Here is a 57,671-nt window from a genome sequence, read left to right as displayed (position 1 = left end):
ATACAGTTATGTATCAACCTGAAAGTCAGCCAGGGCGATTCTTTGCTTGGGCTAATCCCCGCACGTTGGGTGGTGGTTGGGACGCATATAAGCGTTGTGCAACAATAGCTGAACGCTTGGAAACCTATCGTCCGGACGGCTTAACAGAACTACGTACATCAACTCTAAATGGATACAATGTACTCTGTGTTACTACTGAAGCTAATTCAGCCTGCCGTCTTGTACTAACAGTGCCTCCCGAAAAAGATCCCTATGCTGTACGCGATAGTGTTTTCCAAAATCTCATTAGTGCTGACAGTGGACAAACAACCATAGGTGTTAATACCTTTAGCAGTCGTAGTAATGGTAACGGAGTTCAAGAAATCTACAATCTGGGCAGAACACTGTTGGGTAATAGCGGTAATAATAACAATCGCACTCGCGCATCTCGCGATCCAGTTAACCTTAAACCTTTCCTAGATCGCAACGATGGCGGTAACGGTAGCAAACTTAAAAATGGCGTAGCAATTCGCCCTCAGTCTCCAACTCAAAAGCCTGCATCTGCTAATCGTTTGAATCCGAGCAAATTCCGCTAATTGAAAATTTGGTGTTGCATAATTGCGGGATGAAATCTTCAATTCAACTTTTAAAACTCTTTCTCTCTGCGTCTTTGCGCCTCTGCGTGAGAAAATTATCCCATTAATCAGCAACACCGAAAATTTAATTCATTGCACGCCAAGCTGGTTTTGAAAATATTTCAGAGCTAGCTTGGCGTAATTTTATATAACTTTCTATTATGTCGAAACTTAAGCATCAACTAGACACATTTTATGCCAAAAATCGTAAAGAATGGCGAGAATGGTTAGAGCAAAACCATCAGATATCCGAGGGTGTATGGCTCGTCTACTATAAAGTAAAAAGTGTTAAACCAAGCGTTAAATATAGTGAAGCAGTCAAAGAAGCCTTATGCTTTGGTTGGATTGACAGTAAAGTCAAATCATTAGGTGAAGAACGTTATATGCAAATATTTACACCACGCAAACCGAAAAGCGTATGGTCAAAATTAAATAAGCAATATATTGAAGAACTTATAGAACAAGGTTTGATGACTAAGGCTGGTTTAGAAAAAATTGAAGCAGCAAAAAAAGATGGTTCATGGAATACGTTAGATGCGATAGAAGAGTTAATCATTCCGACAGATTTAAAGCAAGCATTAGAAGCAAACGAAACTGCCAAGATGCATTTTGAGGCATTTAGTAACTCATCTAAAAAGAATATCCTCTTTTGGATTGAAAGTGCTAAACGCCAACAAACAAGGTTGAAGAGAATTGAACAAACTATAATTGCAGCAGCACAGAATAAAAATCCTTTAACACGATGATAACTAATGTCCTTGGATAATTTATTGCAACAAGTTGTGGAAAAAGTTAATCAAATTTCCGAGGGAAAAAGACCAGGAATTTCTGCTTATACGCAAATCTTAGCGGGATTAAAATATAGAAAGGATTTAATTCAACAATTATTCCGGGAGGGTATTGATGCGCGAGTCAGTAATTTATCAGGAAATCCTTGAAGTAGGGCTACAGGAGGGAGAAAAACGAGGAGTACAAACAGAAAGATCGCTTGTTCTGCGTCTATTAACCCGACGGGTAGGAGTATTACCTCAAGAGGTACGTCAGCGTGTTGAAGCTTTACCTCTGGAAGAGTTAGAAAATCTGGGCGTAGCGCTGTTAGATTTTTAGGAAATGGATGATTTAGAAGCTTGGTTTAATCAACAAGGTTTTTAGTTTAGTGACAGGATTTGCAAACAAATAAGATGTTTCTAACCATGATTTAGGGATTTTTGACGAGGTATTTATAGAGGTCATCAATAACTGCATCAGCAGCAAGTAAGTTAGATCCGACCCAAGTTAATTCATCTACAGAATATACTTGACCTTGCTGAACAGCTTTAAGTGTTTTCCAAAGGGGCTTTTGTTGTAGTTCTTTAATAGCTTTCCTATCATTATTATTGCCAGTGAATAATATGAATAGAATATCACCATCCGCATCTTTTAGGTTCTCCTCGGAAATTCCATAACTACCACCAGGCACAACAACACTTTGTGTTTTCGGACGTGGCAGCCCAATATCATTCAGAATTGAACCAACGAATGAGTTTTTGGTAATTATATTTATTGGTGAACCACTGTAAACAGAAATAACAGAGATTTTTTTACTTGTATATTGATTATTTAAGGCTATTTTCAATTCTTTTATTCGTCGATGGTAGTGATTCCAAGCTTGTTGTTCAGCTTCTTCTTTTCCCAATACCTCAGCTACAAAATGAAAATATTCTCTCCACAACGGTTCACCCTGCCACTTACCCAATACCGTGGGGCTAATTTGAGAAATAATAGGATAAGTTCTTTGCACTATTTCCCAACCTAAAATTAGATCGGGTTTAACTAGTAATAGCTTCTCTATATCAGGCTCATATTGACTACCTAATTGTTTGATTCCTACTATTTTATCTTTCAAATATTTAGCAAAATCTTCTTTTTGCAAACTATTTAAACCTGTTGCGCTACCGATCGGTTTGATACCAAGTACAAGCGTATTACCTAAAGTAACATGAAAGATAGTAACAAGACGCTCAGGACTTTTGGGAACACAAGTTTTCCCCATAACGTGTTGTACGACTCGGCACTCTTCTAATGGCTGCCTCAGCCTTGTAGCATTTTGACTCATGTTTATACTACAAGCTGAAATAAAAAAGCAAGTTAATATACTTAGAAACAGCCAATAGATGAGACGGCGTAAACACATTTTTGGGTGTTCCTGACTTATCAAAACTCACACAAAATTGTACCTTTTACAGTAAATAGGTCATTTTAGGATACAGTTTGTAGCACTGTCATTCAGATTTCTGCTACAAGCCAAAATAAATCCAAACGTCAAAACTCCCAATAACAGCAGGCAGGTAAAGCGACGTAAAAACATAGTACCAAGGTGTTTAGCCGATTAGCCAACAAGGGAGCCAGTTAAAACTCCCAACTGATTGAGCCGATTATTGTAAAGGGATCGCCCAATTGGTTATAGAATCTTCCGAAAGAATAATTATAGTAGGTTACATCAAATAAATTACGGATATTAATAGCTGCTTTCAGGCCATCTCTACGATAATAAATTGCTGCATCTGTGCGGAAGTAGCTTGGCAATACAAACGAATTATCCAAATCACCTTGCCGATCGCCAACATAGAACAGCCCCAAACCAAACCCTAAGCCCTGCAAATTGCCTTTCTGAATTTCATAAGTTGTCCAGAGACTGGCTTGATTCTCTGGCACGTTGTTTAATCGATTACCTACTGGGGTAGCATTATCTTCAGTGACTTCTGCATCGGTATAGGCATAAGAAGCAATCACCTTCCATCCAGGCAAAATCTCACCGACAATATCTAACTCAATCCCTCGACTCCGTTGTTCACCTACCTGTATAGAGAAAGTAGGGTTGTTGGGATCGGGGGTTGTTACATTCGACTTAGTGATTTGATAAGCGGCTAATGTTGTCGAAAGCCTTCCCTCTAGAAAATCAGCTTTAATACCAGCTTCATACTGTTTTCCTTTTGTTGGTTTGAACGCTCTACCATCTGGGTTGGCTCCAAAGGTAGGAATAAATGATTGGCTATAGCTGGCATAGAGAGAAATAGTATCACTAGGCTGATAAACCAACCCAATTCGGGGGCTAAAGGCGTTATCATTCTGCTCAACAGCAGGTTCACCCTCAACATCAAATGTTCGTTCAACCCAATCAAAGCGTCCACCAATCAGGAGCTTTAGGTTATCTAGAAGTGTGATTTGGTCTTGCAGGTAGACCCCATAAGATTGAATAGGCTCATAGAAAGCGAAGCGAGAGTTGGGTACAAACTGGTAATCTGAAGTATCGTAATTCGGGTTCTGAAGATCCAAATCACTTGGCCCTTCACCAGTAACGCTCTCAAAATTTTCAACATTGCGATTGGCATCAAAACCTACCAAAAGCTGGTGTTCAATTGCTCCTGTCTTGAACTTGCCCAGTAAATCGATTTGTCCAAAATAGTTATTGATTGGATATTCACGTTTATAAACAGTACTTTCTTGTAGGATGCGATCTTCAACCAGGTCAGAGAAAATGGTAAAGGTATCTCTAGCTGAATTAAGAACAACTGAAATATTATTGCGAAGTTGCCAATCGTCATTAAATTGATGGTTTAGGATGTAACCAAATTTGTGGACATCTTTAGTAGCGAAGTCAATATCGGGATAGCCGGCATAGAAATTTCGAGGTAAGCCAAACGTATTGTCACTGAGAACGGGAACATCTGCCTTAAAAGGCCTCAGATCAGAGTGAATGTACTCATAGTAAAGGTTTAAATTCGTGCGATCGCTTAATTTCCAAGTAATAGAGGGAGCAATTGTAATCAGTTCTGAATTAGCAAAATCGACAAAACTATCCGAAGCTCGATAACTGGCGATGAATACATAATATTCTCTTGACTCTCAATGGGTAGGTATTGGAACTTACGCACTCAGATCCCCCAACCCCCTTAGAAAGGGGAGCCACTATGCCCTTGCGGGTTTCCCGACTTGCGACATTGCCATTGTCAAACCTTTAGGTGAAGTTTACCTACAACACCATCCTTACCCTGAAGATATTTTTTGGATTATTGAATTTTCCAATGCCACTCTTAGCAAAGACTTGGGTGAGAAAAAAGAAATCTACGCTGAGGCAGGCATTACTGAATATTGGGTTGTCAACCTGAAAACACCGCAGCTAAAGTATTTCGTGAACTTAAAAATGGGCAGTACACAACCGAAATGACACTCACCACAGGCACTATTTCAGCCCTAGCCTTTCCTGATGTATCGATAGAAGTTGAGCGCCTCATCGGTGTAGCGAAAAGATCCAAGGAACTATAATTTGAGGACATATTTTCTCATCCTACCGTGATTCATCATCCATTTGTAAAAATTTGACTGCGCCACAAACTTGTCAATTTTTTACTTCAATTTTGCCCAGCAAATAATCCTCGTTCTTAACCTTTTGCTAGCTAATTCTTAATATTTTTGGGGTATTTTCTTTTACTGAATACAAATTTATACCAAAAAGCATACAGCGCTCTCTGGTTAACTTCCAGCCACGGTAGTTAATTAAACTTGTCGCATTCCCACGGAAGGAAAAACAGAAGCGTAACTTTGCTATCTTCGCTTGCATCCCAGCTAATAATTAGCGGTCAACAACTCATAATCAAGATGGAAACTTCTAGCACAATCCGTTTTGCTCAGTTTAATGCTTCCCTCAACCGCAATACTGAAGGTCAGTTAGTAACCGATTTGTCTACGCCCGATAATGCTCAGGCAAAAGCTGTTGCCGAAATTATCCAACGTACCAACCCGGATATCCTACTGATCAATGAGTTTGACTACATCCAAGAAAATCCTTTGCAACCAGTCCAACTTTTCTTGGAAAATTATCTTGGTGTTAGTCAAAATGGTGCAACTCCCGTGAGCTACCCCTATGTTTACATTGCTCCCTCCAATACTGGTATTGCTTCGGGGTTTGATTTAAATAACAACGGCACAGTAGTCACCACTCCAGAAACACCAGGATACGGCGACGATGCCTTTGGTTTTGGCAATTTCCCCGGACAATTTGGCATGGTGCTGCTCTCCAAACATCCTATCGATACTGCCAATGTCCGCACCTTCCAAAATTTCCTCTGGAAGGATATGCCTGGATCTTTGCTATCTACCATTGCCACTCCTGGCTCTTCTGAACCTTGGTACTCGCCAGAGGAACAAAATATTTTGCGGCTTTCCTCCAAGAGTCACTGGGATGTACCCATACAAGTGAACGGAGAGACAATTCACGTCCTTGTTAGCCATCCTACACCACCAGTGTTCGATGGTCAGGAAGACCGCAATGGCAAGCGCAACCACGATGAAATTCGCTTTTGGGCAGATTACATCACTCCTGGTAAAGGAGATTACATTTATGATGATGGTGGCAAACAAGGTGGACTAGCTGCCGGCTCGCGCTTTGTGATTATGGGCGACCAAAATGCCGATCCATTTGATGGTGACAGTTATAACAACGCCATTCTGCAACTTTTGCAGAACCCCAATATCAATACTAATTTCATCCCCACCAGTCCCGGCGCTCCTCAACAGGCAATTTTACAGGGTGGTGCAAACCTCAATCAAAAGGGTAATCCCAGCTTTGACACCGCAGATTTTGCTGATTCGACTCCTGGGAACCTGCGAACAGATTACGTGTTACCTTCTGTTGACTTGACAATTGCTGATTCAGGAGTATTTTGGCCCCTCAATACCGATCCTTTATTTCCCTTAGTAGGCACTTTCGATCCTAATCTTCCCGGTGGTTTTCCCAGTTCAGATCACCGCCTGGTGCGGGTAGATGTGCAGTTAGGAGCAACGGAACCAGGTAAGAGTATTCCTGGCATGGAATTTCAGGGACAAACTACTTTCCCTACAGGCTTTGTTCCCCCTGGTGTCGCAGGAAGTGTAAATGGAACACCGGCTGCTTTGGGTGGACTATCGGGTATTACCTACGATGCCGCTACAAATCAGTTCTACGCTATTTCAGACGATCGCTCTCAATTTGCCCCTGCCCGCTTCTATACTTTTACTGTCGATTTAGCTAACATAGCCACAGCAGGAGTAACTTTTACCAATGTTACGCCCCTCAAAGATAGTAATGGCAACTTCTTTGCACTCAACAGCCTCGATCCTGAAGGTATTGCCCTTACTAACAACGGCACGGTTTTCGTCTCCTCAGAGGGTGAAGTTAATCCTAGTGCAGGACGAGTTAGCGATCCTTTTATCAAAGAGTTTTCCGTGGCTACCGGAGAGGAAGTGCGTTCTCTACCCGTACCCAAAAAGTTTTTGCCAGTAGTACAAGATACCAACGGTAATGGCGTTATCGATGCAGGCGATACGCAGACATCAGGTGTTCGCAACAACCTAGCCTTTGAAAGCCTCACCATCACACCCAACCAAAAAACTCTATTTACAGCTACCGAAAACGCCCTCTTCCAAGACGGGGCAGTTGCCTCTACTACCACTGGCACCCGCTCTCGCATTCTGCAATACAACTTAGTTACCGGACAGCCAGAAAAGGAATACCTCTACATCACCGATCCTGTAGCTGTACCGCCAAATCCAGCAGATGGATTTAATACTAATGGCTTAGTAGATTTACTTGCAATTGACAATCGCGGGACTTTGCTGGCACTGGAGCGTTCTTTCTCCTCTGGAGTTCCCGGCACAGGCAATACGATCAAAATCTACGAAATTTCGCTTCAAGGTGCAACCGACATTAGCACCATCGACTCTCTCGATAATTTGAGCGAAACTCAACTAGCAGCAATTCAACCTGCCCAAAAGCGGCTGTTATTAAATCTCGATTCCCTCAATTTGCCCACTGGTACAGATAATATCGAGGGTATTGCCTTCGGCCCCAAATTACCAGATGGCAGACAATCGATAGTTTTGGTAAGTGACAATAACTTTAACCAAACCCAATTTACCCAAATCCTAGCTTTAGATGCAGACATAGTTCCCACCGCCGCTCCCAGAGTTGAAACCCGTCCCGATCTACTGGACGATGAAACACTGCCCACAAGTCAACGTGCGGATGCTGACGATCCTGCTATCTATGTAAATGCGACTGATTCCGCTAAAAGTCTCGTACTAACAGCAGTTAAAAATGCCGGATTGCGGGTTTATAGCTTGTCTGGAAATCTGTTGCAGGAAATAAATCCTGGTGGTATTCGCTACAACAACATTGATTTGCAATATGGTTTTAGATTGGATGGTCAATCAATAGATATTGCCGTTGCTAGCGATCGCCAAAACGACAAACTTGCAATTTTCAAAATTAACCCCAACCCCACCACTCCCGGTCAATATTTAGAAGACATTACCGACAGCAGTATCGGCACTCTCTTCCAAGCAGCACCCTTTAGTCCTCCCTATGAATCATCATCGCGGAGTGCTTACGGAGTTGCCATGTACCGCAGCCCCATCACCAACGATTACTACGTCTTTGTCAATCGTCGCGAAACCCCAGATGTAGCACAGTTCAAACTCATTGACAAAGGTAATGGCAAAATTGGGGCTGAACGAGTGCGGGAATTTACCATCCCCACAGCTGATGGAGTCGATCCGCAAACCGAAGGCATGGTTGCCGATCAAGAAACCGGCTTCCTCTATATTGGGCAGGAAAATGTGGGTATCTGGAAGTTCCAAGCAGAACCCGATGGTGGCACAACGGGTAAACTGATCGATAAAGTCAAAACCTTGGGCGGCGATTACCTCAGCGATGATGTTGAAGGATTAACCATCTACTACGGCAAAAACGGCACAGGTTATTTACTCGCATCCAGCCAAGGAGACAACACCTTTGTCGCTTATACCCGCGAAGGCAACAACGAATACATCGGGCGCTTTGGTGTCGGTAACAACGGTGCAATTGACAGCGTGCAAGAGTCAGATGGCGCAGATGTCATCAATGTACCGCTTGGCCCCAAATTCCCATTTGGTTTATTTGTTACCCAGGATGGCTCCAATGAACCTGCCGTAACTGTTGATGATGAAAATATCAACACTAACTTTAAGCTCGTACCTTGGGAAAACATTGCCAAAGCCTTCCCTGAACAACTAACTATTGACACCACAAGTTATAATCCCCGTACTCCTGTGGCACAACCAAAACTGAGTATTTACGAATTTAACAACCTGCCCAAGCTAGGAACTACCTCTTCTGGGCAAGATATTTTCCTGGGCGGTTTCTCTGGGCTTTATTTCCAAGGACTCGCTGCAAATGGCAATCTCAAGTTTGTCACCCACACCGATCGCGGCCCAAATGGAGAAAGCATCGGTGCCAACAGACCATTTCCCCTGCCAGACTTTCAGCCAGAAGTAGTTAGTTTTGAACTTAACCGCACCACGGGTGAGATTAGGATTACCAAGAGAACAGGATTATTTCGGCAAGATGGCACAACCCCGCTCACAGGATTGCCTAACCTGCAAGCTGCTGCAAGCGGTACGGCTTACACCGATGAAATTCCTGTCGATCTGGCGAATAAAACCCTGGATAACGATCCGTTGGGTGCTGACTTGGAGGGGATTGTTGTTGCCCCAAATGGCGACTTGTGGATGGTGGATGAGTACCGCCCGGCAATTTACCACTTTGATAGCAATGGTAAACTAATTGACCGCTTCATTCCCGAAGGTGATGCTACTGACGCGAGCAAAAATGGCGGCACTTTTTACGGTACACCCGCATTACCTGCTGTTTACGCCCAAAGACGGAACAATCGCGGCTTTGAAGCTGTAGCGCTGGATGGTACAAAACTTTATGCCTTTATTCAAAGTGCAATTGATAACCCAGATGTCAGCAATGATGCAACTTCTAGAAATTCTCGCAATTTGCGAATTCTAGAATTTGACACAGTTACAAAGCAGGTAACGGGAGAGTACCTGTATATCCTGGAAGGTTTACCGGGAACTGACAAAATTGGTGATGCTGTCGCTCTCGGCAATGGTAAATTCGTGGTTGTAGAGCGAGACGACGAAGGTGATAACGCTGCCAACAAATTGCTCTACCAGATTGATTTGGCAGGAGCGACTAATATCAATAATCCTGCTTTCTTGGATACATTGCCGACAGGTAAAACCATTGAACAGTTAACTACTGAAGAATTAGCTGCAGCCAAGATAAATCCTGTTAGCAAAAGCCTCATCGCCAATGCTGCTCAACTTGGTTATACCGGAGTTGAAAAACTAGAAGGATTAGCACTGGTAGCACCAAATACTCTAGCTCTGCTCAACGACAATGATTTTGGCGTGACAGAAACTCAAACCAATCCCGATGGCAGCGTAAGTATAGAAGTTGCTTCTCTTCCATTAAAATTGGGTCTTCTGGAATTACCCAACAATTTGGAGGTAACTTCTCCACCCAAGGTTACACTGAAGGGTTTCGCCTCACTGCCAGCCGATACCTTTGCAGAAGGGCCTCCATCAGGCAGTGCAATTACAGGTAATACCAACGGACGCACTGTTCCATTTGATAAACAACCAGTGCAAGGATTTAGCGGTGTTCAGTTTGCCGATGACAATTCCTTCTGGTTCCTTTCTGACAACGGTTTTGGCGCTAAGAACAACAGTGCAGATTATCTTTTACGGATCTATCGGATTGATCCTAGCTTCCGAGGTGCAGAGGTTGGAGGTGATGGTAGCGCCAAGGTGTTGGACTTTATCCAATTATCTGACCCCGATCGCAAAGTTCCCTTCGAGATTGTGAATGGAAATACAAGCGATCGCCTCTTAACTGGTGCAGATTTCGATGTGGAATCTATCGCGATCGCTGCTGATGGCACAATCTGGATTGGAGATGAATTTGGCCCTTATTTGCTCCACTTCGATGCCACTGGCAAGCTGTTAGATGCTCCCATCCCCACACCAAATACAGTCAATTTAAATACACTGGATGGCAAACCGCCAATTGTCATCGGACATCGGGGTGCTAGTGGTGAACTGCCAGAACATACTCTAGGAGCCTATAAGTTAGCAATTGAACGGGGAGCGGACTTCATTGAGCCTGACCTAGTTTCTACTAAAGACGGTGTATTAATTGCTCGCCATGAACCAAACTTAATTGCTACCACCGACGTGGCAGATCGTCCGGAGTTTAGCGATCGCAAAACCACGAAAATTGTTGATGGCAAAGCAGAAGAAGGCTTTTTTGCTTCTGACTTTACTCTGGCGGAAATCAAGACACTGCGGGCAAAAATGCCGCAAAGCTTCCGTACCCAAGCGTTTAACGGCGTGTATGAAATTCCTACGTTTGAGGAAATCATCGAGCTAGTTAAGCAGGTTGAAAAAGACACGGGACGTAAAATCGGCATTTATCCGGAAACCAAGCACCCGACTTTCCACGATAACCTGGGCTTGTCTCTCGAAGAACCTCTGCTGGCAACTTTAGAGAAAACCGGATTTACAGATCCCAGTCGGATATATATCCAGTCTTTTGAAGTTAGCAACCTCAAAGAACTAAATCAGAAAACTGATGTACCTCTAGTTCAACTCTTAGATGCAGTTGATGTCAAAGATGATGGAACGCTAATTGAAACTCAGCCCTACGATTTTGTTGTTAACGGTGATTCTCGTACCTACGCAGATTTGCGATCGCCTGAAGGTTTGCAAGAAATAGCCACCTATGCTGATGGTATCGGCCCGTGGAAGCGAATGATAGTCTCGGTGAAAGCTGTCGATAAAAATGGCGATGGACAACCCGACGATATCAACGGCGACGGTGTAATTAATGATGCTGACAAAACCCTCACCGAACCAACTTCTCTAATAGAAGATGCCCATGATGCCGGGCTATTGGTACACCCCTATACCTTCCGCGATGAAGAACGGTACTTGGCATCAGATTATGACGGCGATCCTGCACAGGAATATAAGCAGTTCATTAATTTAGGTGTTGATGGCTACTTCACCGACTTTCCTGGTACGGGCGATGTAGCACGCGATCAAATTACCGCAGAGATTGTGCGATCGCCCGATCATCCCGATGTACTCAAAAAGACTGAGTTTCAAACCCTAGATGGCAATGCACCTATTGTCATCGGGCATCGAGGCGCGAGTGGTTTACGTCCAGAACACACATTAGAAGCCTACAAATTAGCGATCGCTGATGGGGCAGATTTCATCGAGCCAGATTTGGTAGCTACGAAAGACGGGGTTTTGGTAGCGCGGCACGAAAATGCCCTAGCAATTCTCAATGCCGATGGTACGGTGAACACCACCGACACTAGTACAGACATTTACCTGCGTCCAGAATTTAGCGATCGCAAAACTACCAAAATTATCGATGGACGTAGTGTCACGGGTTGGTTTACCGAAGATTTGACTTTGGCAGAACTGAAAACTCTCAATGCCATTGAACGTCTGCCCAATCTGCGCTCAACCAAATTTGACAACGACAACTTAAAGGTTCCCACTCTCACAGAAATCATTGATTTAGTGAAGCAGGTAGAACAAGAAACTGGACGCAAAATAGGCATTTATCCAGAAACCAAGCATCCTACCTACTTTGCAGACCTCGGTATCAATTTGGGTGAGAAGTTAGTTGATACCTTAGTTGCTAACAACTTCACCGATCCGAAACGGGTATTTATTCAGTCTTTTGAGGTAGGCAATCTCAAGGAACTGAAAAATGACTTGATGCCAAAAGCTGGCATTGATTTACCCCTAATTCAGCTATTTGGTGGCTTAACAGGCAAGCCTTATGATTTTGTTGTCAGTGGCGATTCCCGCACATACGGCGACCTCACCCAGCCAGCAGAACTAACTAAAATTGCAGAGTATGCTGCTGGAATTGGCCCCAACAAACGGCTAATTGTCCCCGCCCAGACAGTAGATCGCGATGGTGATGGTAAACCCGATGACTTGGATGGCGATGGCACAATTACTGATGCCGATAGAGTTCTGGGTACTCCCACTTCCTTAGTGGAAGATGCCCACGCCGCAGGCTTGCTGGTACACCCGTATACCTTCCGCAACGAAGGCATTTTCCTGGCATCTGATTACAACGGCGATCCGCAAAAAGAATTTGAGCAGTTTATTAATTTAGGGGTTGACGGTTACTTTACCGACTTTCCCGGTACAGGCGATCTCGTGCGCGATCGCTTTGTGGGTGAGCCAGTTGTCTCAAATCTCAGTCGTTCCAGAGGTTTTGAGGGTTTAGCAATTAGCCCGGATAAACAAACTTTGTATCCGTTGCTCGAAGGCACTGTCTTCGGCGATCCTGCTGGTTCGCTGCGCATCTACGAGTTCGATGTGGCATCTGAGCAATATAAGGGGCTATTTGGCTACTACCAGTTGGAAAATCCCAATCATGCTATTGGTGACTTTACCGCCGTCAACCACAACGAATATCTGGTGATTGAGCGAGATAACAATCAAGGTGCTCAAGCCAAGTTCAAGAAAATCTTTAAAGTTGACTTATCGAAAAAAGATGCCAATGGCTTTGTTGCCAAAGAAGAAATCGTCGATCTGCTGAATATTCAAGATCCTAACGACTTGAATCAAGATGGCAGCAGCAAGTTCACTTTCCCCTTCCAAACAATCGAAGATGTGTTGGTACTAGATGCTAAAACACTTTTGGTTGCCAACGATAACAATTATCCCTTTTCAGTGGGACGACCGCCAGCCATTGACAACAACGAATTTATCATCCTGGAATTAGACAAGCCACTGAATTTGCTTACTCCCACTCCAGACATCCCGGATGAGGAGGACAAAAATAACCCGTTTCATGATTTAGGTAAAAGCTGGCAAGAAAAGCTAGAAAAAAAACTAATTGATTTGCGAGATGTGACACAACAAGTGAAAGTTGAGTTTGTGGTTAACACAAAAGCGGCATTCAAAAACTTTGTCGGCTTCTATCAGGTAACCGATGAGATGGGTGGCATTGATATTAATAGTGATGGCACGGCAGACATTTTGCCTGGGCAAGCTGGCTATACTCAAGCTGCTGTGGGTGGGCGTATTCCAGGCATTGACTTAACTGTGGGCAAACAAGCTACTTATACAAGCATTTTTCAGCCTGGCAGCATCTATGCACCATTTATGATTGCGAATGGCAAACCAGAAGCAATTTTAGATGGCAATGCTAATAACGATCCAGCGGTGTACTTCCCATTCTTAGGAGCAAACCCAGACAAGATAGATCATATGCATTTGTTAGACAATAACATCTTTTGTTTTGAGGATTTACTAGGAGGCGGTGACAAGGATTACAACGATTTTGTTGTGAAAGTGAATTTGAGTATTACCTAAGAATAGCGATCGCTTGATTGCAAATTTTAGCTAATTTGATTGAGATGCATTGAGTTTGCTGTTTTTGTACCCTGTGGGAAACTTCCCCAGGGACATTTATTTTTCATCTCAATGCTATTGCCATTCTCTATCTTCAAGTTCCTTTTGAGGCAACAATAAAGTTGCTTCAATTTCTTGCCTAATCGCAGCTGTTACCTCACAATTACTATTCAAGCAATCGAGCAATAACTGATTGGCATCATAGTAGCATTGCAGTACTTGCTGTTGCTGTTGGCTTGGGATCTCTTCGAGAATATTGACATCAATATATATGTCATCGATTCCAACAGGACGGCTGATATCCAATAACTGCAAAATCCCACACTGATCTTGAATTTTTTCCTGGCGTTGCGATCGCACCCGTTGCACCAAGACATCAATATCTAAGACAGCAGCCTGGGTAACTTCTGTGGGATCGGAGAATTCGGCTGGGGGATCGGCAGCGATCTCCCGCCAATTCAATTCCAATATGGAACAAATTTCCAGAAATATATGACGCTCAACCGGACGCCCAGAAAAAAACCGCCAAATGGGTTGTCGAGTCTTTAAGCCGACTTCTAACGCCAAATTTTCCTGAGTCCACCCCTTGCGGGCAAACGCTCTTTTAGCCTGTTGAATTCCAATGTGTGATGCTTGGAGCGATCGCCTGACCATAAGACACAAAACTCATATGAAAATTTCTAAACTTAAATTTTTATGAACACTAAGGATTTTATACTTTTTCTTATGCTAAATATTTTTTGCTCTGGTTAAATCATACAAAAGTCAGAAAACGACTGTAATGTCATCCAAGTGTTTAAAGTTTTGTAACAAATTCAAACGCTATTCACTCATCTTATACTTCTCTAACCTTTGCCAAAACTTAATCTCAAGCACCCATCTGTCATCCTGGAGGAGTACAAATTCAGAGCTTCTCTATGAACACTGGTTAGCTCTTTAGAGCGACGACAGTAGATAAGAACCTGATTACTATAACTAGAAGAGCGCAATATTACAGATATTTAAAACGAAGTTCTTATAGTTTTTTATAGTAATAATTGCTATTTCCGAAACTGATTCAAAAGCTTGCGTATGTTATCAAGACAAGAATATAAAATAGATATTTTAGGCAATATTCCTTTTATATCAATTCATATTAGTAGCCTATTAATTTTTTGGGTGGGTTTTAGTTGGCCTGCTCTCATTACATGCCTCACACTTTGGTTTATACGGATGTTTGGGATCACAGCAGGATACCACCGTTATTTTTCACATCGCACTTATAAAACAACGCGTTGGTTTCAGTTTATTCTTGCTGTTTTAGGCAATTCCTCAGCTCAGTTAGGCCCGTTATGGTGGGCAGCGCGTCATCGTCATCACCATCGCTGTGCAGATACAGAACAAGATATTCATTCCCCCATTGTTCATGGATTCTGGTGGTCGCACGTTGGCTGGGTGATGTGTCCTAAATATTCCAAAACAGACGAAAAGCAAGTCCGAGATTTTGCACAATATCCAGAGTTGCGGTGGTTAAACCGTTTTCATATGACTGTTCCTATTGTGCTAGCAATCATTTTAACTGCGATTGGTATAGTGTTTCAATTGTGTATCCCTCAGCTAAAAACGACGGGGTTACAAATGCTTGTGTGGGGATTTAGTTTAAGTACTTTGCTGCTTTATCACACTACTTTTACAATTAATTCACTTTCTCATATCTTTGGTTATCGTCGTTTTAACACAACAGATAGTAGTCGCAATAATTGGTTTTTAGCTCTAATTACTCTCGGCGAAGGTTGGCATAATAATCATCATTATTATCCTGCTTCAGAACGGCAAGGCTTCTACTGGTGGGAAATAGATGTTACTCATTACATTCTGAAACTACTTTCATGGCTAAGAATCGTTTGGGATTTAAAAACTCCTCCCAGAAAAATCTACGATCGTTATGTTTTCAATACTCACAACTCAAACGTCTCAAATTATCAAAATTGATGATAGTAGTGTCCATTAAAGAACAACCTTCTCCCTTTCATTTACGCTTGCTTTATAAAGTTGTTAGTATGACTGTGTTTGGCTTTAATAATAGTCGGCAAGCAGTTGAGGAGATAATTCCCTGTACTTCACAGTGTTCTTTTAGACTCCAATCGGCTGAACAATGAGAGTATAAAAAGATGCGATCGCAAAGAGTGAACTTGTGATGTTACAGTGGCACATTGTGGATTATAATGAACAAACATAGCGACAACGCTACACGTTGCGAGGCAACCAATATGGATGCCAATGAAGTTTTGAGGCAATATGCAGCTGGGGAAAAAATTTTTAGAGAAGCAAACTGGAGAGGGATTAGTTTAGCTAAAGCAAATTTGAGTGGGGTAGATTTGACTGGGGCACACTTGAGCAACGCAGATTTGAGCGACTCAGATCTAAGCGATGCTAATCTAAACTGGGCTGAACTCAAAGGAGCCAATCTAAGCAGGGCTAATCTCAGAGGAGCAAAAATGCTTAATGGGAGAATGCACAACGATCGCTTAGAGTCTGTCAATTATTTTGGCTAATACCTAACAATCAATCTGCCATTTGTGAGCGGTATCGTTAATCTAAAAGCACCGCTCATCGCCAGATGCTACACTGCACCGTTTGCAGAGCCGGGTTCAAACTGCAAACAATTTAATCGTTTCAGATAGACCTAAATTTAATTTCAGGAGTTTGTTAATGAGTATTATTACGAAGATGATTGTGAATGCAGATGCCGAGGTTCGCTATCTCAGCCCTGGAGAACTGGATCAGATCAAGATTTTTATTAAGAGCAGTGAGCACCGTCTACACCTTGTGCAAATTTTAACTCAAAGCCGCGATCGCATTATTAAGCAAGCTGGAAACCAACTCTTCCAAAGGCGTCCCAGCCTTATTTCTCCAGGTGGAAATGCCTACGGCAACCAGATGACTGCCACCTGCCTGCGGGATATGGATTACTATCTGCGCTTGATCACTTACAGTGTTGCGGCTGGAGACGTTACGCCAATTCAACAGATCGGAATCGTTGGTGTTCGCCAAATGTACAGATCCCTCGGCACCCCTATTGACGCCGTTGCCGAAAGTGTCCGTGCCATGAAGAACATCACTAGCTCGATGTTGTCTGGAGAAGATGCGCTTGTTGTTGGCACTTACTTCGACTATCTAATTAATGCTCTCCAGTAGACAACAGGAATTACTTCAAGAGCGATGTCTAGCCACAAGCCGCTCCGCGTCTACGCGCGTCACAACCCAGATAACCGATAGTCTTGCCTAAATTCTGGAGATGGGGTTTGAGGACTGTTGACTCAAACCATTCGACCTTAGTTTACTGAGACTGATTGAACTGGGAGCATCTCATTTTTTAAGGTAGTTCAAACAGACAATAATCCGTTGGGGTAGACACAGCGACGGGCAAGGACTTGAGGTACATTTTTCCGCTTCCACTGCGCTCCGGAAATCTTAGTTCGATTCAACTTATTTCCATGTAATACTTGCTAGGGCAGTATTCTTAGCAATCTACGATGTTGCTTTATCTTAATTCAACATCTTGCTCAAAAACCAAGATCAAATCATTTACGGTTTTTTTGTACTGAAAACCATAATCTAATAAAGCTTGCTTTAAAGTTTCCAACTGAGATTCTTCGATTTTATTCTTGAGCGCTATCTCAATAGCTTCTTTATTGACTGTAAAACTAAAAAAGTCTTTAAACTGGCTATAATCCCAGTTTAATTTTCTGGCTGCATTTAACTCAATGGCTGCTAATGTATCATTAAATTTATTTGTAACCATAACTTTGTCTCTCGCATGAGCTTAACTACATTCTAACAATCCAACAAAGAAAAATTAAAGGACAATATTAATGCAGAGCTAAGAAAGACTGCAAGATATTTTATTTTATTTATTTTATATTTAAAAAATCAACCTTTTGATAAATGTATAGAAGAAAATTATAGAGTAGCAGTTTATAGTTTTCTAAAAGCTCACAGGATACAAGTTGGGTAACTGGAAGAACATACTATCTCTATAGCAATAACCTTCCATTTTAATTTTAGTGATAATACTGTTGTATTTACTGAAGCATAATTTGAGATGATAAGCTTGCAATTTATTTTAAAAATTGGAATTTTTATATTAAAAACTATACAACTTATACGCTAATCAAACGCTTGCTCAAACATGATATATGACAACAGGGTGCCATACTAAACCTTGTTAACAGATTCCACGCTCGCTAAGTGAAATACATGGCTGACATTGTTGATACTGCTGTTAATGCTGGTTCTTTCAGCACCCTAGTAGCTGCGGTCAAAGCTGCTGGTTTGGTAGATACTCTTAAAGGAACTGGACCATTCACCGTTTTTGCACCCACTGATGAGGCGTTTGCAAAGCTTCCTAAAGGTACAGTAGACGCATTGCTTCAGGACATTCCCAAGCTCAAAAAAATCCTGACCTATCATGTTGTTTCAGGCAAAGTGATGGCGGCGGATGTGGTGAAGCTGAAATCGGCTAAAACGGTTGAAGGTGAAGATGTGAAAATTGACGCTTCTAATGGTGTCAAGATAAACAATGCCACAGTCACAACACCAGATGTTGCTGCTGATAATGGTGTGATCCATATCATTGATACAGTGTTGATTCCTGCGTAAGCAAACGCTTAGATAGGAAATAGTATCTATGGGGCAGTGGCTATTTCTATTTATAGTCACTGCTCCACAACTTTTTGGATGTTTTTAGTAAAAGAATATAGAAGGAATTCAGATCTGAAACTTTCCTTACTTTTCATGTCGAAGTTAACCAAATAACCCCAGAAATCAAACAGCAACTTGTCATGCTGTAGGGAAATCAATAAGACATCAGTTACCTTCCAGTTAACTCTTGTTTAAGCGATCAACTTTTTACAACCACTTGCACGTGAAATTTTGATTGGAGTTGCGATGTATACAAGTAATGAATTTCCTACTAATTTTTCATCCCTCCAAGGGCTGCGAGTACTGGTTGTAGACAATAATGTCGATTTCTGCGATTTGATTGCGCTGCTGCTGCAACTCTATGGTGTGGAGGTGCAAAAAGCGTTTTCAGCCCAGCAAGCTCTGGAAATATTTAGGCAGTGGCCACCTGATGTCCTCGTGAGTGATATTGCTTTGCCAAAGGAAGATGGTTATGCCCTAATTCAACAAGTGAGAACCAACGCGGGAGAGCGAGGGGAAGTAGTGCTAGCCATTGCTGTGACGGGCTATGTCAATGAAAAGATGCTTCAACATGCTCTGTGTGCTGGGTTTGATCTGTGGTTCACCAAACCTCTGGATCTGGATGAGTTTGTTGCTGTGCTTGCCACTTTAGCGATTTGCCAACAGTCTTCATACGCGATCGCTCAACAGATTTTAGGTCATGTTCCTAGACATAGTGATTTAAATCCTGAAAATATCAAGCTCTATTATTAGCAATACTATTGCTGAATCTTGGGTGCAACATAGATTTGAAGATTGATAGACAAGACCCCATATGAGTTGCAACACAATTTTTGGAGCTTTTATAAAAGTAAAGATGTTATCAATCAAATAAAAGATAATAATATCACAAGTATCTCAACCTCGTGAATCTCGTAAATAATTCGTTATAATAACTATATAGAACTTTACATGAGGTCACGCCCATGCGCTACACCGATAAAGAAGGGAAGACCCTCAACCTTGATGATTGTATGACTGTTGACAGCTTCTTTATTGAAGCTGAAGTGTACATCTGCGAGCCATTGGAAATGCATTTCAACAAAGAAGGAGAGTTAACAGCAGGAAAGAAACCGAAGAAAGCAATTGCACATCTTCGTAGTGATGGCAGTGAACTGATCCCCGCTGAAGTTCAAGCGCGTAGGCACAGAGACGGCAGTCAATTGCTGAATATGCCTCTCGCAACTGGCTACACATTAGATGATGAGGGAATGATCAATAACTACGCAATTCAGCCTGGTATGTCCTTGGCAGAGTATCCCTCACCAGAACAGCAACAGCGCTACATCTTCCAAGGGGCAGTAGCTATCCTGTTTGTTGCTCTGACACTGATGACTGCATTTGCTGTCAGCTAGGTGTAACAATAGCTAGGTATTTAGGTTCAAACTTAAGATATCTAGCTAGGATTGACTCTCTAATTTTCGTCCCAGTTTGGTACAGGAGCCAGCGATGAATCAGCCCATCAAATTATCTTTAGAGCAAGAATTTAGCATCCGTTGCTTTGCCGACCAAGTACAGCATATGTCCCGTGAACAAGCCCACGAGTTTTTACTCATGTTGTATAAGCAGATGATTATTCAGGATATAACGTACCAGCAATTGCTGAAACATGAGTGGAGGCTAGATTCAGGCACCGTCTCTAGCTAAAGCTTGGTCATTTTATTGTTGTTTACAATGCCAGAAAACGAGGCCAAACCCTGCTAGCATCAATGCTTGATTACCTCCTCAACTAGCTCCCTGGCATCCATATTGAGCCGAAGAAGTTTTGTGGAGGAAACCTCTATGTTTGGCAGTCGTAATGATTTAACTAATCCCACTCGAAGCGATTGGGGAGAGCGCTTACTCAACACTGTTGCTAGCAAAACGATTCGTTACTTATTTACTCAAAGCGAGTCAGTAGAAGTCTTTGTCCAATGCCACCCTTCCAGTAAACTCTTGCAAGGCAGCATCGATGGCTTCAAAATGAGTGGTCGTGGGCTTGTCATCCGCAATGATTTCAGGGCAGAAGAAGTGTCTTTTCAGACTGATGCGGTAGCAATTGACTTCAGCAGCGTTTTGAGCGGCAAACTCACTCTCAAGCAACCTACCCAAGCTGTGGCTCAAGTCATCCTTTCAGAAGCAGGCATCAACCACGCTTTCAAGGCGGAACTGGTGAAAAAGCGTCTGGTGAATCTCTCCCTGCCTGCCTTATCCGACATATCTACCAGTGAGTTGGTCTCTTTTGAAGCCATCCAGTTAAAGTTGTTGCCCAACAATCGGGTGCGAATTTGGGCTAAGGCAGACCTAAGCAACGGCGAACTAGTGCCAATCAGCCTGAGTGCAACCATAGCCATTGAGCGGCGACGCCGCCTTGCTTTCTACGATCCGAAGTTTGAACCAGACACCGTACCAGAATTTCAACGGCACATATCTGAAACTCTGAGCGTCGTATTAGCTCAAGTTTTGGATTGCATGGTTGATTTGGATCGCTTTGATCTCGATGGCATTACGATGTGGCTCAACCGATTAGAAACTCAAGGTCAACAGTTGATATTCAGTGGCTATGCCCAGATCGAGCGTATCCCTGCTAGCTAAAGCTAACATTACGCTTTTTTACACATCTCAGTCGGGCGACATATAACCTTAATATGCCCCTTAGTAGAAGTTTATAAAGATGTTGAGTTCTGAAATTGAGTTAAGTCTGGATGAGAAAAGATAGAGTAGAACCAATTATTTTTGTCTAGTTATAAATAGTCAAGAAAATAAACCGCACAAAATGATGAGAAAAATATTATGACTCTTTTAAAAATCGAAGATTTTGATCACAACTATTGTAAAAGTTTTGATGCCAAGGATAGCGAGACTCCGACCTGTATAGCAACACCAAAATTTGTTAACTTAACCCAAGAGAACTAATGTTAGACTTCAACACCTTGACCGAATTCTCAAGCACTTACTGTATTGGCATTTGTGCTTTTCTAATTCCAGCCAACCTGCTTGCTACCTCATTGACAATAATTTTTACACTGTTGCATCGTCCGGCTGTTCAGGTCTGGCAAGCTGCTGGAATTGCCAATATCTTTGCTTTACTCATGATACTGCATGTACTTGCTTGGTTCATGATTGGAGTAGTTATGGCTCCTACATACATTTTGTTGGGTTTGGCAAGTATCTGTCTATTAGCGAATTTAGGGGCAATTCTTAGACATAGACGCTTTGTGAGAGCTTATAACTACAATACAGTTTATACCTGTATTTAGCTTGGTTAATAGGCAAGCTAAACTTAATGTATTTAAAGACTCTAAATTTTAGTAATCTAAGTTAATCAGCGTGTATCTTACTCTCCAGCGAGTGGTATGTTGAATACACCATTCAGTCTCAGCGAGGGATACAGTTTATTGGAGTGCGCCCTTGCGGGTTCCCAACACAGTGGCTCCTCTGTAGGCGACTGCGTAGACGCGCTTGACGCGGCAGAGTACCCGTACTGCAAAACACAGAACTCGTAGAGTAAGGCTTCCCGTAAGGTATTGCGGCTCCTGTTCATTGTGCGAACAGACTTTAGCATCACTTAGAAATCATGGTGGGCTGCTTGCCTACCTCAGTTGTAACGAAAAAGCGTAATTACTATCTTTGATATCTTCTTCGTATTTTTGTGCCTTGGGGGAAACTTCTACAGACACATTTTTTTATGTAGTTCAAAAAAGTGATCGCATCTATATTTTTTTGTCGAACTTAATTTTTATTTAACAAGAAATGCGAGCTTAGTACTTAAGAGACTTATGTATAATTTGTATTATTTGTAGCTTGATGTTATTTTCCCATATTTTTTTGGGAACTCTACATACGGAAAACTTGATGGAACTATAGATAGACATGATGAAGAATATGACAAGTGTTATTTTCATCGACTCCGCAGTTAGCAATTACGAAACACTACTGCAAGGTGTTGTATCAAATATTCAAACTTATGTTATTCAACCTGAGCAAGATGGTGTAGCGCAAATTACTCAGATATTATCTCAGCACTGTGGAGTGGAAAGTGTCCACATAGTTTCTCATGGCGCACCGGGGCGAGTTTACCTGGGAAATAGTGAATTGAGCTACGAAACGCTCAACCACTATGCTGAACAATTAATAAACTGGACAGATGCCTTGAGTGCCAATGCCCAACTGCTGCTATATGGTTGTGAAGTAGCACAAACGGAAGTTGGCAGAGAATTTGTACACCGCTTGAGTGAAATGACTGGTGCAGTGGTGGCAGCATCTGACGATCGCACTGGCAATGCTGCATTAGGTGGTGACTGGGAACTGGAAGTCAGCACAGGAAATTTGACTGAGAAATTGGTGTTTATTCCCGCAACACTGGCAGCTTATGATGCAGTCCTCGCTGTACCATCTTTAGTGAAGAACATTAATCCCACTGGTGGTTCCTCTCCTGCCGAATTGATCAACATCAACGGTACACTGTATTTCGTTGCTAATGATGGAACCAACGGTTTGGAGTTGTGGAAGAGCGATCGCACCACTGCTGGCACAATCTTGCTCAAGGATATTAACACGACTGCTGGTTCTGGTTCCTTGCCAGCCGAATTGCTCAACATCAACAGCACATTGTATTTTGTTGCAGATGATGGAACTAACGGTTTGGAGTTGTGGAAGAGCGATGGTACTGCTGCTGGCACAATCTTGCTCAAGGACATCAACACGACTGCTGGTTCCGGTTCTTCTGCGGCAGAATTAACTAATGTCAACAACACGCTTTATTTCGTCGCTAATGATGGAACCAACGGTTTGGAGTTGTGGAAGAGTGATGGCACAGCTGCTGGAACTGTTCTAGTCAAGGACATCAATATAATTCTTGGTTCTGGTTCTTCTGTTGCGGAATTAACCGATGTCAACGGCACGCTTTATTTTGTTGCTGATAATGCTGCCAATGGTTTGGAGTTGTGGAAGAGTGACGGCACTGCTGCTGGCACGATGATGGTGGCAGACATAAACATGACTGGTGGTTCCTCTGCTGCGGAATTAACCGATGTCAACGGCACGCTGTATTTCGTTGCAGATGATGGTACCAATGGTTTGGAGTTGTGGAAGAGTGACGGCACCGCAGCCGGCACGATGATGGTGAAAGACATCAACACGACTGCTGGTTCCGGTTCTTCTGCGGCAGAATTAATCGATGTCAACGGCACGCTTTATTTTGTTGCAGATGATGGCACCAATGGAAAAGAGTTGTGGAAGAGTGACGGCACTGCTGCTGGCACGATGATGGTGAAAGACATCAACACGACTGGTAGTTCCTCTGCAGCAGAATTAACCGATGTCAACGGCACATTGTATTTCGTTGCAGATAATGGCACTAGCGGTTTGGAGTTGTGGAAGAGTGATGGTTCCACTGCTGGAACTGTCCTAGTCAAGGATATTAACCCAATGGGTGGTTCCTCTCCTACCGAATTGACAAATATTAACGGCACACTTTATTTTGTTGCCGATAATGGCACTAATGGAAAAGAGTTGTGGAAGAGTGATGGCACTGCTGCTGGAACCATGATGGTGACAGACATAAATATGACTGGTAGCTCTTCTCCCTCTGACTTGACTGACGTCAACGGCACGCTGTATTTCTTTGCTGATGATGGTACGAATGGAAAAGAACTGTGGACTTTACCCCCCAACCAAGCTCCCACTGATTTAACATTAAGTGCTACTAAAGTGGATGAGAACGTAGTTGCAGGAACAGTTATTGGTACCTTCAACACTACCGATCCAGATCAAGACACCAAACACATCTACACCTTAGTCTCAGGAACAGGCGATACTGACAATAGTGCATTCATTATTGAGGGTAACAGCCTTAAAATCAAAGCTTCTCCCGACTTTGAAACCAAGTCTGCTTACAAAATCCGCGTTCGCACTACCGATCCAGGCGGGCTTTTTTATGATAAGCAATTGACTGTTGACGTGAACGACCTAAATGATACAATTCCCATTCAGACTACGGTAACTACGTCGTTCTTTGTCAAGATTTCTGAGGATTCTTTATCTATCAAGAGTAAAGTTAAGGCTGATAAAGTCAAAATCTCTATCAAAGTAAAAGAGCACAAGTTTAAGAATGCTTGTGAAATAGGAGTATACACCGTTGACGATGCAGAAGGTAGGATTAACGGTATTGCTCCGGGAGCAGCAGGTTACATCGAAGCAGCATTAGAGCGAGCCAAGGTGCTTTTCTCCTCAATTGCTAATTCCCCTAATGGTTTTAGTACCACTGACCTGACAAATCTGCTGCAATTCAACTCTAACGCAAACCTGAAATTTTTCTTAGTACGCAATAGCAGTATTGAAGCTGTATTAACTAAGAAAACAGCCATTACAGACGTATTGTTTTCCTCTTCTGAGAATTTCCAACTGGAAACTTCGGAGGATGAAGGCTTCTTTTTAAAGTGGAAAGGCTCTTTCAACAGCACATCTAGCGAGTTTGAACAACTGACGCTAAAAATTAATACTACAGATGAAGATTTACCCTTGGGTACAGATTTACAAGGAAAGCCTGAATGTGAACTAATTGATTTACGTCAAGTCAGTGTCAATACTAAGGTTAAGGCTGAATTTTTTGTCAACAGAGAAGCTGCTTTCAATAATTTTGTCGGCTTTTACCAGATATCTGATGATAAAGGAGGTATTGATACCAATGGCGATGGTACTATTGACCTGCGTCCAGGAGATGCTGGTTATATTAAAGCAGCGGTAAAAGGACGTATTGCTGGTATCGACTTAAAGGTAAACAACCAAGCAGCAGCTAATTTTTCCAGTTCTTTCCAAGGTGGTTTGCTGTTTGCACCATTCATTATTGTTAACGGCACACCTGATGATATGTCTGATGATGATGATGACGATACAAGTGGTGATGACTTGAAAGTTTACTTCCCATTCTTAAATGGAAACTCTGACAAAGTAGATCATATTCGCTTGTTGGGTAGTAACATCTTTGGATTTGAGGATCAAGCAGGAGGGGGCGATCGCGATTTCAACGATCTGATCGTCAAGGCAAGTTTGAGTATACAGACAAATGTGACTGTTGCCTAGTACATGAATACCTAAGTAGAGACGTAAAGGCTTTGCTCAGTTTAGGCATAAAGCCCAATAACTCAAGGTGGGCACTGCCTAACTTTCCTCAAACCCTTATTTTTACGTTGTGGGCAGTTCCCACCCTACAAAAGCCTCCTACCAACAGCCACTAAGCAGCAGCCACAAAACCCTCGTTACCAGGTTGAACCTGGTAACGAGAAATTAGAGCAATCTGGCTCTCTCAAGTTTTTTTGTTTTGACTAGCTTAGTTAAGATTAAGTGAAATTACTGTAGACACAGTTCTAAATCAAACAATAATCTAAAAGCCATCCCTTGTCTGCTAGCAAAAAATCATCAATTTTACTGAAATTAAATTTATATATAAATGTGAATTAGAGACTAGGGACAAGAGGTGTTCATAATTTTGTTGTAAGTTCAATTTTTTGTAATTAAAAATATATAAATATTTCGGCAAAAATACTTATATTAACTCTATTTAAGCGCTTAATTTTATTAAGAGTTTAGTAGAATAATGCAACATCTTTTAAAACTATTAAAATTAAAAAAATCTATATTTATATCAATCTTTAGATTGAAGAATTTAAGATTGAAATCTTAGTTGGAGTTGAAAAATGCATACTACATTAAGCACTCAGTTATTTTCTAATATAGAAGCAAGAACTATAGAATTTGAAGAAGTATCTATAGAGTTGGTGAGTAATCAATTTCATTCGACAAGCCTCCAACCTGATTTTCTCAAAATGAGTGGAATAATTCCTATCGATTGGGAATTACAAAAACAGCCAATCGTGACAGTCGGTGTGGTTCAACTAGTATTTCAAAATGGAGTTTCTATTTTTACTAAACTTCATAGCATTACTTTTAATGAAAGAATAAATGTTAAAAATTGCAAGCAATTGAAAATCTTAGAACTAATTCACAATTTAATCGAAAAGCTACCCTATGTTGACTACCAAAGTATCAGTATTAATCCCAAAATTCTGATGGGTTTTCCTAATACCAAAGATACAGGAAGACAATTTATTGTAGAGAGATTAATTACGGCTGGGCCTTGGTTTACTTTGGGTATAGCTCCTGTACAGGCATCGATTAACTTCTTCTATCAATTGGAACGGTGTAAGTTGGTAGTGAATTTACATGAAGCGCAAATTCAAAAACCTGAAATACCGCTGATACCAGCTTTGCTATTCTCTGGCAGTTTTCACTATGAATTAGCTAGTTATCTTGTTCAGGAACGAAAGCAGCAGCTGCAACTACTGCTAGAAAATTGGTCAAAAGATTTAGAAGATTTTCGATTCATCGTTAATTACAGATTTTTGGGTGAGCAAGATAGTGTCTTTCCAATATCATAAATGGGGCGTAACACATTTAGTATAAATATCTCTTTTCTGTAGTTGACAGAAAGCTTTAGTTTGGACTGTGTGCAACACCAGATGCACATCTTGTACCTAAGTGCAATTATGTTTTTTTAACCTAAGTTTAACCTTCTCTAACTAATTGGTTTGAGAAAATTTACCAAATTGGCAACCTCTTTGAAAAGTTTTATGTCTCCAGTTCTGCAAGTAGGCGATCGCATACTAACTGCCACAGAAGTTTTACCACTGCTAGCAGAATATCAATTGCTACCGCAGCTAGTAAAAGAAATAGTCATCAACCAAGCAATAGCAGAAATTGAGTGTACGCAACAGGAGATGAAACTTGCTTGTCAACAACTAGCACAACAATATAAACTTACTTCCGATGCGACATTTCAGCTTTGGTTGCAGCAAAATAACATGAGTGCCAAGCAGTTTGAAGCGCTAGCTGTTCGGCAATTAAAACTAGAAAAATTCAAACAAATCAACTGGGGAAAAGATTTAGATGCTTATTTTGTCCAACGCAAACCTTTGTTAGATCGCGTTGTTTACTCTCTGATTAGCACGTCTGATATAGGCATTGCCCAAGAGCTTTACTTTCGTATACTCGAAGGAGAGCAGACTTTTACCCAAATGGCAAGAGAATATGCACAAGGCCCAGAAAAAGAAACAGATGGTTTAGTTGGGCCTGTTGAGTTACAAGCACTTCACCCAATTTTAGCGAAATTATTATTAGCGAGTCAACCACAACAATTATTACCACCTACTCAAGTAGGCGATTGGATTGTAATCGTTCGCCTAGAGAAGTTAGTACCAGCAAAGTTGGAATCTTCAATGCATCAGCGGTTACTCAACGAACGTTTTCATCAATGGTTGCAAATGCAAATTTCAGCACAGAATTGGCAAATTCATCAATCTGAAATGGTTGCTGTCGCTCATCGTTAATAGTTAATAGCTAATAGTTGATGGTTATTAACTATTAGCAATAATTATAATTTGAAATTACCATGACTTATATTCAAAGCTCTTTTCAGGAATTTATTTCTACTATTGAAGGTTTTGACCAATTACCAACTGCGTTAGTCACTAGTTTTTCACAAAAATTACAACCTTGGCGTTATCGCATCGGTCAAAAAATACTTAGTAAAGAAAGAATTCCTGAGCGCATAGCAATTCTTTATGAAGGTAAAATACGTTTGTTGGCATACGATCCTCGCACTCAAATGCCAACTACAATAAAATTGCTAGAGCCAGGAGCAATTATTGGCGAAATTAGTTTAATAAGAGACATAGCTTGCGAGACAGCGATCGCCTCAACTGAAGTCATATGTTTAACAATCAGTTCTACAGAATATTTGCGTTTGCTTGATGAGTATTCAGCTTTTGGCGATGCTCGCAAAAATCAGTGTCATTTAATAGAAATATTTGATATTTTAGGTGTGCAACAACAAGTGCAAGTTCAAGCAAATCTTAATATTAAAGAACTTGCTCAAACAGCATTGCCAGAAGCAAAGGTACATCACCTCCCACCAGGTAAAACGCCATTTCACCAGTTAGATAGAGAATACATTTGGTTTGTCAGTGGCGGTGGAGTAATAACTGAATTCCCTGTTGGTTCTCGCTTGGAAGCGAGTGGTGAACAAGATGTGCTTGAGGTGAAGGGGAAAAATTCAGCGCGTTTAATTGGGTTAAGTAGCTCAACTTTATTACCTCATAGTTATCAGATACAAGCTCCCATCCAACAGAGTTCATCAAATCATACAGACAATCTTGATATCCCCTACGCACCAGAGGAAGAATCACCACCAGAAATTACTACTGCCAAGACAGAGCAGAAAATCAAAAAGTATCCATTTGTACGTGGCAGGGGAGAATTAAAGAGTGCGATCGCCTGCTTTCAAATGCTGTGCCAACACTTGCAAATACCGTTTCGACGGGAGGTTGTTCGCCGCGTTTTAAATGAGCAAATCAAACGTACTGGTAGTATATCTTTTCCTGTTTGTGCCTACCTAGCAGAATTAATCGGACTCAGGGCACAATTAGTAGATATACCTGTTGGCAATATCACGCGTATTCCTACCCCAGCGTTGATTTCCTATGGTGATAGTTATGCAGTTGTGTATGAAGCAAGCTCGCGTGTTGTTGTTTTAGGTGTACCCGAACAAGGAATTCTGCGTTATAAACCAGCTGAAGTAGTTGCCCAATTAAATGCTGAAGAAAACAGCTATCCACCACAAGTAAAGGTATTGCTACTTTCTCCTAGCAAAACGACACCCCAGCAACGTTTCGGTTTACAATGGTTTCTTCCCTATTTATCGCGCTATCGTCGTGTACTTTTAGAAGTATTTGTTGCTTCTTTTTTTGTACAATTGGCAGCACTAGCAAACCCGCTAGTCATTCAGTTAATTATCGATAAAGTCATCGCTCAAAACAGTATCAACACTTTGCATATTTTAGGTGTTTTGCTGTTAGTAGTAAGCTTATTTGAAGCTGTACTTAGTACACTGCGAACTTACTTATTTGTCGATACCACTAACCGCATAGACATGGGGTTAGGTTCAGAAATTATTGACCACTTGTTACGCCTACCTTTACGCTATTTTGAACGCCGCCCCGTTGGAGAACTTTCCACTCGCATCAACGAATTAGAAAACATCCGTTCTTTTCTCACTGGTACTGCTCTAACAGTGGGTTTAGATGCTCTGTTTTCTGTGGTGTATATCATCGTCATGCTAATTTACAGCTGGCAGCTAACACTAGTTGGTTTAGCAACAATTCCGGTGTTTATAATTATCACTTTAATTGCTTCTCCCACAGTTAGTAAACAACTACGCAGCAAAGCTGAACGTAATGCTGAAACTCAATCTTACTTGGTTGAGGTTATGTCTGGAATTCAAACTGTCAAAGCACAAAATATTGAGTTGCGATCGCGCTTTTCCTGGCAAGAGCGTTATGCTCGTTATGTTGCTGCTGGATTTAAAACTGTAGTTACTTCTACTCTTGCTAATTCTACTAGTAACTTTCTCAATAAACTCAGTAGTTTATTAGTACTTTGGTTGGGTGCTTATTTAGTACTGCAAGGAGAATTAACTTTAGGAGAATTAATTGCCTTTAGAATTATCTCTGGCTACGTTACCAGTCCCATATTACGTTTGGCACAACTTTGGCAAAGCTTCCAAGAAACAGCCTTGTCTTTGGAACGTTTAAGCGATATTGTTGATACACCACAAGAAGCAGAAGTAGACCGTTATAACATTCCCTTACCTGCAATTGCAGGAGCGGTAAAATATGAAAATATTTCTTTCCGCTTCAATACAGGTAGTGCGCTACAACTTGATAATGTCAACCTCAATTTTCCTGTCGGTAAATTTGTAGGAATTGTTGGCAAAAGTGGTGCAGGTAAAAGTACTTTAATGAAATTATTAATTCGGTTGTATGAGCCAGAATCCGGCAGAATTTTAGTTGATGGTTATGATATAGCCAAAGTAGAACTTTATTCTCTGCGCCGACAGATTGGTGTAGTTCCTCAAGATACGCTGTTATTTGATGGTACAGTTCAAGAAAATATTGCTCTTACTAATCCTGATGCCACAACAGAGGAAATTATCGAAGCTGCCAAAATTGCCGCCGCTCACGAGTTTATTATGAACTTACCTAATGGTTACAATACGCGAGTCGGCGAGAGGGGTACTGCACTTTCCGGTGGGCAAAGACAAAGAATAGCGATCGCGCGTTCAGTTTTACAAAAACCAAAATTATTAGTTCTAGACGAAGCAACCAGCGCCTTAGATTATCCTACAGAACGGCAAGTTTGCCTTAACCTAGCACAAGCATTCCAAGGAACAACAGTATTTTTCATTACTCATCGTCTCAATACTGTCAGGAATGCAGATATCATCGTCGTCATGGATGGTGGTAGAGTTATTGAACAAGGTAGTCATGCAGAATTAATGGCTTTAAGAGGTCATTATTTTTATTTATTTCAACAACAAGAAGTGAATGTATAAATTGTAGAGACGCGATATATCGCGTCTCTACAACAGTAATTAGTCATTATGTTGTCTTATTCATCTCACTATCTCCAAATATAGTAACGGCTATGAATCAACTAAATGGAAATAATTCTAACGGCAATCATGAAAATGGAGCAAAATTAGAGAATCAGCAGGTGTTAACTCTTGCAGATTCTAAAGCTTCTAAACCTCTTTCAAATCCTTCAAAATCTTATCAAGAAAATTCCTTTGAGCAATCTGTTGTGCTACGCCAATCTCCAGTGTGGTCACGCGCAATCATGATAAGTTTAATTGGATTGGCTTGTTTTGGAATAACTTGGACTTATTTTGCCAAGATTGAGCAAGTGGTTCCCGCTACTGGGCAATTAAAACCAGAAGGAACTGTAAAGGAAATTCAAGCTCCTGTTAATGGAGTAGTAAAAGCTGTTTATGTTAAAGATGGAAAAAAAGTAAAATCTGGTGAATTATTACTAGATTTTGATCCTACTGCTAATAATGCTGAATTAGATTCTTTAAATAAAATTCGTGCTTCTTTAATTCAAGAAATACAAATATATCGGAATTTATTTGCTTCCACGTCTCCTGTTGCAGCCGATGTAGAGCTTTTGCGTGGCAACTTACCGAAAGAAGCTGCTTTTTTGTTGAAGAATCGTGCTGCTTTAGTCGCAGAGAATGAATTGTTACGGAAAGAATTACAGAATTCTCTTTCAGATATCAAAATGGGAGTTGATGAAAAACAACGTCTAGATGCAGCGAAAAGAGAATTAGATTCTCGTTCTACAGCAGCCCAGATGGAAATTGAACAAATCAGAAAAAGACTCTCCCAAAATCAAATTCAAATATCTGATGCTCAAGCCAGTTTAGCCATAGAATCAAAAATTTTAGAAAAAATGAAAACACTATCTGAAGAAGGAGCGATCGCTCAACTTCAGTATCTCCAACAGCAACAAAAAGTACAAAATAATAGTGCACAAATAGCGCAACTGATGGAGGAAAACCAGCGCCTTAAATTTGACATTGAACAAGGACAACAAGAGTTAAAAAATACAGTAGCTGCTTCTGAGAAAAACATCTTAGAAAAGATAAGTGATAACAAAAATAAAATTGCCGACATCGATAGCCAACTAACTAGAATTTTACTAGAAAATGAAAAACAGTTAGCTGAAGTTAATAGCAAAATTTCACAAACACGATTGAATGCTAAATACCAAAATCTTCGTGCGCCTGTAGCTGGAACTGTATTTGATTTGCAAGCTAAAAATCCTGGTTTTGTAGCAAATGCCAGCCAAGAACTACTTAAAATTGTACCAAATGATAACTATATTGCTGAAGTTTTTATTACAAATAAAGATATTGGTTTTGTTCGCGAAGGTATGAAAGTTGATGTCCGAATTGATTCTTTCCCTTTTAGTGAATTTGGTGATATTAAGGGAACAGTCGCGTGGATTGGCTCTGATGCCTTACCACCAGATCAAACTCATCCTTACTATCGCTTTCCAGCCAAAATTAATTTACATCAACAGTCTTTAGATATTAAAGGGAAAACTATTCCTCTACAATCTGGAATGTCTATTAGTGCTAAAATCAAAGTTCGTGAAGAAAGAACTGTGATGAGTCTATTTACAGAGCTTTTCACTAAGCAAATTGAAAGTCTCAAAGAAGTGCGCTAATCAAATAAAACTCAGCGTTGCTGAATAGAGGTATACAATTTAGAAATCACGTATTTAAAATTCTTACTCTCTGCGACTCTGCGACTTTGCGTGAGATAAACTCATAGCCTAACACTCACTACACACGTCGAGTTATAAAAATGTTGGCGTTGTTGAGTGTAGCGCTAAATCCTGATAAATTACTCTAAGATTAGTAATTAACGGTGGGCGATCGCTTGCACCTATTCCCCGTATCTATTCAACTTTTGCATGAATTCTTGATGTTCAGTGGTAGCTAAACCTGCCTGTAACACGGATAGCACCGTTGCCATCTCTTTTGACAGTAAAGCCGATACTGCCAACCACAACCACCCGATTAAATCTCCATGTGGTTCTCCATGACTTTTAATTCTCAGGGGCGATGCCATTATATACACAACCCCTTCCACCAGTTCAGCTTTTCTCAATTGCGGCATTGCCTGATAACGACGCTCAAATTCGTGACGAGATAAGCGATCGCCATTTTCTAGAGTTAAAATAGAAAGCGCTTTTTTAGAATTTTTCACCATCCTTTGTCCTTTTTACCCAAATTTTCCAATCATCTGGCAGTGTTACATCCATCTTACGAACTGCAAGAACTTATCTCATCAACTGTGGAAGAAGGTAAAAGTAATTTTTATGACTCTGATTAGAGTCCGGGAATGTGGATGCGATCGGCTTTTAGTCTCTCTTAAAAAATATTACAATTTATCAAGAGTTATTAAAAAAACTCTTCCTAATCCCCAGTCACTAGTCCCCATTCCCCTTTACAATCTCAGAAGATGGTAAAACCTCAACGCATCGATCCTGCACCCGGACAAGAATCAGTTTGGGACTATCCCCGCCCTCCTCGGCTGGAGGATACAAACAAGCATATCAAAGTCATATTTAATGATGTCATCATTGCAGATACCCATCGTGCCAAGCGTGTTTTAGAAACCAGTCATCCACCTGTATACTACATTCCTCCAGAAGATATCAAAATGGAGTACTTAATCCAGACACCGCAATCTAGCTTTTGTGAGTGGAAAGGAGGTGCTGGTTACTACACTATCCGCGTGAATGACAAAGAAGTGCAAAATGCTGCTTGGTTCTATCCCAACCCCACACCAGCCTTTGCAACAATTAAAAACTATGTAGCTTTTTATGCCCATCTTATGGATGCCTGCTACGTCAATGAGGAAAAGGTGCAACCCCAACCAGGCAATTTCTATGGTGGTTGGATTACTAGTGATATTGTCGGGCCTTTTAAAGGCATTCCCGGTAGTTGGGGATGGTGATACTTCCTGAAGTTTGAAAATCTATTCGCAGGTAGATTCTACTTTTTGGTGAAATTAAGGGATGATTTGGTGTGCCTTTAGGAGTGCAAGCTCTCTAACCAAGTTCCCCTAATTCTTTATGGCTAGTCAACTGTCTATTGCAGTAACTTTCATCGCATTTCTTGCCTTAATTATCTTTGTCGGAATCTACTCTGCAACCCACAAGCAAAATACAACTGCTGATTACCTGCTAGCTAGCCGAGGCGTAAATCCTTGGCTCACAGCACTATCGGCAATGTCAACCGGGCAGAGTGGCTTGTTATTTTTGGGTCAGGTTGGCTTTGCCTATAAAATAGGAATCTCTTCTATTTGGTTGGTGATTGGCTGGGCAATAGGAGATTACATTGCCTGGTGGTTTTTTTTCAAACGGTTAAGACAAGTTTCTGAGGAAACCTCATCTGATACAGTCTCTGCCTTACTTGCTCAAAATACCTCAGGTGCTCGTTGGATTTCTATTGTCTCAGGTGTAATAATTATCGCTTTTCTTGGTTCCTATGCTGCATCACAACTTGTTGCCGGCAGTAAGGCGCTAAATGTAGTATTTGGTTGGGATTACTACTTAGGAATTGTACTTGGAACTATCATTGTCATCATTTACTGTTTTTCTGGAGGTGTGCGCGCCGAAATCTGGACAGATGCAGCCCAAGGAATCATCATGATAGGTTCGTTACTGCTGTTATTGACGGTTGCGATCGCTAACGGTGGTGGAGTAGCAGAACTCTTGACAAAACTAGCAGCTATCGATCCTAAACTAGTTAGCCTGAGTCCTACAAATCTTCCTCTAGGCTTTATACCTTTTTTGTTTGGTTGGATTGTAGCTGGATTTGGTGTGGTAGGACAACCTCATATCCTGACACGAGCAATGGCGATTGACTCGCCTGATAATGTAAATCAAGCTCTCTATATCAAAACAGTTTGCGGTTTAGTGAATTCTTTTTGTGCGATCGGTGTAGGTTTAGCAGCGCGAGTTCTTTTACCTGGATTAATGGATGGAGGAGATCCAGAGCTAGCTTTGCCCTATTTAGCCCAGGAGTTGTTACCCTCTATATTTGTTGGACTTATGCTAGCAGGTGTGTTTGCTGCTACCATGTCTACCGCAGATTCACAAATTCTTTGTTGTTCAGCAGCACTCACCCAAGACATTTTTCCTAACTTTGCCAATTCTTATAAACTAGTCAAGCTCGGAACCTTGACTGTAGCAATGATTGTTTTAAGTATTGCTCTAGCTGGTGATGATAATGTCTTCCTTTTAGTTACATTCTCTTGGTCAGCTTTAGCTTCCGCTCTAGGCCCATTACTAATATTACGTGTTTGGCAATTACCTGTAAGTACATCTGTAGCACTGTCGATGATGGGTGTTGGCATTACTGCCGCCATGACTTGGAGTTTAATCTTTAAATGGTCAAGTATTGTTTATGAAGTACTTCCAGGCATGGCTGCTAGTACATTAGTCTACTTAGTTGCTCGGTTTATGAATGCCAACTCGTTTCTAGATAGAAAAAGATAGGTTTAGTGCGATTGAATATCGTATGTATTGATACTACCAAAGCGATCGCCTAACTCATCTTCAAAAATTGCTCCTTGTTGCTTTAGCTGTTGCCTCATCTCAACAGATAGCCCTTGATTTTCACCAAATCGAGCATTTTCTAAGATTGCCCCTTTAAATTTAACACCGCTCAGATCAGTATTTCTAAAGTCGGCATCCCGAAGATTGGCATCCTGAAAATCGGCATTTTTGATATCTTTACCCTTAACTCCCTGATTTACAGTCTCCCAAACTAAACGCCATTTCCGATCTAGTTTTGTTGCCTGATTGATTTTGACATTTTTTAAGTTAGCACCATTTAGTTTGGCTCCGCTGAGATTAGCGCCCTCTAAATTAGCATTCTCTAGGTTGGCATCGGTAAGATCGGCTTGATTAAAGCTAACACCCACTAACTGAGCACCGCTCATGTCAGCACTCTTCAAGTTAGCATTCTTTAACTTGGCATTACTGAGTTGAGCATTCTTGAGAACTGCATTACTAAAATTGGCATTATTCAACTTGGCATTACTCAGATAAGCACTACTAAGATTGGCACCTCTTAGTTGAGCATTGTTCAGGTTTCCATTCCATAGATAAACACCACTGAGATTGGCATTTTTGAAATTTGCATATGCTAAATGAGCATTGCTAAGGTTAGCACCACTAAAATTAGCTCCTACTAACTGAGCATTACTAAGGTTGGCATTACCAAGGTTAGCGTCTGTTAAATCAGCGCCATTGAGGTTGGCACTTGCTAGTCGAGCATTATTGAGGTTAGCGCCGACTAAATTAGTACCCTCAAGCCAAGCGTTTTCAAGATTCGCATTACTGAAATTGGCACCTTTCAAATTAGCATTTTTCAAATTGGCGTTTCTGAGATTTGCACCACTAAGATAAACACCATCAAGATTTGTGCCTGCTAACTGAGCATTACTTAAGTCTGCAAGAATTAAAGTTACACTGCTAGAATTTTGATTGTCTGCCCTTTGATTAAGAATTTTGGGGAGAGAATTCTGGAATAAACTAAATTCTTTTGCTTGGTTAATTTCTAAAGTTTGAAAATTATTAATATCAAGAACAACATCGGTTAATAAATTTCTAGGATGAGATGCTGTGATTTCTTTTTCAGATTCTTTTTTCTTCTGCTGTTGTTTCTGATTCCAAAAAATCAACAAAATACTTAAGCTGTAACTTAAAATCAACGAAAACGCCAGTAATTTATCTTTTATTAGGAGTAAAATAACTATCAGGCTTAAGCCAAATACAAATATTTGCTTAACTAATAAACTCAGTTTGTGCTTAGTTTCATCATAGAAATTAATATTTTCACGCTTGGCTATAGTCATTTCAAAATCTCCATTCACAGTTAAAAAATTACTCAGATAATCTTTTGAAATTCCTTTGATTGCAATTATCAAGAGGAATTCAAAGTAAACTATCCACTATGACTAAATAATTTCAAAATTAGTCATATCTAATAGTATAGATTCATTCAATGTATTTAATTATTCTAAAAAACTACAATCTTTATGATTAAATGAGTTTTTTGAAATCAACTATGGATTGAACAGAAAAACTTGATAAGATTGACGATTATAATTTTTTAGTTATTTTTATCAAATCTTCAAATAAATTTCTTCAAAATATCAATATTACTTTTTCAGCAGAGATTGTCATTAAATTATCATAATTAACTGGATAATTATAATCAAAAATATTTTCTCTAATTTTATCATAAAATCATGAATAAAATTAAAATTCGTATAAAATGTTACTTTTGCTATAGAATCCAGGAATTTTTGCGATCGCCATGCGCCAATAGTCGGGAAATCAGCTTGCAAATTTAAGTTGCCTCAAAAATATTAAAGGAAAAAGCTCCTTGGTACTCGGTTGCAACAGTTGATCGGGAAAACTACTAAGCTGGTAAATAGCACCTGAAATTCTCAATCAAATTTCTGAGCGACGTGCCAGTCGCCACCCAAAGGGGAAAAACTTTAGCTGGCTAACTACCTGTAAACAAATTTAATCATTATGTTTGATGCACTTGCTGACCGTTTAGAATCTGCCTGGAAAAAACTGCGGGGACAGGACAAAATTTCCCAATCCAATATTCAAGATGCCTTGCGGGAAGTTCGCCGTGCCTTGTTGGAGGCAGATGTCAATCTCCAGGTAGTCAAAGAATTTATTAGCGAGATTGAAGCCAAAGCACAGGGAGCCGAGGTAATTGCTGGAGTACGTCCCGATCAACAGTTCATCAAAATTGTATACGATGAGTTGGTGCAGGTAATGGGGGAAACAAATGTACCCCTAGCGCAAGCAGAAAATAAACCTACGGTTGTGCTGATGGCTGGGTTGCAGGGTACGGGAAAAACCACTGCGACAGCTAAGTTAGCATTACATTTACGGAAATTAGATCGCAGCTGCTTAATGGTAGCAACAGACGTGTATCGCCCAGCAGCGATCGATCAACTCGTTACCCTGGGTAAGCAAATCGAAGTCCCAGTATTTGAAATGGGAAGCGATGCCGATCCCGTAGAGATTGCCCGGCAAGGTGTAGAGCGTGGCAAAGCAGAAGGTGTAGATACCGTCATAATTGATACTGCTGGACGTCTGCAAATTGATGCAGATATGATGGCAGAATTAATTCGCATTAAACAAACAGTTGAGCCTGATGAAACTCTGTTGGTGGTTGATGCGATGACCGGGCAAGAAGCAGCAAATCTTACCCGTACTTTCCACGAACAGGTTGGGATTACTGGCGCAATTCTTACCAAACTCGATGGTGATAGCCGTGGTGGTGCTGCCCTATCAGTACGGCGGATTTCTGGAGCGCCGATTAAGTTTGTTGGTGTCGGCGAAAAAGTCGAAGCTCTGCAACCGTTTTATCCCGATCGCATGGCATCGCGAATTCTGGGGATGGGCGATGTCTTAACTCTGGTAGAAAAAGCCCAAGAAGAAATTGATCTTGCCGATGCCGAGAAAATGCAGGAGAAAATCCTGTCAGCAAAGTTCGACTTTACCGACTTTCTCAAACAGTTGCGCTTGCTGAAAAATATGGGTTCCCTGGGAGGCATCATCAAGATGATCCCCGGAATGAACAAGCTGACGGACGATCAACTCCAAAAAGGCGAAACTCAGCTTAAACGCTGCGAAGCGATGATTAATTCCATGACTCCCCAAGAGCGCAAAAATCCAGATTTATTAGCAAGTTCACCCAGTCGGCGGCGACGGGTAGCAGCCGGAAGTGGCTATAAAGAGCCGGATGTCAGCAAGCTAGTAAGTGACTTCCAAAAAATGCGTTCTATGATGCAGCAAATGGGGCAAGGCCGCTTTCCTGGTATGCCGGGAATGTTTGGCGGTGGAATGGGAGGCGATCCTTACGCTGCTGCTGGCAATCGTCCCGCTCCCCCAGGATGGCGGGGTTATGGTGGTGTTGCCAGCACGAAAAAGAAGCCTAAGAAGGACAAAAAGAAGAAAGGCTTTGGTACTTTATAATCATTTGCTTCTAAGCAAGTCAAAGGACAAATCACCTGGCCAAGTGCTAAAATTAGCATTTCGGCATTATTAAGTTATGATCCTTTAAAAAGAGGAACTAACACCAACAAATGGACAATTGCTTGGGTAAAAACAACCTGATGGCAATTGCTCCTTGGAAACCAACTAACTAGCTGCAAATTCATCACCAACCATTAGGAGAATAATCTCTCAATCATGATTAAACTGCGCTTGAAACGATACGGTAAAAAGCGGGAAGCAAGCTATCGCATAATCGCTATCAACAGCCTCGCTCGCCGTGATGGTCGTCCCCTCGAAGAACTGGGATTCTACAACCCTAGAACTGATGAAGTACGACTAGATGTTCCCGGCATCGTCAAGCGACTACAACAAGGTGCTCAACCGAGTGACACCGTGCGTCGCATCTTACAAAAAGCCAATGTCTTTGAACAGGTCAGTGCAAAAGCCGCTTCTTAAAGTCGCAACAAAATCCCCAACGATCAGTCCTGACTACGTTGGGCTGATACGGTTTTTAATCCAACCGTTTTTAGAATCGCCAGATTCTTTAAGCGTCGATTGTGAAATGTATCACACCCGCAAGCGGGCTTGGATTCGCATCGCTTTTGAAAGCACAGATAAGGGGAAAGTGTTTGGTCGGGGAGGACGCAATATCCAAGCTATTCGTACAGTCATTGCCGCTGCTGCCGAAGCTGCTGGTCACTCAGTATACTTAGATATTTATGGCAGCAATGATGCTGGTCGGGAAGACGTTTCTGTTGAACAAGAGGGGGAAGAACGATTGCCACCCCCTAAATCTAAGGAACGACGTGGAAACGGAACTCGCCCCATTGTTAAATCCCGTTCTCGATAAGTTTAAATTAGAGAACAGACAGGAGTAGAAATTAACAAGTTTATTGTGTCTTTTCTAACTCCCTAACAAATGACTAAATTTGGTACACTGGCATCGATAGGGTGAGTGTACTCTCACTAGCAAATGCTTGGGCTAGCGACCAGCAAAAGCCAGCGATAAAACGCTTGTGGTAAACAAGTGGAGTTAAGTGACTCAGATAATCTCTGTAAGGAGGTGAAACCAGGGAGTGGCTGAAGTCCGTTTGGGTGAGAACGAGTCAATTGACTCGGCACTAAGACGTTTTAAGAAGAAAATTCAAAAAGCTGGGATTTTATCCGAAGTCAAACGGCGAGAAAGATATGAAAAACCCAGTCTACGCCGTAAGCGGAAAGCGGAAACCGCCCGTAAAGGTGTTCGCTACTAGATGAAAACCATGTTTTTGGTGAATTTATGAACCAAAACCATTGGTATAATAAGAGGTTTGAGCACAGTTGTAGCTCAAACCAACAACAGTAGAGACGTGGAAGCGTTGCTTCGGATTCAGAGGCTGCTCGCGCCTCTACTTTTTATCCATAAGTGGTTATTTGTAGTTTGAAATACCATCCATACCAATTTTGGATTTTAAATTAGCTATTCCAAAATTTTGAAACAAAACTCCCGCGTACCAATTTGGTATCACAATTTTCAATTCACCACTCAAGCAGTAGTTAATTTAAACATGATATTGTGCTTTACCCGCTTAATTTGAATATTAAACTTTGTCAAATTGATCAAAAAAAGGTTTTCATAAATCAGTAAATACTATGGCAGAGGCCTTTACCATTGAACTGCCGAATGTCACAAGCGCGATCGCTTTAGCAGGACAAGGAGAAGAAAATCTCAAAATCCTCGCTAGGCAAACAGGAGCAACACTAGTACTGCGCGGACAGGAACTGCTTATTTCCGGTACAGACAAACAGATTGATTTGGCTAGTCGATTAGTGCGATCGCTCGAAGACTTGTGGAGCAAAGGCAATTTTGTTTCCAGCGCCGATATTCTCACCGCTCGTCAAGCCCTCGACAGTCATCGAGAAGGAGAACTACAAGATTTACAGCGAGATGTTCTCGCTAAAACTCGTCGAGGTGAAGAAATCCGTGCCAAAACTTTCCGACAAAGACAATACATCCAAGCTCTACGCAAGCACGACTTAATTTTCTGCACAGGGCCAGCCGGTACTGGTAAGACTTTTCTGGCTGTTGTGGTAGCCGTACAATCACTCCTTGCCAACCAGTTTGACAAGCTGATTTTAACTCGTCCTGCCGTTGAAGCAGGTGAAAGACTCGGTTTTTTGCCAGGAGACTTACAACAGAAGGTTAATCCCTATCTCCGCCCACTCTACGATGCCATCAATGAATTTATCGACCCAGAAAAAGTCCCATCTTTGATGGAAAGAGGTGTAATCGAAGTTGCTCCTTTAGCTTATATGCGAGGACGCACGCTCAATAACGCTTTTGTAATTGTCGATGAAGCTCAAAATACCACACCATCTCAGATCAAAATGGTTCTGACTCGCTTAGGTTTTAATTCTCGGATGGTGGTAACAGGTGATATGACACAAACCGACTTAGCAGCACACCAAGAGTCTGGATTAGCAGTGGCTTTACAAATTTTAAAACACGTAGAAGGCATTTACTTCTCCGAATTTACCCAAAAAGATGTCGTGCGCCATCCCCTAGTTCAGCGTATTGTAAATGCATACGAACAGTATGAAAAATAGACAATAGTCAATAATCATTGGTCATTGGTCATTTGTATTTAGCTAATGACTGATGACAAATGACAAATGACTAATAACAAAGGACAAAGAACAAATGACAGCAACTTTAAAAGAATTTTTGGAAGCTTGCGAAACTTTAGGAACTTTGCGCTTAATTGTTACCAGTAGCGCCGCAGTCTTAGAAGCACGTGGCAAGATCCAAAAACTGTTTTATGCAGAACTGCCTAAAGGTAAATATGCAAATATGCATACAGAAGGTTTTGAATTTCACTTGAATATGGATAAAATTACGGAAGTGAAATTTGAAACAGGCGAAGCCAAACGAGGCAATTTTACTACCTATGCCATCCGATTGTTAGATGAAAAACAGGAGTCTGCTTTAAGTTTATTTTTACAGTGGGGTAAGCCGGGAGAATATGAACCAGGACAGGTAGAAGCTTGGCACGCTCTGCGAGAACAGTATGGGCAAGTGTGGCAACCCGCACCTGTGCTAGAGATCTGATGATTGTCATGAGGGTGATTTGGAGTTTTTGCTTGATATTTTTATTCCTGCTGGGAACTGGAGAAGCAACGGCAGGAGAATTAACCGAGCATTTAGAGAATTTCCCGAAATGGGAGAAAATATCTTCAGTTCAACCAGCAGTAGGAGATTTAGCTTATCCTGATTGGATGGCGGGTGATTGGCTGTTAAAAAGCACACTTGTAGATTTAGTTGCACCCCTAGCTCCTGATATTGTTACACCCGGATTTGAGGGTAATCGTCAATATCTCCAAGTACCTATTAGTTTTCCAGTGCGATTTGTGCAGGAAAAAAAGCTGATTTCTGGGTTAAAAATTCTCCCTCGTCCAAGCAAAAAAGCGGCAATCGTGGCAGATAGGGTATTTAATGGCTTAAATTTGGCACGGGCTTATTTAGGCGACACAACAGTTTTATCAGTCAAAGTCGATCCAGATTCGCCCAATCGTCAAATTACTTTTTTAAGGGGCGAACGCCAGTTAGTTTCTATTGTTTCTGCACGGGCTACAGAAACCACATCTGATGGCAGGTTTATTGCTACAGAAGTGTTTCAACAAATATTTAAAGGTGGTGTAAGTCCCTATTTCAACTCTGTAGAATCCACAACAGCCTACCGCAAATTACCAACATCAAATCCAGCAATTGAGGCAGATCAAGTTACCGCTGTCTATCTTTCACCACAAGATCCAGATTACTTTCAAGCTGGTTCTCGTCCAGTTGCTCTTTATCGATATCGCTTGGAATTTTTTCCAACAGGGCTTTAAGAGTGCATGGGGAAATTTTAGCTAACGACTAAAACGTAAGGCGATTGCATACAGCACCCATTGCAACCAGTTACGATGCTGCACTCTAGTGATATGAAATGCAGTGAATAACCATTCGCCGTTACGTTTGAGGGCAACAAATGTCTCAATCGACTCTCGCATTAATGAAACCTCTGTTCGCCAGGAATCGACTATTCCGTAATTTGCGTGTACCAAAGCAATTTCGGGACTTAAAAACCGCATACTCTTGATATCACCTTTGAGATACGTCCCCTTCAAGAACGTGTCAAAAAGTTGCTGATGGGAAGAAGCAATCTCCTGATGTCCTTTGAAGTGCGTGCCGTTGAAGGCGATGTAATCTGCATCTTCGGTAAACACAGCAGCATAGGCAGCGCCATCGCCCCTCTTCCAAGCATCAACCATTTGCTGGAGAATTCTGCGAATAGCAGCCTCATCAGTCGGATTTGAGGTGAGTATTGGAGATGTTTGTAAACTCATCGCCTATTCCTCCTTATCTTTTCTGTCTGAGTCCTTGAATGTCAATCACAAAGCCGAAATCGTCCTCTTCAGCTTTTTGCACCGGAGCATTGTGAAATGCTACAATCTCCCACTTGCCCTCCCGTTTCTGCATCACAGTGGTGATGATATTGTTCGCTCTTTTGTTGGGCTGGCTCTTGAGATAGGATTGGCTTTGAATATGGGCAACTGCAATCTGGGGAGTCAAAAAGCGGATTTTTGCAACGTTTAGCTTTATACCCACTTCTCCAAGATTTCCACCTAAAGAACTTGCGCGATCGCCATCGTAGAGCGTCTGGTGTGCGCGAGCATTTGCTTCCCGTGTTTGATTCGGCAAGAATGTACCATCAATGACAATGTAGTCGTGTTCTTTGGCAAACGCAGAGGCGAACATCTGCCCATTTTTGGAATTTTGTCCATCCTGCATTTTCTGCACAACTTGCCGAATCGCAGTTTCGTCTACTTTTTGAGTAGATGTCGTATGAGCCTCATCTGCAAAGGTAGCTTTTGTAGATGCCAAGAGCGTATATGGAAGCAGAGTTCCTGCCAGCAGCAAAAGGCTGGCGAATTGGGTAATTCTCAGTGGCATAAATTTTTCCTTGTTGGTGATACAATCTTAGTATCTAATATTCTTAAACTATTTATATCTTACTTTAGAAATATCTTAGCAACTAAATTAATTAACAACTAATACCAATTTGAACAATAATTGCGACAGATGGAAATCTGAAACGCTCATATAGTAAATGTTTCACAATCATGTCACTTGTACTCAACAAGGGAATCTCCAAGAGCGCAGTGGCTCCAAAATCTAAAATCCAAAATGGTAATGAGCGGAGATGTGAGGTAATGCCAAGCGAGCAATCAAAACATACCGAGTTAGCCGACGCGCTGAATTGGGCAGGGCGGGAACTTAGTGCAGCAACAGTGCTGTTCCATACGGCGATCGCGGAAAGACTTGGATTGAACACCACCGATCACAAGTGTGCAGATATCCTTGCTCAAACAGGAGCAATCACCGCAGGCGAACTTGCTGAACGAACGGGATTAACCACTGGGGCGATTACGGGTGTCGTCGATCGACTTGAAAAGGCTGGCTTTGTGAGGCGTGAGAGAGATCCAAGCGATCGGCGGCAAGTTATCATCCAGCCCATCCAAGAAGAGATGGAGCGCCAGATTGCCCCGTTGTTCGGCTCAATGGGACAAGCAATGGTTGAATTATACTCAAACTACAGCGAGCAAGAACTTGCACTTATCTTAGACTTTATGAATAAGAGCACCAAAGTACTTCAAGAAGAAGCCATCAAACTGCGAGAGGAGATTCATTAGTACAAAACTACGGAAATATACTTTTTCCCTTCTGCCTCCTGCCCTCTGCCTTCTTCACCCAGAAAACCACCCTTGCCTGCTTCCAAAGGATAATTTGCTCGTTTGCCTCTTGACTACAATGTAATATAGTTGTAGTATAAAATTTCCAGAGTAACAGGCTCACGCTCTTGGATAGTGTGCATCATGGCAAACTTTCGAGATATTCTCAATTATTTTCGTCCTTACTGGAAGCTGAGTATTTTTAGTATTGCAGCAACCAGCGCTTACGAGATTATCGATTTGGTTGTACCTTATGCGATCGGGCAAATTTTAAATATTTTGTCCAATCAACCGTTAGACAAACCACTTCAAGGAGCGATCGCCACAATTGCAGAAACTATAAATTACCCAGTGGGTAAACCTTTAGCATTAGGTGTATTACTGGGTTTAATCTTCATTGTCACCGTATTGAGAGCACCGACACAACCTTGGTTAACCAGTTGGTTTCATTGGGATATCGCCTTAAGAGCGCGTCAGGATCAAAATCAAAAAGCGATCGAGAAAGTTCTGACTTTACCAATAGAATTTTATGACGAAAATAACCCCGGACGGATCTCCGGACGAGTAGCCAGAGGAGTTGCTAACCACACATGGACTTATCCTGAAATAGCAGGACAGATGATTCCGAAGCTGTTCCGAGTGCTAGGTATTTTTGTATTTATTTGGTTTGTGGAGTGGCGAATAGCAATTTTATATCTAATTTCTTTTGTGGTTATCCTTGGCTTTACATTGAAAAAATTAAAGCGGCTAATTTGGCATGATAACCGCCTAGATAAATACATGGAAAATACTGAAAGCCGCACCTCAGAAATCATCAGTAACATCAAAACAGTAAAAGCATTTGCAACAGAAGCCAAAGAACGACAGCGGCAAAAATTACGTTTAGAACGCGAACTAGCTGTAGTTGAGAACCGCATCCACAGAGGTTATGTCAGGCTGCAAACTTGGCAGCGCACTGTCATCCAGTTTTGCGTATTTGCAATTCTAGGTTTGACGCTAGCAGCGACAGTAAACGGACAGATTACTCTCGGTCACTTTATCATGACCTTAACTCTTTCGAGCATGGCTTATGCAGAGTTAGAACCGATTAGTACCCTAGCAGAGATTTTTGCTCGTCGTTACACCTCTATGGTGCGATTTCATGAATTTCTCCAAGAACCATCGGGAGTTGATGCGGTTAGTCTGTTGGAAGAACGACACGAAACTGCTGAATCACCTTATAAATTCACTGGGAAAGTCGAGTTCTCGCACGTTAGTTTTGGCTACGATCCTAGCCGCCGAGTTTTAGAAGATATCAATTTCTTGATTGAGCCATATCAAACAGTCGCATTGGTAGGGCGATCGGGTTCGGGCAAATCAACATTAGTGAAGTTGCTATTGCGGTATTTTGAACCAAATCAAGGTCAAATTTTGATTGATGGACAAGATATTCGCACCTTGGATGTAGGGAATTATCGGCGTCGGCTAGCGATCGTTCACCAAGAAGTAGATGTTTTTAACGGTACTTTATTGGATAACTTAACCTATGGTAGAGCTGATGCTACTTTTGAGCAGGTAGAGGAAGCCTGTAGAATCGCTAGACTTGATGAAGTCATCCAGCACCTTCCTCAGGGTTACTACACAGTGGTAGGAGAGAGGGGTGTAAGATTATCTGGCGGACAAAGACAGCGTTTGGGAATTGCTAGAGCATTGCTGGTAGAACCAGACGTACTCATCTTTGACGAAGCGACTTCCAGTCTAGACTACGAATCTGAGCGTTCCATTCAATTGGCAATGCGATCGCTCCAAGGAACTCGTACCACAATTATTATTGCCCACCGTCTGAGTACAGTCAGAGAGGCAGATCAAATTGTAGTTTTGGATCGAGGCAAGATTGTCGAAGTGGGTAGCCACCAAGAACTGTTAAGTCATGGTGGAATATACCATCGCTTGCACGCACTCCAAGAGACAGGGGAATTGTTGAGTTAGAAAACGCGTATTATCATATCTGCTTAAAGACTTATAATTCAGACGCAGTGAATGAAGAGGACACGGGGACAATGAGAGATGGGGAAGATGGGGTAGCTGGGGTAGCTGGGGGAGTAAACGTGAATAACGATTCTCCCCTTTCTCCACGGCAGTTGCTACAAGTCTCTTAACCCGTAAGGGCGCACTGCCTCCCCTGCTGCACCTCTCCCCTTGCTCTCTTCTTCCCTCTCCTGCTCCTGGTGCTTCTTTCCTAGTCCCTAGCCCCTAGCCCCTAGTCCCTAGCCCCTAGTCCCTAGCCCCTAGCCCTACTCCCCACTTTTTTGGAAAAAAGACTTGAGTTTCTAAAACATTGTGCTAAGATAATTAATCGTGGGTCTCACGGGTCGGTGTCCGAGTGGTTAATGGAGACGGACTGTAAATCCGTTGGCTAGCGCCTACGCTGGTTCGAATCCAGCCCGGCCCACCTCTAAACAGTTAAAAATTAAAAATGTAAAATTAAAAACTGATTTTATATCTTTAATTTTTAATTAAAACTTGCCCGTGTAGCTCAGTGGTAGAGCACACCCTTGGTAAGGGTGAGGTCACGAGTTCAATCCTCGTCACGGGCTTTTTAAAATATTCTTGTGTCAAAAGTTCTAGCTAGTCGCATAAACAGGTGTTTACTCTATCAGTATCACTTTATATACTTAGCTTTGATTTTCCTACGTTTATTCTTACCCATTTTTCTTACCTCTCCTACATCTTCATTAATTTCAAAACTCCGATAATAGGCTAAGAAGTTTATAACCTCTAGATTACACTTAGCTAAATGAATCTTAATTTGTTTATCTAAATTTGGATCGCGATTTTTGGAAGTATCGTAATATTCCCAATCAAATATTCTTATATTTTGATTAGCGTAAGTCTCATAATGTATACCAGTTATATGTGCAATAGTTCCGTGGGATTTAATACCTGAAGGTAAAAACTCGTTAAGTCTGATATTACCTTCACTAGTTATTCTTAATTGCAATCCATATTTGTATTTATCTAGTTGAAAAATCTTACTTAACAACCTAGTATCTATTAATTTTTGAACTGATGTACTAAGTGTTACACCTATGCTAACTTTGGTTTTTGTATTGTGTGTTCCTGAATATTCACCGTTTTTATGTTCTCTAGTATTGTCATTCTTATACTGACTGGTTTATGTATAGTGTGTAAGTGTCATATTGCCTTTGATACTCCGGTGCTGACTTGCAAACAATAGGCTGAATTGAGACTTAGATTGTCTTCCCCAGTTAACTTGGATCATGTTTTTAAAGTTGTTGGATGATTCCGAAAAACTGCATGAGGTAGAAGCAGAGTTAGAGGGAATATCCTATAAACGAACCAATCAACCGCCTTATCGCTGGTGAGATTGGGCAGAAGACTGAAAATTTTATAGGCGATCGCCTGAAAAGTTTCATCAACAAAGATGAGGCAAGCGCGAGATTGCTAAAGGATGAGAAAGCAAAAGGTGATGCTATTTACCAGGCAATTTATAATCTTGACTGCAAAAACCCGAATAGTCAGGAGGATTTTGAGCATTTACCGCCTGAACAGTTAATGGCTGATATCTTAGAAAAAGATAGGCGAGTAGCTGAAATCATGGCAGAGATTAAAGCCCTTTTGGAAAGTTAAATTAGGAGGAAGTTAGATGAATATCGAGCAAGCAGTGTTAGAAAGATTACGCCAGTTACCTATTGACAAACAGCAGCAACTATTAGATTTTGCAGAATTTTTATCTCAAAAAACGACTCCTAAGACTCCTTTACAAACTGTTAAAGGATTATGTGCTGATTTAAAAGTTGATATTACTGAAGAAGATATTGCTCAAGCGCGTCAAGAAATGTTGTGATTTGCGAATTCAAGGTTTAACCACTATTAAAACTATTTGGTGAAAAAGTTGGGCTAAACACAATATTATTATTGGGGTGAGACAAGCCGACTCAGCATCATAAGCTGCACATAATCGAATAGGCTCCATTCTCATCCCCACCCCAGCAGGTGATAACATCTGCATTAACCTATCGGCATCAACTCCGACTACAGTAGCCAAAGCCTTCAATTGCTGGCGAGATGCTGGGCAATGAGCAAAGCCCGTCATAGGCGATCGCGCTATCAAGTCACCAAGTTTTGCTTATGGGGCAATAACGCTCTTTTGTTCTTGATAAATATCGTGTTCTCTGGCAATAAATATATCAGACAAAGCTTGATAAGCTTCTGTCCAAGCTGCCATCACTTCGTCGGTAATTACTTCACCTAATATATCCTGCATCGCTTGCAATAAACTTGAGCCGACAATCGAATATTCCTCTGGTAAAACATGAGTCTGCACATGGCGATTGGCAATCCTTTCAACCATTGGTTTTAACGCAGATAAATCGTCAATTTTACTAGCATAATTATATATTGCAGATGCTAACCTTGCAGGTTGAGAACCATCCGCTTGAGCCGACATATCAAATTTTTCTTTTACCTCTGGATGGTTAGAAAACATAATTTCATACATCTTGTTAGTAATTTGTAAACCATTCTGTTTTAATATTGGTGCTGTAGATTTGACTATATCTATAGATTTTTGACTCAGCATATCTCACTCCTTAGTAAACTTCTAATTTAGGAATTAAGCTAAAAAATTGGAGTAATTAGAGCTTGGAAATTACTTCAATTCATTTGATATATCCCTATCTTAGAGAGCATCGCCAATTGCTTCTATGAGATAGCTCATACTACAAATGATTTACTTAATGAGTGCATCAGTTGTAACTGCTTGGCACGGTTTTGCTAAAGCACGCTGCAAGCTATTTATAAAATGTGTAAATTATAAAATTATGGACTCTAATCTAGAACTGTGTGCAGTTATAGCCGATCGCATTGCTACCAATCCCCACAAGCGAATAACTTTCGCCGAGTACATGGATTTGGTGCTATACCACCCCGAATACGGTTATTATTCTACTCAGGCAGTGAATATTGGCAAGCAGGGTGATTTTTTTACTTCTGTTCACCTTGGCTCAGACTTTGGCGAATTGCTGGCTGAACAATTTGCTCAGATGTGGGAAATTCTGGGGCAGCCTGTACCATTTTCTCTGGTTGAAATGGGTGCAGGGCAGGGGCATTTAGCATTAGATATTTTAAAGTATGTACAGCAGCGCTATCCAGATTTTTTTGCAGCGCTGGAGTACATAATTGTGGAAAAGTCACCAGCTTTAAGGCAAGTACAACAGGAACGCTTGCAAGATTTTAAATTACGCTGGTGTAGTTTAGAAGACATACCAAATAACTCAATTACAGGTTGCTTTTTTTCAAACGAGTTGGTAGATGCTTTGCCAGTGCATCAGTTTATTTTAGAAGCAGGGCAACTGCGAGAAATTTATGTCACCACAGAAGAAGGCAGAGGAGCCAGCGCCGTGGGCGGGTTCCCCGACTTGGGGCGACTGGCGTGGCAGGAGGCAGAAGGCAGGAGGCAGAGGGCAGGAGGCAGAAGGAATATTCTTGATTCTGAATTCTTACTTTCTCCCACTCTCCCTCTCCCCCACTCTCCCTCTCCCCCCCTCTCCGATTCATCCCCTTCACCATTCGTGGAAGTTACGGGTGAACTTTCTACACCAAAATTGGCTGAATATTTTGATTTGGTTGGCATTCAGTTTACAGAAAATGTTTATCCAGAAGGCTACCGCAGTGAGGTAAATTTAGCGGCTTTGAATTGGTTAGGTGTAGTAGCAGACCGTTTGCAGCGGGGGTATGTGTTAACTGTAGATTATGGCTATCCTGCTAGTAGCTACTACAATCCCAGGCGATCGCAAGGCACATTACAATGCTACTGGCATCATCAACGCCATCACAATCCCTATATCAATTTTGGACGACAAGATATCACGGCTCATGTTGACTTTACTGCTTTGGAAAGATGGGGTGAGGGCTGCGGATTAAATAAAGTTATTTTTACGCGACAAGAACTATTTTTGATGATGCTGGGTTTGGGCGATCGCATTGCCTCACTCTCTCACACAGAAAAGTCCATCTCCCAAATGTTACGTCGTCGCGATGCCTTACACCAGCTTGTAGATCCCTTGGGGCTAGGCGGGTTTGGTGTTTTACTCCAAAGTAAAGGACTCAGGCAAACAGAAAGTTCCCAACCACTAAAGGGATTTACTATGCTAGAACAAGAGTCTATTTGATAAGTTAAAACTCTATTAAAGTAGTTGAGTAATAGTTAATTTAGCATCACACTAATGAAAGTGAAAAAGGAGACAATTAAAAGGTAAGAATTATGACTACTCATGACTTGTTAACGCTAATTGTGCTACTGATACCCGGTATTTTACTTTCCGTGATGATTATGGTTACTTTTGCCGCAGGAGGATAATTAGGGACTAGGGGCTAGGGACTAGGATAAATCAATTCAAAATTAAAAATGCAGAATACCTGCGGAAGCCGCTACGCGTCTACAAAATATTTACTTTTTAATTTACTAGCTTCTAGCCTCTAATCTCTAGCCTCTAAATATAATTTTTTAGAACGAAAAGCGATCGCTCAACCAAAGGAATGTAGAAGATGAAGGTAGCATTTCTGGGGACTGGATTAATGGGACTGCCGATGGCGCAGAAGTTGTTAGAAGCAAATGTGGAACTAATTGCCTACAACCGCACCCCAGAAAAGTTGGAACCCTTAAAAGCAGCTGGTGCAGAAGTTGTCACAAAGCCCTATCAAGCAATTCGTGCTGCTGATTGTGTAATTCTGATGCTTACTAACGCCGCAGCTATTTATAGTGTGTTGCTTTCAGATCGGTCTTCGCAAGCTGTGGCGGGGCGCAGTATCATTCAAATGGGAACTATTACTCCCACAGAAAGTAGAGAAATTAGAGATGCAGTAGTTGCCGCAGGTGGAGAGTATATAGAAGCGCCTGTTCTTGGTAGCATCCCAGAAGCAAAAGCTGGTAATTTAATTGTCATGGTAGGCGCACGTCAAGAACAATATCAGCGCTACTTAGAGCTATTTAAATATTTTGGCCCAGAACCTTTACTTGTAGGGTCTGTGGGAACTGCGGCAGCACTGAAACTGGGGTTAAATCAACTCATTGCTTCCCAGACAGCAGCTTTTGCCCTTAGCCTTAGTTTTGTTCAGCGTTATGGCATTGACGTGGATGCTTTGATGTACGTTCTGCGTCAGAGCGCTCTTTATGCCCCCACATTCGACAAAAAATTGGCAAGAATGCTAGATGGCAATTATGCCAATCCCAATTTTCCAACAAAACACTTGATGAAAGATATTGATTTCTTTATCGATGAAGCAAAAACAGTTGGTTTGAATGTCAGCAGTATAGAAGGTGTGCGCAAAGTTTTGGATATGGCGATAAAAATGTCATTTGCTCACGAAGATTATTCTTCTATATTTGCTGCTATTAAATCCGGGGAAAATTAAGAATATATATTATTAATAAAATTTTGGCTCAGTAGCAACGCGATCGCGCTTTGGTTTATGACAACAGCACTTCCTCCGTCACTCACGCTTGAAGAATTCCTCAAACAGCCAGAAACCAAGCCTGCCAGTGAATTTATCGACGGTAAGATTTACCAAAAACCTATGCCTCAAGGGAAACACTCAAGACTGCAACTCAAGTTTTGTGATGCTGTGAATCAAGTAGCAGAAAAGTCAAAAATTGCCCTCGCCTTTCCAGAATTGCGCTGTACTTACCCTGCGGGAAGCCGCTCTTCGAGCGTCTATGGTAACCGCTCGATTGTGCCTGATGCTACTGTTTTCCTTTGGGAACGAATTCCTTTTGAAGCAGATGGCGAAGTCCCCAATGTGTTTAATATCTATCCTGATTGGACAGTAGAAATTCTCTCACCCGAACAGAGAGTTACCAAAGTTATTAGTAACATTTTGCACTGCCTCAAGCATGGCACTCAGCTAGGATGGTTAATCGATCCAGATGAGCGGTTAATTTTGGCATTTATTCTAGGACAAGAATCGATAGAGTTAAAAGCTAGCGATCGCCTGCCCATGCCAAAATTTTTAACACTAGATTTGACAGTAGAGCAGGTTTTTGGGTGGCTAAAAGTTAGTCAATGAAATTGCGATCGCCTCATTACCCAGTTTTAATCTCCTTGCACGATCGGTGCTTCTGCTGCAACAAGATTGCTGTTCTAGCTGTCGTAGCTTTCAATTCAACCTCAACAAGGCTGTCTAGCTCTGATTGCTGTTCGCGGGAAAGTGTTTGTCCTTGATCGCGGGCAGAACGCCAGAGATTCATTAGCTCAGATAAACGCTTTTGCTGCTCGACACTAAAAAACCAGTCAGGACGAAAGTTTTAGATCAGTAGTAATGCATTGAATTCGTCACCTTCTAACTGAGCTGTCAAAGCATCCAATGCTTCACCTGCGGTTCTGCCAGTTGATTGCTTATCTGGTGCGATCGCTCGATAAATTCTCTCACCATTTGCATCAGATATTGGCAAGATAGAAACTGTCGTCATGTTCTTCTCTGAGAGCCTCTTGCTTATTAATTATAGTTGGGTTAGCTTCAGACAGGGGTTGTGGAGGTTAATGCTTACGTATACGTGCAGAATCTGTCCTTAGACATCGCTCTCACCCAACAGTATACATAAGTGCGATTGCACAAAATATAGGTAGGATCAAAAGGATCAGGTTGAACAGGTATCAATCCTTTATCGATGTCTAGAAGTTCAACTACAACATCAAATGCATAACCTGGGCCTTCATTTTCAATGATGAATTTCAGTTCTATCCTTTCTCCCAATTTATGAAGAGGATATTTACGATTTGAGTTTTTTATTTTTATCGTGGTTGATTGAACTAATTCATTTCTACTAAAATCATTTTGAATAATATTATATATTTTTTGAAATGGTGCAATAATACACAATTTTGTAAAAAGTGAAGGATTATTGTTAGCATCTGTTATAAATAATTCCAACTCGCTCTCAACTTTGTAACCAGCCTAACGCACCCTCAAAGTAGCAAAGCGATCGCATTGACAAAAAGAAGCGGCGTCTTGACTCAATCTAATTTTCGGCATTGCTGAATCGCGATATGAATCAGGATGTAGAGACGCGATATATCGCGTCTCTACAAAATTCATGTGTATCGTAATTAACGTGAAATGGCATCATCCAATCTAATTTTCAAACCCATTGCACAGGATCTACTTGATAGTAGCGTTGCAGTAACTTATAAAGTGTCGAATGCTGATTCAGTAATTGCTGTGGTTTCTCAAAAAAAGTCTCAGTCGCTACGGCAAAAAATTCTGCGGGATTAGTCGCACCATAACTATCCATCACAGTCTTTACACCTTGTTGAACATCATGACAAAGTAATTGATATTCTTCTGCCATCACCTGTGCCCAAACGGGATAGTCTGATTTTCTTGGCAAAATCGGAACGCCCTCTGCTTTACCATCCTCTTGATCCAACTGATGGGCAAATTCATGCAAAACAACGTTATGCCCATCACTCCAGTTGCCAATGTCTTGTTGCACCTGTTCCCAAGACAGTACTAGTTGATCGCGACTCCACGATTCCCCCAATCTTGCTACGCGTCTTTCCTCGACAATATAATCTCCGCTCGCAACGGTTTCAGTAACCACATAAGTACTGGGATAAATTAAAATCGAACGAAGTTTAGAAAAATATTCTCCTCGTTCATTGAAAAGAAGCAAACAAGCAACAGCAGCAACAGTCACTTTCATTTCTTCTGTTACCTGCAATCCTTTACAGCCAATGAATTGTTTTTCTGCTAAGAAAACTTGAATATGTCCATGCAACTGTCTGCGTTCAGCAGCAGAAAGACGGAGGTAAATAGGAAGATTATTCTCAATAATGGCATTCCACAGTGGCGGGAAAGGACGACGTTTAAGACGGTTGCGTCGCTGTTTATTTAAGAGAGGATAAATTAAAATTCCTGTGATAATTAGCCCAATAACCAGAAAAAAAATAATTATTCTAAGCATTATATTTTAGCGCTTGCCGCTGGCTGATTCACTGATAGAGCTTTTTAATCGGTTTCTATCTTTAGCTTACTCAAGCTACATCAGTTCAGCCTTAAACAATTAGTTTATCTAATGATGCTTGTGGATGCGATCGCATCCACAAGCATCTCTGAACAATAATAACCCCGACTTTTTACAAAAGTCAGGGTTCTGAAGCCCACTGATTTTCAAAACTCAAATAGGATTGCTATAAAATAATTGTAGAGAGGTTTAACTTCTCTACAAATAAAGATACAAATTTTATCTAAGTATTAATTTTTACCAGACCACTCCTCCATTTTCTTCCTTAAACTTAGGGGTCTCATATCAGTCCACACTTCTTTAACATATTCCAGACATTCTGATTTGAGTCCACTTTTACCCGCATCTCTCCAACCTAGTGCATTTTCTCGTTCAGCAGGCCAAATTGAATATTGCTCTTCATCATTAACTACAACTTTATAAATTGTTCTGTCTTCTGTATCTATCCTGCTCATTTTTGACTCCAACTTGTTTACATTTTCAACCTACTTCCGACTAGCAAAAATAGCAAAGTCATTATATTCTGCACTTGCTGGATTTCCCTGCATATCATAAACACTGATATCTGTAAAACCTACACTTGCAAGCGTAGATATAATTTCGGCTTGAGAATAAGCCTTAACCAGATTTGTAATATCTAAACGTTGCCAAGATTCTTCTACCTGTTGAAAGATAGTTATTTTAAATTGTCCAATTTTTTCTTCTGGATTATAGTTATCACAACAAGCCCAAGCGTAATCGTTTTTCACATCACCATCTGTGATTGCACCATTCCATGATGTATAACCATCTTCTAAATTCAAAGCAAACAAAAAAACTCCATTATTTAGCAGAGAATTATACACTTTCGCGAAGACTTGTTGCAGTTCTTCAATAGTCAACATATGATTGAGGCTGCCACTAGGAGAAATCACAGCATCAAAAGTAGGTGGCAAATTAAAAAATCTAGCATCATCACAAATAAATTGAGCATTTGGTGCATTCTCACGCGCATATCGCAACATTGCTTCAGAAATATCAAGACCTGTAACTTGATAACCTTGCTCGATTAAATGTTGTGCCATGTGTCCAGTACCACAACATAAATCAAGGATATTTGCGCCTTGATACATATGAAATTTTTGTAGTAATTTTTCAAAAGGCGGCAAATTGTGTTCACAGTATTTTGCTCCCCAATACTGATTATAAATATGCGCCCACAAGTCATATTTAGTGTTAAGATTTGCTGTAACCATTCAACCAACTCCTAATTGTTAAAAAGTTAATCTCACAACTATGGTAAAAAACCACCATTTCGCAATTCTTGAATGCTCTCCTTAACTGCTTGGATAATAGAATTTAAATCATCATCCGTATGTGCTGTAGATAATAAACCACCGCCAGGACGAAGAAATATACCTTTATGTATTAGATGATAATAAATTAAATCCATGTTTTCTGACGCAGGCAAATTGTCAATATTAGATGGATCGCCGAAAGGCACATCGTTAAAAATAGAACCAAAATTTGCCAATTTAATTGGCACTCCATCCTCTTCAAAATAGGAATTTAATTGTTGGATAAATTGAGAAGTACGGTGATTTAATTGTTCTTGAAGAGTGGGGCCTTGTGTTTTGAGATATTTGAGAACTGCCCTTGCTGCTACCATAGATAAAGGATGCTTGCAGTAAGTACCAGCAAAAAATGTTGTCTTCTCCTGTGGAGCAGATGTATCGCCAAAATTCCACATTCCGCCATCAATTCTATCCATATATTTGGCTTTACCAGCGATAACACCAATGGGCATACCGCCACCTACAATTTTTCCGTAAGTAGCAATATCAGCTTGTACACCAAACCATGCTTGCGCCCCACTTGGATGAATACGGAAACCAGTAAGCATTTCATCGAAAATTAACACTATTCCTGCATCTTTTGTTAATTGTCTCAACTGATGCAAAAACTCTTTTGGTTGGATATCTGGGCGGCTATTTTGTACAGGTTCAACAATGACAGCAGCTAATTCTGTCTGATGTTCTTTGATTGTTTCTAAAGACTCAAGATTTCCATATTGCAAAACTAAAGCATCTGCAGCAACGCTGGGAGATACCCCAGGAAACATTGGTACTACTTGTGTAATTTCATCCTGAATTTGGGCTTTAACCAAACTAGTATCAGAATGTCCATGATAGGAGCCAGAAAACATAGCAATTTTGTGACGATTTGTAGCGGCGCGTGCAAGACGCAAAGCAGTCATTACTGCTTCTGTACCTGTATTGCTGAAAGTTACGCGTTCCATTCCAGTTAGTTCAGAGAATAACTCTGCTACTTCACCCGCTAAGTCTGATTGTGGCCCAATGTGGATACCTTGTTCTAATCTTTCTGTCAGAGCTTCTTTGATAAATGCTGGATTATAGCCAAACAAATTCACGCCAAAACCCATCATTAAATCTACATATTCGTTGCCATCTATGTCCCACATCCGCGAACCAGAGGCATATTTACCAACGATAGGATAGACAATTTCTTTAATAGCAGCGCGAAATCCTGCTGAACCTCGGACATCAGCTAAAACATGGCGGTATGCTTGCGCTTGTTGTTTAGATTTTGGTGTTTTTTGGTTGTAGCGTTTAATAAAATCACTAAGATACTGCCGTTGATGATTGTTGAGACTATTGTGATTAGGCAGTTGTTGTAACTTCAGTTCTTGTGTTTGCATGATGTTTAGTTAGTTTTAATCAAGTTTATTTGCGGATTAGTGGCTATTTTGTGTCTAAAAATCCTTGTTTACCTAAATATGAAAT

The 57,671-nt window shown here is 41.1% G+C and carries 51 protein-coding genes, 2 tRNA genes and 3 pseudogenes (2 of these 56 cut by a window edge); 37 read left to right on the top strand and 19 right to left on the bottom strand.

The window, feature by feature from the left end:
* From UYC_RS0133420 to UYC_RS40490, 3 genes and pseudogenes are all read left to right on the top strand, one after another.
* On the top strand, positions 1–575 hold the 3' portion of the coding sequence (locus tag UYC_RS0133420; RefSeq protein WP_016876735.1) for a COP23 domain-containing protein. It extends 229 nt beyond the left edge of the window; 575 of the gene's 804 nt are visible here — the last part of the coding sequence; its start codon lies off the left edge, out of view; its stop codon occupies positions 573–575.
* A 200-nt stretch (positions 576–775) separates the two neighbouring features.
* Positions 776–1,360, top strand: a complete 585-nt coding sequence (locus UYC_RS0133415) for a YdeI/OmpD-associated family protein (protein WP_016876734.1) — start codon at positions 776–778, stop codon at positions 1,358–1,360.
* Between the two features lie 21 nt (positions 1,361–1,381).
* Positions 1,382–1,721, top strand: a pseudogene (locus tag UYC_RS40490) (DUF4351 domain-containing protein); the annotation flags it as partial.
* A gap of 91 nt (positions 1,722–1,812) precedes the next feature.
* Here the strand turns inward: UYC_RS40490 and UYC_RS0133400 are convergent.
* Complete coding sequence (locus UYC_RS0133400) at positions 1,813–2,709, bottom strand: iron-siderophore ABC transporter substrate-binding protein (protein WP_235083010.1); 897 nt, start codon at positions 2,707–2,709, stop codon at positions 1,813–1,815.
* 293 nt (positions 2,710–3,002) lie between these two features.
* Positions 3,003–4,475: a TonB-dependent siderophore receptor gene (locus tag UYC_RS35945; protein WP_081588155.1), complete on the bottom strand. Its 1,473-nt coding sequence runs from the start codon at positions 4,473–4,475 to the stop codon at positions 3,003–3,005.
* Positions 4,476–4,581: 106 nt separating this feature from the next.
* Here UYC_RS35945 and UYC_RS35940 point away from each other — a divergent pair.
* Both UYC_RS35940 and UYC_RS0133385 read left to right on the top strand, forming a co-directional pair.
* Positions 4,582–4,919: pseudogene (locus tag UYC_RS35940) on the top strand (Uma2 family endonuclease); the annotation flags it as partial.
* A 333-nt stretch (positions 4,920–5,252) separates the two neighbouring features.
* On the top strand, positions 5,253–13,871 hold the full coding sequence (locus tag UYC_RS0133385) for a phytase (RefSeq protein ID WP_016876731.1): 8,619 nt from the start codon (positions 5,253–5,255) through the stop codon (positions 13,869–13,871).
* Positions 13,872–13,985: 114 nt separating this feature from the next.
* Here the strand turns inward: UYC_RS0133385 and UYC_RS0133380 are convergent, their stop codons facing one another.
* On the bottom strand, positions 13,986–14,564 hold the full coding sequence (locus UYC_RS0133380; protein WP_016876730.1) for an NACHT C-terminal helical domain 2-containing protein: 579 nt from the start codon (positions 14,562–14,564) through the stop codon (positions 13,986–13,988).
* Positions 14,565–15,122: 558 nt separating this feature from the next.
* Here UYC_RS0133380 and UYC_RS0133375 point away from each other — a divergent pair.
* The 3 genes from UYC_RS0133375 (at position 15,123) to UYC_RS0133360 (ending at position 17,087) form a co-directional block, all read left to right on the top strand.
* Positions 15,123–15,881, top strand: coding sequence for an acyl-CoA desaturase (locus UYC_RS0133375; protein ID WP_235083009.1), 759 nt, complete (start codon positions 15,123–15,125; stop codon positions 15,879–15,881).
* 233 nt (positions 15,882–16,114) lie between these two features.
* Entirely contained in the window at positions 16,115–16,444 is a 330-nt protein-coding gene (locus tag UYC_RS0133365) for a pentapeptide repeat-containing protein (RefSeq protein WP_016876727.1), read from the top strand.
* Positions 16,445–16,601: 157 nt separating this feature from the next.
* A complete protein-coding gene (locus tag UYC_RS0133360; protein WP_016876726.1) occupies positions 16,602–17,087 on the top strand; it encodes a globin family protein in 486 nt (161 codons plus the stop codon).
* Between the two features lie 346 nt (positions 17,088–17,433).
* Here UYC_RS0133360 and UYC_RS0133355 read toward each other — a convergent pair whose 3' ends face one another.
* Positions 17,434–17,694, bottom strand: coding sequence for a hypothetical protein (locus UYC_RS0133355; RefSeq protein WP_016876725.1), 261 nt, complete (start codon positions 17,692–17,694; stop codon positions 17,434–17,436).
* Positions 17,695–18,149: 455 nt separating this feature from the next.
* Between UYC_RS0133355 and UYC_RS0133350 the strand changes: the two genes are divergently transcribed.
* The 11 genes from UYC_RS0133350 (at position 18,150) to UYC_RS0133295 (ending at position 32,735) form a co-directional block, all read left to right on the top strand.
* The gene (locus UYC_RS0133350) at positions 18,150–18,551 is read left to right on the top strand and encodes a fasciclin domain-containing protein (RefSeq protein ID WP_016876724.1); all 402 of its coding nucleotides are present in this window, start codon (positions 18,150–18,152) and stop codon (positions 18,549–18,551) included.
* A 288-nt stretch (positions 18,552–18,839) separates the two neighbouring features.
* Complete coding sequence (locus UYC_RS0133345) at positions 18,840–19,346, top strand: response regulator (RefSeq protein WP_016876723.1); 507 nt, start codon at positions 18,840–18,842, stop codon at positions 19,344–19,346.
* 260 nt (positions 19,347–19,606) lie between these two features.
* Positions 19,607–19,987: a photosystem II assembly protein Psb34 gene (gene psb34 / locus UYC_RS0133340; RefSeq protein ID WP_235083008.1), complete on the top strand. Its 381-nt coding sequence runs from the start codon at positions 19,607–19,609 to the stop codon at positions 19,985–19,987.
* Between the two features lie 94 nt (positions 19,988–20,081).
* Positions 20,082–20,279 (top strand): NblA/ycf18 family protein, encoded by a 198-nt coding sequence (locus UYC_RS0133335; protein ID WP_016876721.1) that lies wholly within the window; start codon positions 20,082–20,084, stop codon positions 20,277–20,279.
* A 135-nt stretch (positions 20,280–20,414) separates the two neighbouring features.
* Positions 20,415–21,206, top strand: a complete 792-nt coding sequence (locus UYC_RS0133330) for an LmeA family phospholipid-binding protein (protein WP_016876720.1) — start codon at positions 20,415–20,417, stop codon at positions 21,204–21,206.
* Positions 21,207–21,526: 320 nt separating this feature from the next.
* A complete protein-coding gene (locus UYC_RS0133320; RefSeq protein ID WP_016876718.1) occupies positions 21,527–21,871 on the top strand; it encodes a hypothetical protein in 345 nt (114 codons plus the stop codon).
* A gap of 625 nt (positions 21,872–22,496) precedes the next feature.
* On the top strand, positions 22,497–25,694 hold the full coding sequence (locus tag UYC_RS0133315) for an ELWxxDGT repeat protein (protein WP_016876717.1): 3,198 nt from the start codon (positions 22,497–22,499) through the stop codon (positions 25,692–25,694).
* 614 nt (positions 25,695–26,308) lie between these two features.
* Positions 26,309–27,049, top strand: coding sequence for a hypothetical protein (locus UYC_RS0133310; protein WP_016876716.1), 741 nt, complete (start codon positions 26,309–26,311; stop codon positions 27,047–27,049).
* Positions 27,050–27,241: 192 nt separating this feature from the next.
* Positions 27,242–27,997 carry a peptidylprolyl isomerase gene (locus tag UYC_RS0133305; RefSeq protein ID WP_016876715.1) on the top strand — a complete coding sequence of 252 codons (756 nt, stop codon included), beginning with the start codon at positions 27,242–27,244 and terminating at the stop codon, positions 27,995–27,997.
* Between the two features lie 62 nt (positions 27,998–28,059).
* Complete coding sequence (locus tag UYC_RS0133300) at positions 28,060–31,059, top strand: peptidase domain-containing ABC transporter (RefSeq protein WP_016876714.1); 3,000 nt, start codon at positions 28,060–28,062, stop codon at positions 31,057–31,059.
* Between the two features lie 92 nt (positions 31,060–31,151).
* Positions 31,152–32,735: a beta-barrel domain-containing protein gene (locus tag UYC_RS0133295; protein ID WP_016876713.1), complete on the top strand. Its 1,584-nt coding sequence runs from the start codon at positions 31,152–31,154 to the stop codon at positions 32,733–32,735.
* Positions 32,736–33,079: 344 nt separating this feature from the next.
* Here UYC_RS0133295 and UYC_RS40485 read toward each other — a convergent pair.
* Positions 33,080–33,283 (bottom strand): annotated as a pseudogene (locus UYC_RS40485) (hypothetical protein); the annotation flags it as partial.
* A gap of 252 nt (positions 33,284–33,535) precedes the next feature.
* On the opposite strand from UYC_RS40485, the gene UYC_RS0133285 reads away from it, so the two are divergent.
* Both UYC_RS0133285 and UYC_RS0133280 read left to right on the top strand, forming a co-directional pair.
* On the top strand, positions 33,536–34,033 hold the full coding sequence (locus UYC_RS0133285) for a DUF427 domain-containing protein (RefSeq protein ID WP_016876711.1): 498 nt from the start codon (positions 33,536–33,538) through the stop codon (positions 34,031–34,033).
* 118 nt (positions 34,034–34,151) lie between these two features.
* Positions 34,152–35,579 (top strand): sodium/proline symporter, encoded by a 1,428-nt coding sequence (locus tag UYC_RS0133280; protein ID WP_016876710.1) that lies wholly within the window; start codon positions 34,152–34,154, stop codon positions 35,577–35,579.
* 2 nt (positions 35,580–35,581) lie between these two features.
* On the opposite strand, the gene UYC_RS0133275 is transcribed toward UYC_RS0133280, so the two are convergent.
* Positions 35,582–36,943 (bottom strand): pentapeptide repeat-containing protein, encoded by a 1,362-nt coding sequence (locus tag UYC_RS0133275; RefSeq protein ID WP_235083007.1) that lies wholly within the window; start codon positions 36,941–36,943, stop codon positions 35,582–35,584.
* A 685-nt stretch (positions 36,944–37,628) separates the two neighbouring features.
* Between UYC_RS0133275 and ffh the strand changes: the two genes are divergently transcribed.
* From ffh to UYC_RS0133240, 7 genes are all read left to right on the top strand, one after another.
* Positions 37,629–39,092, top strand: a complete 1,464-nt coding sequence (gene ffh / locus UYC_RS0133270; protein ID WP_016876708.1) for a signal recognition particle protein — start codon at positions 37,629–37,631, stop codon at positions 39,090–39,092.
* Between the two features lie 216 nt (positions 39,093–39,308).
* A complete protein-coding gene (gene rpsP, locus UYC_RS0133265) occupies positions 39,309–39,569 on the top strand; it encodes a 30S ribosomal protein S16 (protein WP_016876707.1) in 261 nt (86 codons plus the stop codon).
* Positions 39,532–39,963: a KH domain-containing protein gene (locus tag UYC_RS0133260; protein ID WP_200862413.1), complete on the top strand. Its 432-nt coding sequence runs from the start codon at positions 39,532–39,534 to the stop codon at positions 39,961–39,963. The genes rpsP and UYC_RS0133260 overlap by 38 nt, the downstream gene beginning before the upstream one ends.
* 226 nt (positions 39,964–40,189) lie before the next feature.
* A complete protein-coding gene (gene rpsU, locus UYC_RS0133255; RefSeq protein WP_016876705.1) occupies positions 40,190–40,366 on the top strand; it encodes a 30S ribosomal protein S21 in 177 nt (58 codons plus the stop codon).
* A gap of 379 nt (positions 40,367–40,745) precedes the next feature.
* Positions 40,746–41,699 (top strand): PhoH family protein, encoded by a 954-nt coding sequence (locus UYC_RS0133250; protein ID WP_016876704.1) that lies wholly within the window; start codon positions 40,746–40,748, stop codon positions 41,697–41,699.
* 94 nt (positions 41,700–41,793) lie between these two features.
* On the top strand, positions 41,794–42,201 hold the full coding sequence (locus UYC_RS0133245; protein WP_016876703.1) for a ChuX/HutX family heme-like substrate-binding protein: 408 nt from the start codon (positions 41,794–41,796) through the stop codon (positions 42,199–42,201).
* Positions 42,201–42,980, top strand: a complete 780-nt coding sequence (locus UYC_RS0133240) for a DUF6816 family protein (RefSeq protein WP_016876702.1) — start codon at positions 42,201–42,203, stop codon at positions 42,978–42,980. The genes UYC_RS0133245 and UYC_RS0133240 overlap by 1 nt, the downstream gene beginning before the upstream one ends.
* Before the next feature lie 21 nt (positions 42,981–43,001).
* Here the strand turns inward: UYC_RS0133240 and UYC_RS0133235 are convergent, their stop codons facing one another.
* Complete coding sequence (locus UYC_RS0133235; RefSeq protein ID WP_016876701.1) at positions 43,002–43,478, bottom strand: SgcJ/EcaC family oxidoreductase; 477 nt, start codon at positions 43,476–43,478, stop codon at positions 43,002–43,004.
* Between the two features lie 13 nt (positions 43,479–43,491).
* Positions 43,492–44,085, bottom strand: a complete 594-nt coding sequence (locus UYC_RS0133230; protein WP_016876700.1) for an SgcJ/EcaC family oxidoreductase — start codon at positions 44,083–44,085, stop codon at positions 43,492–43,494.
* 260 nt (positions 44,086–44,345) lie between these two features.
* Between UYC_RS0133230 and UYC_RS0133225 the strand changes: the two genes are divergently transcribed.
* From UYC_RS0133225 to UYC_RS0133205, 4 genes are all read left to right on the top strand, one after another.
* Positions 44,346–44,825, top strand: a complete 480-nt coding sequence (locus tag UYC_RS0133225; protein ID WP_026087606.1) for a MarR family transcriptional regulator — start codon at positions 44,346–44,348, stop codon at positions 44,823–44,825.
* A gap of 183 nt (positions 44,826–45,008) precedes the next feature.
* Positions 45,009–46,832, top strand: a complete 1,824-nt coding sequence (locus UYC_RS0133215) for an ABC transporter ATP-binding protein (protein ID WP_016876698.1) — start codon at positions 45,009–45,011, stop codon at positions 46,830–46,832.
* A gap of 380 nt (positions 46,833–47,212) precedes the next feature.
* Positions 47,213–47,295: transfer RNA gene (locus UYC_RS0133210), tRNA-Tyr, on the top strand.
* A gap of 73 nt (positions 47,296–47,368) precedes the next feature.
* Positions 47,369–47,440, top strand: a tRNA-Thr gene (locus tag UYC_RS0133205).
* Between the two features lie 65 nt (positions 47,441–47,505).
* On the opposite strand, the gene UYC_RS0133200 is transcribed toward UYC_RS0133205, so the two are convergent.
* A complete protein-coding gene (locus UYC_RS0133200; RefSeq protein WP_016876697.1) occupies positions 47,506–47,886 on the bottom strand; it encodes a hypothetical protein in 381 nt (126 codons plus the stop codon).
* Positions 47,887–48,305: 419 nt separating this feature from the next.
* On the opposite strand from UYC_RS0133200, the gene UYC_RS0133190 reads away from it, so the two are divergent.
* Positions 48,306–48,494: a hypothetical protein gene (locus UYC_RS0133190; protein WP_016876695.1), complete on the top strand. Its 189-nt coding sequence runs from the start codon at positions 48,306–48,308 to the stop codon at positions 48,492–48,494.
* 16 nt (positions 48,495–48,510) lie between these two features.
* Complete coding sequence (locus tag UYC_RS0133185; RefSeq protein ID WP_016876694.1) at positions 48,511–48,711, top strand: DUF2281 domain-containing protein; 201 nt, start codon at positions 48,511–48,513, stop codon at positions 48,709–48,711.
* 9 nt (positions 48,712–48,720) lie between these two features.
* On the opposite strand, the gene UYC_RS0133180 is transcribed toward UYC_RS0133185, so the two are convergent.
* Both UYC_RS0133180 and UYC_RS0133175 read right to left on the bottom strand, forming a co-directional pair.
* Positions 48,721–48,960 (bottom strand): hypothetical protein, encoded by a 240-nt coding sequence (locus tag UYC_RS0133180; protein WP_016876693.1) that lies wholly within the window; start codon positions 48,958–48,960, stop codon positions 48,721–48,723.
* Between the two features lie 33 nt (positions 48,961–48,993).
* Entirely contained in the window at positions 48,994–49,446 is a 453-nt protein-coding gene (locus UYC_RS0133175; RefSeq protein WP_016876692.1) for a globin domain-containing protein, read from the bottom strand.
* Between the two features lie 241 nt (positions 49,447–49,687).
* Here UYC_RS0133175 and UYC_RS0133170 point away from each other — a divergent pair, with 241 nt between their 5' ends.
* From UYC_RS0133170 to UYC_RS0133160, 3 genes are all read left to right on the top strand, one after another.
* Entirely contained in the window at positions 49,688–51,037 is a 1,350-nt protein-coding gene (locus UYC_RS0133170) for a class I SAM-dependent methyltransferase (protein WP_026087605.1), read from the top strand.
* A 376-nt stretch (positions 51,038–51,413) separates the two neighbouring features.
* A complete protein-coding gene (locus UYC_RS0133165; RefSeq protein ID WP_016876690.1) occupies positions 51,414–52,280 on the top strand; it encodes an NAD(P)-dependent oxidoreductase in 867 nt (288 codons plus the stop codon).
* Positions 52,281–52,337: 57 nt separating this feature from the next.
* Positions 52,338–52,931 (top strand): Uma2 family endonuclease, encoded by a 594-nt coding sequence (locus UYC_RS0133160; protein WP_016876689.1) that lies wholly within the window; start codon positions 52,338–52,340, stop codon positions 52,929–52,931.
* A gap of 16 nt (positions 52,932–52,947) precedes the next feature.
* Here UYC_RS0133160 and UYC_RS39205 read toward each other — a convergent pair whose 3' ends face one another.
* The 8 genes from UYC_RS39205 to UYC_RS0133120 form a co-directional block, all read right to left on the bottom strand.
* Positions 52,948–53,112, bottom strand: a complete 165-nt coding sequence (locus UYC_RS39205) for a hypothetical protein (protein WP_016876688.1) — start codon at positions 53,110–53,112, stop codon at positions 52,948–52,950.
* A gap of 57 nt (positions 53,113–53,169) precedes the next feature.
* Positions 53,170–53,334: a hypothetical protein gene (locus tag UYC_RS39200; RefSeq protein ID WP_016876687.1), complete on the bottom strand. Its 165-nt coding sequence runs from the start codon at positions 53,332–53,334 to the stop codon at positions 53,170–53,172.
* 485 nt (positions 53,335–53,819) lie between these two features.
* Positions 53,820–53,960 (bottom strand): hypothetical protein, encoded by a 141-nt coding sequence (locus UYC_RS38405; protein WP_157171299.1) that lies wholly within the window; start codon positions 53,958–53,960, stop codon positions 53,820–53,822.
* Between the two features lie 43 nt (positions 53,961–54,003).
* The gene (locus tag UYC_RS0133140) at positions 54,004–54,828 is read right to left on the bottom strand and encodes a M90 family metallopeptidase (RefSeq protein ID WP_016876685.1); all 825 of its coding nucleotides are present in this window, start codon (positions 54,826–54,828) and stop codon (positions 54,004–54,006) included.
* Positions 54,829–55,118: 290 nt separating this feature from the next.
* Positions 55,119–55,343 (bottom strand): MbtH family protein, encoded by a 225-nt coding sequence (locus UYC_RS0133135; RefSeq protein WP_016876684.1) that lies wholly within the window; start codon positions 55,341–55,343, stop codon positions 55,119–55,121.
* A gap of 30 nt (positions 55,344–55,373) precedes the next feature.
* Positions 55,374–56,123, bottom strand: coding sequence for a class I SAM-dependent DNA methyltransferase (locus UYC_RS0133130; protein WP_016876683.1), 750 nt, complete (start codon positions 56,121–56,123; stop codon positions 55,374–55,376).
* A gap of 38 nt (positions 56,124–56,161) precedes the next feature.
* Positions 56,162–57,586 (bottom strand): aspartate aminotransferase family protein, encoded by a 1,425-nt coding sequence (locus UYC_RS0133125; RefSeq protein WP_016876682.1) that lies wholly within the window; start codon positions 57,584–57,586, stop codon positions 56,162–56,164.
* A 43-nt stretch (positions 57,587–57,629) separates the two neighbouring features.
* A protein-coding gene (locus UYC_RS0133120) for a non-ribosomal peptide synthetase family protein (RefSeq protein ID WP_016876681.1) crosses the window boundary here: on the bottom strand, positions 57,630–57,671 show its final stretch. Its footprint extends 4,449 nt past the window's final position; 42 of the gene's 4,491 nt are visible here — the last part of the coding sequence; the start codon falls outside the window, past its right edge — the gene reads right to left on this strand; the stop codon is at positions 57,630–57,632.

The organism is Chlorogloeopsis fritschii PCC 6912 (assembly GCF_000317285.1).
Classification (GTDB): domain Bacteria; phylum Cyanobacteriota; class Cyanobacteriia; order Cyanobacteriales; family Nostocaceae; genus Chlorogloeopsis; species Chlorogloeopsis fritschii.
The sequence above is the reverse complement of the archived record's forward strand: the minus strand, read 5'-3'. Positions and strand labels throughout refer to the sequence as shown.

Excerpts from the sequence above, each read along its gene's own strand:
- UYC_RS0133415 (WP_016876734.1), top strand. The coding sequence starts at position 776 with ATGTCGAAACTTAAGCATCAACTAGACACATTTTATGCCAAAAATCGT.
- UYC_RS0133400 (WP_235083010.1), bottom strand. The coding sequence starts at position 2,709 with ATGAGTCAAAATGCTACAAGGCTGAGGCAGCCATTAGAAGAGTGCCGA.
- UYC_RS0133385 (WP_016876731.1), top strand. The coding sequence starts at position 5,253 with ATGGAAACTTCTAGCACAATCCGTTTTGCTCAGTTTAATGCTTCCCTC.
- UYC_RS0133380 (WP_016876730.1), bottom strand. The coding sequence starts at position 14,564 with ATGGTCAGGCGATCGCTCCAAGCATCACACATTGGAATTCAACAGGCT.
- UYC_RS0133375 (WP_235083009.1), top strand. The coding sequence starts at position 15,123 with ATGTTTGGGATCACAGCAGGATACCACCGTTATTTTTCACATCGCACT.
- UYC_RS0133365 (WP_016876727.1), top strand. The coding sequence starts at position 16,115 with ATGAACAAACATAGCGACAACGCTACACGTTGCGAGGCAACCAATATG.
- UYC_RS0133360 (WP_016876726.1), top strand. The coding sequence starts at position 16,602 with ATGAGTATTATTACGAAGATGATTGTGAATGCAGATGCCGAGGTTCGC.
- UYC_RS0133355 (WP_016876725.1), bottom strand. The coding sequence starts at position 17,694 with ATGGTTACAAATAAATTTAATGATACATTAGCAGCCATTGAGTTAAAT.
- UYC_RS0133350 (WP_016876724.1), top strand. The coding sequence starts at position 18,150 with ATGGCTGACATTGTTGATACTGCTGTTAATGCTGGTTCTTTCAGCACC.
- UYC_RS0133345 (WP_016876723.1), top strand. The coding sequence starts at position 18,840 with ATGTATACAAGTAATGAATTTCCTACTAATTTTTCATCCCTCCAAGGG.
- psb34 (WP_235083008.1), top strand. The coding sequence starts at position 19,607 with ATGACTGTTGACAGCTTCTTTATTGAAGCTGAAGTGTACATCTGCGAG.
- UYC_RS0133335 (WP_016876721.1), top strand. The coding sequence starts at position 20,082 with ATGAATCAGCCCATCAAATTATCTTTAGAGCAAGAATTTAGCATCCGT.
- UYC_RS0133330 (WP_016876720.1), top strand. The coding sequence starts at position 20,415 with ATGTTTGGCAGTCGTAATGATTTAACTAATCCCACTCGAAGCGATTGG.
- UYC_RS0133320 (WP_016876718.1), top strand. The coding sequence starts at position 21,527 with ATGTTAGACTTCAACACCTTGACCGAATTCTCAAGCACTTACTGTATT.
- UYC_RS0133315 (WP_016876717.1), top strand. The coding sequence starts at position 22,497 with ATGACAAGTGTTATTTTCATCGACTCCGCAGTTAGCAATTACGAAACA.
- UYC_RS0133310 (WP_016876716.1), top strand. The coding sequence starts at position 26,309 with ATGCATACTACATTAAGCACTCAGTTATTTTCTAATATAGAAGCAAGA.
- UYC_RS0133305 (WP_016876715.1), top strand. The coding sequence starts at position 27,242 with ATGTCTCCAGTTCTGCAAGTAGGCGATCGCATACTAACTGCCACAGAA.
- UYC_RS0133300 (WP_016876714.1), top strand. The coding sequence starts at position 28,060 with ATGACTTATATTCAAAGCTCTTTTCAGGAATTTATTTCTACTATTGAA.
- UYC_RS0133295 (WP_016876713.1), top strand. The coding sequence starts at position 31,152 with ATGAATCAACTAAATGGAAATAATTCTAACGGCAATCATGAAAATGGA.
- UYC_RS0133285 (WP_016876711.1), top strand. The coding sequence starts at position 33,536 with ATGGTAAAACCTCAACGCATCGATCCTGCACCCGGACAAGAATCAGTT.
- UYC_RS0133280 (WP_016876710.1), top strand. The coding sequence starts at position 34,152 with ATGGCTAGTCAACTGTCTATTGCAGTAACTTTCATCGCATTTCTTGCC.
- UYC_RS0133275 (WP_235083007.1), bottom strand. The coding sequence starts at position 36,943 with ATGACTATAGCCAAGCGTGAAAATATTAATTTCTATGATGAAACTAAG.
- ffh (WP_016876708.1), top strand. The coding sequence starts at position 37,629 with ATGTTTGATGCACTTGCTGACCGTTTAGAATCTGCCTGGAAAAAACTG.
- rpsP (WP_016876707.1), top strand. The coding sequence starts at position 39,309 with ATGATTAAACTGCGCTTGAAACGATACGGTAAAAAGCGGGAAGCAAGC.
- UYC_RS0133260 (WP_200862413.1), top strand. The coding sequence starts at position 39,532 with ATGTCTTTGAACAGGTCAGTGCAAAAGCCGCTTCTTAAAGTCGCAACA.
- UYC_RS0133250 (WP_016876704.1), top strand. The coding sequence starts at position 40,746 with ATGGCAGAGGCCTTTACCATTGAACTGCCGAATGTCACAAGCGCGATC.
- UYC_RS0133245 (WP_016876703.1), top strand. The coding sequence starts at position 41,794 with ATGACAGCAACTTTAAAAGAATTTTTGGAAGCTTGCGAAACTTTAGGA.
- UYC_RS0133240 (WP_016876702.1), top strand. The coding sequence starts at position 42,201 with ATGATTGTCATGAGGGTGATTTGGAGTTTTTGCTTGATATTTTTATTC.
- UYC_RS0133235 (WP_016876701.1), bottom strand. The coding sequence starts at position 43,478 with ATGAGTTTACAAACATCTCCAATACTCACCTCAAATCCGACTGATGAG.
- UYC_RS0133230 (WP_016876700.1), bottom strand. The coding sequence starts at position 44,085 with ATGCCACTGAGAATTACCCAATTCGCCAGCCTTTTGCTGCTGGCAGGA.
- UYC_RS0133225 (WP_026087606.1), top strand. The coding sequence starts at position 44,346 with ATGCCAAGCGAGCAATCAAAACATACCGAGTTAGCCGACGCGCTGAAT.
- UYC_RS0133215 (WP_016876698.1), top strand. The coding sequence starts at position 45,009 with ATGGCAAACTTTCGAGATATTCTCAATTATTTTCGTCCTTACTGGAAG.
- UYC_RS0133185 (WP_016876694.1), top strand. The coding sequence starts at position 48,511 with ATGAATATCGAGCAAGCAGTGTTAGAAAGATTACGCCAGTTACCTATT.
- UYC_RS0133180 (WP_016876693.1), bottom strand. The coding sequence starts at position 48,960 with ATGACGGGCTTTGCTCATTGCCCAGCATCTCGCCAGCAATTGAAGGCT.
- UYC_RS0133175 (WP_016876692.1), bottom strand. The coding sequence starts at position 49,446 with ATGCTGAGTCAAAAATCTATAGATATAGTCAAATCTACAGCACCAATA.
- UYC_RS0133170 (WP_026087605.1), top strand. The coding sequence starts at position 49,688 with ATGGACTCTAATCTAGAACTGTGTGCAGTTATAGCCGATCGCATTGCT.
- UYC_RS0133165 (WP_016876690.1), top strand. The coding sequence starts at position 51,414 with ATGAAGGTAGCATTTCTGGGGACTGGATTAATGGGACTGCCGATGGCG.
- UYC_RS0133160 (WP_016876689.1), top strand. The coding sequence starts at position 52,338 with ATGACAACAGCACTTCCTCCGTCACTCACGCTTGAAGAATTCCTCAAA.
- UYC_RS39205 (WP_016876688.1), bottom strand. The coding sequence starts at position 53,112 with ATGAATCTCTGGCGTTCTGCCCGCGATCAAGGACAAACACTTTCCCGC.
- UYC_RS39200 (WP_016876687.1), bottom strand. The coding sequence starts at position 53,334 with ATGACGACAGTTTCTATCTTGCCAATATCTGATGCAAATGGTGAGAGA.
- UYC_RS38405 (WP_157171299.1), bottom strand. The coding sequence starts at position 53,960 with ATGAATTTTGTAGAGACGCGATATATCGCGTCTCTACATCCTGATTCA.
- UYC_RS0133140 (WP_016876685.1), bottom strand. The coding sequence starts at position 54,828 with ATGCTTAGAATAATTATTTTTTTTCTGGTTATTGGGCTAATTATCACA.
- UYC_RS0133135 (WP_016876684.1), bottom strand. The coding sequence starts at position 55,343 with ATGAGCAGGATAGATACAGAAGACAGAACAATTTATAAAGTTGTAGTT.
- UYC_RS0133130 (WP_016876683.1), bottom strand. The coding sequence starts at position 56,123 with ATGGTTACAGCAAATCTTAACACTAAATATGACTTGTGGGCGCATATT.
- UYC_RS0133125 (WP_016876682.1), bottom strand. The coding sequence starts at position 57,586 with ATGCAAACACAAGAACTGAAGTTACAACAACTGCCTAATCACAATAGT.